Annotated in this window: 47 protein-coding genes, 1 tRNA gene and 1 pseudogene (2 of these 49 only partly in view); 21 read left to right on the plus strand and 28 right to left on the minus strand. The window is 54.8% G+C overall.

All coding sequences use genetic code 11. From position 1 onward, the window contains the following. On the plus strand, positions 1-1,078 hold the 3' portion of the coding sequence (locus tag C4N22_RS08410) for an MATE family efflux transporter (protein WP_112148632.1). Its footprint begins 260 nt before the window's first position; the window shows 1,078 of its 1,338 coding nt (coding positions 261-1,338); the start codon falls outside the window, past its left edge; its stop codon occupies positions 1,076-1,078. Positions 1,079-1,305: 227 nt separating this feature from the next. Next, positions 1,306-2,676: an NCS2 family permease gene (locus tag C4N22_RS08415; RefSeq protein ID WP_112148633.1), complete on the plus strand. Its 1,371-nt coding sequence runs from the start codon at positions 1,306-1,308 to the stop codon at positions 2,674-2,676. A 71-nt stretch (positions 2,677-2,747) separates the two neighbouring features. Here the strand turns inward: C4N22_RS08415 and C4N22_RS08420 are convergent, their stop codons facing one another. The 6 genes from C4N22_RS08420 to C4N22_RS08445 all read right to left on the minus strand — a co-directional run bounded on the left by C4N22_RS08420 (position 2,748) and on the right by C4N22_RS08445 (position 8,507). After that, positions 2,748-2,975 carry a hypothetical protein gene (locus tag C4N22_RS08420; protein ID WP_112148634.1) on the minus strand — a complete coding sequence of 76 codons (228 nt, stop codon included), beginning with the start codon at positions 2,973-2,975 and terminating at the stop codon, positions 2,748-2,750. Positions 2,976-3,003: 28 nt separating this feature from the next. Beyond that, positions 3,004-4,191, minus strand: coding sequence for a sodium/glutamate symporter (gltS, locus tag C4N22_RS08425; RefSeq protein WP_112148748.1), 1,188 nt, complete (start codon positions 4,189-4,191; stop codon positions 3,004-3,006). A gap of 113 nt (positions 4,192-4,304) precedes the next feature. After that, the gene (locus C4N22_RS08430; RefSeq protein ID WP_112148635.1) at positions 4,305-4,619 is read right to left on the minus strand and encodes a hypothetical protein; all 315 of its coding nucleotides are present in this window, start codon (positions 4,617-4,619) and stop codon (positions 4,305-4,307) included. A gap of 108 nt (positions 4,620-4,727) precedes the next feature. Then, positions 4,728-5,726, minus strand: coding sequence for an ABC transporter permease subunit (locus C4N22_RS08435; protein WP_022257442.1), 999 nt, complete (start codon positions 5,724-5,726; stop codon positions 4,728-4,730). 18 nt (positions 5,727-5,744) lie between these two features. Continuing rightward, positions 5,745-7,286 (minus strand): sugar ABC transporter ATP-binding protein, encoded by a 1,542-nt coding sequence (locus C4N22_RS08440; RefSeq protein WP_112116079.1) that lies wholly within the window; start codon positions 7,284-7,286, stop codon positions 5,745-5,747. A gap of 171 nt (positions 7,287-7,457) precedes the next feature. Continuing rightward, positions 7,458-8,507 carry a substrate-binding domain-containing protein gene (locus C4N22_RS08445; RefSeq protein ID WP_242980987.1) on the minus strand — a complete coding sequence of 350 codons (1,050 nt, stop codon included), beginning with the start codon at positions 8,505-8,507 and terminating at the stop codon, positions 7,458-7,460. Between the two features lie 603 nt (positions 8,508-9,110). On the opposite strand from C4N22_RS08445, the gene C4N22_RS12900 reads away from it, so the two are divergent. The 3 genes from C4N22_RS12900 to C4N22_RS08460 all read left to right on the plus strand — a co-directional run bounded on the left by C4N22_RS12900 (position 9,111) and on the right by C4N22_RS08460 (position 12,933). After that, entirely contained in the window at positions 9,111-9,251 is a 141-nt protein-coding gene (locus tag C4N22_RS12900; protein ID WP_181567191.1) for a hypothetical protein, read from the plus strand. Between the two features lie 625 nt (positions 9,252-9,876). After that, positions 9,877-12,168, plus strand: a complete 2,292-nt coding sequence (locus C4N22_RS08455) for a leucine-rich repeat protein (protein ID WP_181567192.1) — start codon at positions 9,877-9,879, stop codon at positions 12,166-12,168. Positions 12,169-12,408: 240 nt separating this feature from the next. Next, entirely contained in the window at positions 12,409-12,933 is a 525-nt protein-coding gene (locus tag C4N22_RS08460) for a nitroreductase family protein (protein ID WP_022257696.1), read from the plus strand. 148 nt (positions 12,934-13,081) lie between these two features. Here the strand turns inward: C4N22_RS08460 and C4N22_RS08465 are convergent, their stop codons facing one another. Beyond that, complete coding sequence (locus C4N22_RS08465) at positions 13,082-13,585, minus strand: CarD family transcriptional regulator (protein ID WP_112148639.1); 504 nt, start codon at positions 13,583-13,585, stop codon at positions 13,082-13,084. A 397-nt stretch (positions 13,586-13,982) separates the two neighbouring features. Here C4N22_RS08465 and C4N22_RS08470 point away from each other — a divergent pair, with 397 nt between their 5' ends. Both C4N22_RS08470 and C4N22_RS08475 read left to right on the plus strand, forming a co-directional pair. Next, positions 13,983-15,383, plus strand: a complete 1,401-nt coding sequence (locus C4N22_RS08470) for an MATE family efflux transporter (RefSeq protein ID WP_112148640.1) — start codon at positions 13,983-13,985, stop codon at positions 15,381-15,383. After that, entirely contained in the window at positions 15,383-15,961 is a 579-nt protein-coding gene (locus C4N22_RS08475) for an AAA family ATPase (RefSeq protein ID WP_112148641.1), read from the plus strand. The genes C4N22_RS08470 and C4N22_RS08475 overlap by 1 nt, the downstream gene beginning before the upstream one ends. A 107-nt stretch (positions 15,962-16,068) precedes the next feature. On the opposite strand, the gene C4N22_RS08480 is transcribed toward C4N22_RS08475, so the two are convergent. Together C4N22_RS08480 and C4N22_RS08485 are read right to left on the minus strand one after the other, a co-directional pair. After that, positions 16,069-16,320: a DUF6061 family protein gene (locus C4N22_RS08480; RefSeq protein ID WP_112148642.1), complete on the minus strand. Its 252-nt coding sequence runs from the start codon at positions 16,318-16,320 to the stop codon at positions 16,069-16,071. Positions 16,321-16,473: 153 nt separating this feature from the next. Next, a pseudogene (locus C4N22_RS08485) lies at positions 16,474-17,292 on the minus strand (recombinase family protein); the annotation flags it as partial. Positions 17,293-17,573: 281 nt separating this feature from the next. Here C4N22_RS08485 and C4N22_RS08490 point away from each other — a divergent pair. The 7 genes from C4N22_RS08490 (at position 17,574) to C4N22_RS08520 (ending at position 26,505) form a co-directional block, all read left to right on the plus strand. Then, the gene (locus C4N22_RS08490) at positions 17,574-20,312 is read left to right on the plus strand and encodes a type I restriction-modification enzyme R subunit C-terminal domain-containing protein (RefSeq protein WP_112148643.1); all 2,739 of its coding nucleotides are present in this window, start codon (positions 17,574-17,576) and stop codon (positions 20,310-20,312) included. Next, on the plus strand, positions 20,313-21,503 hold the full coding sequence (locus C4N22_RS08495; protein ID WP_112148644.1) for a restriction endonuclease subunit S: 1,191 nt from the start codon (positions 20,313-20,315) through the stop codon (positions 21,501-21,503). A 2-nt stretch (positions 21,504-21,505) separates the two neighbouring features. Next, positions 21,506-22,840: a hypothetical protein gene (locus tag C4N22_RS08500; protein ID WP_112148645.1), complete on the plus strand. Its 1,335-nt coding sequence runs from the start codon at positions 21,506-21,508 to the stop codon at positions 22,838-22,840. A gap of 23 nt (positions 22,841-22,863) precedes the next feature. Then, the gene (locus C4N22_RS08505; protein WP_112148646.1) at positions 22,864-23,574 is read left to right on the plus strand and encodes a hypothetical protein; all 711 of its coding nucleotides are present in this window, start codon (positions 22,864-22,866) and stop codon (positions 23,572-23,574) included. Between the two features lie 12 nt (positions 23,575-23,586). Then, positions 23,587-25,080 carry an HsdM family class I SAM-dependent methyltransferase gene (locus C4N22_RS08510; protein WP_112148647.1) on the plus strand — a complete coding sequence of 498 codons (1,494 nt, stop codon included), beginning with the start codon at positions 23,587-23,589 and terminating at the stop codon, positions 25,078-25,080. 529 nt (positions 25,081-25,609) lie between these two features. Further along, complete coding sequence (locus C4N22_RS08515) at positions 25,610-26,185, plus strand: hypothetical protein (RefSeq protein ID WP_242980988.1); 576 nt, start codon at positions 25,610-25,612, stop codon at positions 26,183-26,185. Positions 26,186-26,328: 143 nt separating this feature from the next. Next, on the plus strand, positions 26,329-26,505 hold the full coding sequence (locus C4N22_RS08520; protein ID WP_242980989.1) for a hypothetical protein: 177 nt from the start codon (positions 26,329-26,331) through the stop codon (positions 26,503-26,505). Positions 26,506-26,700: 195 nt separating this feature from the next. Here C4N22_RS08520 and C4N22_RS08530 read toward each other — a convergent pair whose 3' ends face one another. From C4N22_RS08530 to C4N22_RS08560, 7 genes are all read right to left on the minus strand, one after another. Then, positions 26,701-27,411 (minus strand): response regulator, encoded by a 711-nt coding sequence (locus C4N22_RS08530; RefSeq protein ID WP_005926942.1) that lies wholly within the window; start codon positions 27,409-27,411, stop codon positions 26,701-26,703. Further along, positions 27,404-29,377 carry a DUF4118 domain-containing protein gene (locus tag C4N22_RS08535; RefSeq protein WP_242980990.1) on the minus strand — a complete coding sequence of 658 codons (1,974 nt, stop codon included), beginning with the start codon at positions 29,375-29,377 and terminating at the stop codon, positions 27,404-27,406. Before C4N22_RS08535 ends, C4N22_RS08530 begins: the two co-directional genes overlap by 8 nt. A gap of 189 nt (positions 29,378-29,566) precedes the next feature. Further along, positions 29,567-30,214, minus strand: coding sequence for a potassium channel family protein (locus C4N22_RS08540; protein WP_015565003.1), 648 nt, complete (start codon positions 30,212-30,214; stop codon positions 29,567-29,569). Between the two features lie 11 nt (positions 30,215-30,225). Then, a complete protein-coding gene (locus C4N22_RS08545; RefSeq protein ID WP_112148650.1) occupies positions 30,226-31,563 on the minus strand; it encodes a TrkH family potassium uptake protein in 1,338 nt (445 codons plus the stop codon). 665 nt (positions 31,564-32,228) lie between these two features. Further along, positions 32,229-32,312: transfer RNA gene (locus C4N22_RS08550), tRNA-Leu, on the minus strand. A gap of 208 nt (positions 32,313-32,520) precedes the next feature. Then, positions 32,521-33,264, minus strand: a complete 744-nt coding sequence (locus tag C4N22_RS08555; RefSeq protein WP_112148651.1) for a response regulator transcription factor — start codon at positions 33,262-33,264, stop codon at positions 32,521-32,523. Then, on the minus strand, positions 33,254-34,330 hold the full coding sequence (locus C4N22_RS08560; RefSeq protein WP_242980991.1) for a sensor histidine kinase: 1,077 nt from the start codon (positions 34,328-34,330) through the stop codon (positions 33,254-33,256). Before C4N22_RS08560 ends, C4N22_RS08555 begins: the two co-directional genes overlap by 11 nt. A gap of 143 nt (positions 34,331-34,473) precedes the next feature. On the opposite strand from C4N22_RS08560, the gene C4N22_RS08565 reads away from it, so the two are divergent. Further along, positions 34,474-35,496, plus strand: coding sequence for a threonine aldolase family protein (locus tag C4N22_RS08565; protein WP_022257606.1), 1,023 nt, complete (start codon positions 34,474-34,476; stop codon positions 35,494-35,496). A 95-nt stretch (positions 35,497-35,591) separates the two neighbouring features. Continuing rightward, entirely contained in the window at positions 35,592-36,104 is a 513-nt protein-coding gene (locus tag C4N22_RS08570) for a PTS sugar transporter subunit IIA (protein WP_022257605.1), read from the plus strand. A 61-nt stretch (positions 36,105-36,165) separates the two neighbouring features. Here the strand turns inward: C4N22_RS08570 and C4N22_RS08575 are convergent, their stop codons facing one another. The 6 genes from C4N22_RS08575 to C4N22_RS08600 all read right to left on the minus strand — a co-directional run bounded on the left by C4N22_RS08575 (position 36,166) and on the right by C4N22_RS08600 (position 44,837). Further along, positions 36,166-38,562, minus strand: coding sequence for a LuxR C-terminal-related transcriptional regulator (locus tag C4N22_RS08575; protein WP_112148652.1), 2,397 nt, complete (start codon positions 38,560-38,562; stop codon positions 36,166-36,168). A 96-nt stretch (positions 38,563-38,658) separates the two neighbouring features. Continuing rightward, entirely contained in the window at positions 38,659-39,300 is a 642-nt protein-coding gene (locus tag C4N22_RS08580) for a YczE/YyaS/YitT family protein (RefSeq protein ID WP_112148653.1), read from the minus strand. A gap of 100 nt (positions 39,301-39,400) precedes the next feature. Then, positions 39,401-40,336, minus strand: a complete 936-nt coding sequence (locus C4N22_RS08585; RefSeq protein ID WP_112148654.1) for a GTP-binding protein — start codon at positions 40,334-40,336, stop codon at positions 39,401-39,403. A 127-nt stretch (positions 40,337-40,463) separates the two neighbouring features. Further along, positions 40,464-41,036, minus strand: coding sequence for a carbonic anhydrase (locus tag C4N22_RS08590; protein ID WP_112148655.1), 573 nt, complete (start codon positions 41,034-41,036; stop codon positions 40,464-40,466). Positions 41,037-41,139: 103 nt separating this feature from the next. Further along, entirely contained in the window at positions 41,140-42,474 is a 1,335-nt protein-coding gene (locus tag C4N22_RS08595; RefSeq protein WP_112148656.1) for a CitMHS family transporter, read from the minus strand. Positions 42,475-42,659: 185 nt separating this feature from the next. Beyond that, a complete protein-coding gene (locus tag C4N22_RS08600; protein WP_112148657.1) occupies positions 42,660-44,837 on the minus strand; it encodes an ATP-binding protein in 2,178 nt (725 codons plus the stop codon). Positions 44,838-44,966: 129 nt separating this feature from the next. Here C4N22_RS08600 and C4N22_RS08605 point away from each other — a divergent pair, with 129 nt between their 5' ends. Continuing rightward, positions 44,967-45,659, plus strand: coding sequence for a response regulator transcription factor (locus C4N22_RS08605; protein WP_112148658.1), 693 nt, complete (start codon positions 44,967-44,969; stop codon positions 45,657-45,659). Positions 45,660-45,894: 235 nt separating this feature from the next. On the opposite strand, the gene citF is transcribed toward C4N22_RS08605, so the two are convergent. From citF to C4N22_RS08635, 6 genes are all read right to left on the minus strand, one after another. Then, entirely contained in the window at positions 45,895-47,463 is a 1,569-nt protein-coding gene (gene citF / locus C4N22_RS08610) for a citrate lyase subunit alpha (RefSeq protein WP_112148659.1), read from the minus strand. 2 nt (positions 47,464-47,465) lie between these two features. Next, a complete protein-coding gene (locus tag C4N22_RS08615; RefSeq protein ID WP_112115859.1) occupies positions 47,466-48,368 on the minus strand; it encodes an aldolase/citrate lyase family protein in 903 nt (300 codons plus the stop codon). Next, positions 48,365-48,664: a citrate lyase acyl carrier protein gene (citD, locus tag C4N22_RS08620; RefSeq protein WP_022257005.1), complete on the minus strand. Its 300-nt coding sequence runs from the start codon at positions 48,662-48,664 to the stop codon at positions 48,365-48,367. Before citD ends, C4N22_RS08615 begins: the two co-directional genes overlap by 4 nt. Positions 48,665-49,115: 451 nt before the next feature. Further along, positions 49,116-50,417, minus strand: a complete 1,302-nt coding sequence (locus C4N22_RS08625; RefSeq protein ID WP_112148660.1) for a CitMHS family transporter — start codon at positions 50,415-50,417, stop codon at positions 49,116-49,118. A gap of 377 nt (positions 50,418-50,794) precedes the next feature. Then, positions 50,795-51,664 (minus strand): YitT family protein, encoded by an 870-nt coding sequence (locus C4N22_RS08630; RefSeq protein ID WP_022257004.1) that lies wholly within the window; start codon positions 51,662-51,664, stop codon positions 50,795-50,797. A 236-nt stretch (positions 51,665-51,900) separates the two neighbouring features. Further along, positions 51,901-52,770, minus strand: coding sequence for a phosphoribosylaminoimidazolesuccinocarboxamide synthase (locus tag C4N22_RS08635; RefSeq protein ID WP_112115857.1), 870 nt, complete (start codon positions 52,768-52,770; stop codon positions 51,901-51,903). A 433-nt stretch (positions 52,771-53,203) separates the two neighbouring features. On the opposite strand from C4N22_RS08635, the gene C4N22_RS08640 reads away from it, so the two are divergent. The 4 genes from C4N22_RS08640 to C4N22_RS08655 all read left to right on the plus strand — a co-directional run. Then, complete coding sequence (locus C4N22_RS08640) at positions 53,204-54,637, plus strand: 6-phospho-beta-glucosidase (RefSeq protein ID WP_112148661.1); 1,434 nt, start codon at positions 53,204-53,206, stop codon at positions 54,635-54,637. Positions 54,638-54,838: 201 nt separating this feature from the next. Beyond that, positions 54,839-55,834: a glycerophosphodiester phosphodiesterase gene (locus C4N22_RS08645; RefSeq protein WP_022257001.1), complete on the plus strand. Its 996-nt coding sequence runs from the start codon at positions 54,839-54,841 to the stop codon at positions 55,832-55,834. Between the two features lie 366 nt (positions 55,835-56,200). Further along, on the plus strand, positions 56,201-56,707 hold the full coding sequence (locus tag C4N22_RS08650; protein ID WP_022257000.1) for a MarR family winged helix-turn-helix transcriptional regulator: 507 nt from the start codon (positions 56,201-56,203) through the stop codon (positions 56,705-56,707). A gap of 98 nt (positions 56,708-56,805) precedes the next feature. Continuing rightward, positions 56,806-57,671, plus strand: the beginning of a protein-coding gene (locus C4N22_RS08655) for an ABC transporter ATP-binding protein (RefSeq protein WP_112148663.1). It continues 886 nt past the right edge of the window; 866 of the gene's 1,752 nt are visible here — the first part of the coding sequence; it begins with the start codon at positions 56,806-56,808; its stop codon lies beyond the right edge, outside the window.

A 57,671-nucleotide genomic window follows, 5' to 3' on the forward strand; every position in this document is an offset into this window, starting at 1 on the left:
GGTGGAGCGGCAGGTCTCCACGGCCGCCATTGCGGGCACGGCGTTCTCCGTGGCATTCTCCCTGCTCTGCGTCCTGCTGGCCACACCCCTGCTCCGGCTATTGCAGGTGCCGGCAGACATCCTGCCCATGGCCGTGCGGTATCTCCGCATTGTATTTTCCGGCCTGATCTTTACATTCTTTTATAATTTCCTGGCCGCCGTCATGCGGGCACTGGGCGACAGCAAGAGCGCCCTGTATTTCCTGATGGTCAGCTCGGTGCTGAACATCGGCGGTGACCTGTTCTTTGTCAAAGTACTGTCCTGGGGCTCGGAGGGCTGCGCCCTCTCCACGGTGCTGAGCGAGGCAATGTGCTGCCTGCTCTGCGCTATTTACATCAAATACAAAGTGCCCATCCTCTGCCTGGGGCGGCGGTGGCTGGTGTTTGACGGCAAGCTGCTCAAGAAGATCGTCAGCTACGGCTGGGCCAGCGCCATGCAGCAGGCCACTGTGCAGATGGGCAAGATCGCGGTGCAGGGCATCGTGAACACCATGGGCGTCAACACCATGGCCGCCTTTGCCGCCGCCAGCCGCATTGACGACTTCGCCTACACCCCGCAGCAGAACATTGCCCACGCCATGACCACCCTCATGGCCCAGAACCGGGGTGCCGGCAAAAAGGACCGGGTGAAAGAGGGGTTCCGCTGCGGCATCCGCATTGAGCTGGTGTATGCGGCCGGGCTCACGGTGGTCTGCTTCTTCGGGGCCGAGGGCATCATGCGGATGTTTGCCGAGGAGCCGGAGGTCATTGAGCTGGGCGCGCGTTTCCTGCGGCTCATCTCTCTGATGTACTTCCTGCCCGCGCTGACCAACGGCATCCAGGGCTTCTTCCGGGGCATCGGCGATCTGAAGATCACCCTGCGCAGCAGTATGCTGAGCATGGCAGCCCGTGTGCCCTCCGCCGCGCTGCTGGTGCTGTATTTCCACATGGAGATCGAGGCCCTGCCCTGGAGCTACGCCTTTGGCTGGTTCCTCATGCTGGCCTACGAAGTGCCGCCCATGCTCCGCTTTTTGCGCAGCGGCACGATGGAAAACGAATAAAATCGCAAGGGCTTCTTCTCTGCCAGGCCGAGAAGAAGCCCTTGCTTTGTTATTTTGTGCACTTTCTTCAAAATAAGTCGTACTCTTTTGTGGGTTTCCGCAAAATTGTGTATTTTTCGTTAACAATGTCCATAGACAACCTGTTTGCGCCCGTGCTACAATAGGCTTTGTTCTTTTCCCATTGCCGCGCGGGCAATGGGGAACAAAAAACACAGGAGGAATTTTTCATGCTTGAAAACATCTTTCACCTGAAAGAGAACCACACCGATGTAAAGACCGAGCTCATGGCAGGTGTCACCACCTTTATGACGATGGCCTACATCCTTGCGGTCAACCCCAGCATCCTGTCCGCTTCCGGCATGGACGCCAACGCCGTCCTGATCGCCACCTCGCTGGCATCGTTCGTCGGTACGGCCCTGATGGCTCTGCTGGCCAACTACCCGTTCGCGCTGGCCCCCGGCATGGGCCTGAACGCCTACTTCTCCTACACCGTTGTCCTGACCATGGGCTACAGCTGGCAGCTGGCCCTGATGGCCGTCTTTGTGGAGGGCATCATCTTCATCGTTCTGAGCCTGACCAACGTGCGTGAGGCCATCTTCAACGCCATCCCCATGACGTTGAAGAGCGCTGTCAGCGTCGGCATCGGCCTGTTCGTGGCATTCGTCGGCCTGCAGAACGCCAAGCTCATCGTCAACAGCGATTCCACCCTCGTCACCTACCAGCACTTCAAGGGTGAGACGTTCCACAGCGTGGGCGTGGGCGCTATCCTGGCCCTCATCGGCATCGTCATCACGGCCATCCTGCTGGTGAAAAAGGTCAAGGGCGGCATCCTGTACGGCATTATCATCACCTGGGTGCTGGGCATCCTCTGCGAGCTGACGGGCATCTACATCCCCAACCCGGATGCAGGCATGTACTCCGTCATCCCCACCTCATTCATCAGCTTTGACTTCTCCGCCCTGGGCAAGACCTTTGGCCAGGTGTTCAAGGTCGATTTCAAGGGCGTGGGCATCCTGAACTTCTTCGCCGTCATGTTCTCGTTCCTCTTCGTGGACCTGTTCGATACCCTGGGCACCCTGATCGGCGTGGCCTCCAAGGCCGACATGCTGGATGAGGACGGCAAACTGCCCCACATCAAGGGCGCGCTGCTGGCCGACTCCATCGCCACCTGCGCCGGTGCCGTGCTGGGTACTTCCACCACCACCACCTTCGTGGAGAGCGCTTCCGGCGTCACCGAGGGCGGCCGTACCGGCCTGACCAGCATGACCACCGGCGTGCTGTTCCTGCTGGCTGTGGTGTTCAGCCCCCTGTTCCTCACCATTCCCTCTTTCGCTACCGCTCCGGCTCTGGTCATCGTCGGCTTCTATATGATGGGTTCTGCCCTCAAGATCGACTTCTCTGACCCCAGCGAGGGCATCCCCGCGTTCCTGACCATCCTGGCCATGCCCACCGCTTACAGCATCTCTGAGGGCATTGCCATCGGCGTCATCTCCTGGACCCTGCTCAACGTCATCACCGGCAAGGCCAGCGAGAAGAAGATCAGCCCCCTGATGTATGTGCTGACCGTTCTGTTCATCCTGAAATACGTCCTGCTGTAAGCTGTTTCCCACAAGCTTTCCAGCAGCATGAAAAATGCCATCGTCCTGCGACGATGGCATTTTTGTTTTGCTTATTTTTTGTGGGGAAGATGGATCTCCGGGATGGCCACGTTATCGTAGTGGATCACCTCTCCCTGCTCCTCATGCTCCGGCGAGTGCTTGACCTTGCCGGTGTGGAACTCCGGCACCGCCACCGTCTCGTTCCGGTCATAAAGATACAGGTGATGCTCCTCCGGCTCATGCTGCTTCCAGTGCTTTTCCAGCCAGCGGACACAGCGGCGACGCAGCTCGTGTTTCATTGCGTGGAACGCCTCCTCTCGGCATTGCTCAGATCAGGTTGATGAACAGGGTGATGGCCAGGCTGTTCAAAAAATCCGCAAACAGACTGCCCACCAGCGGGATGATAAGGTACGCCTTGATGGAGGGGGCGTACTTCTCGCAGACCACCTGCATGTTGGCCATGGCGTTGGGGGTGGCCCCCATACCGAAACCGCAGGTGCCGGACACCAGTACCGCGGCGTCGTAATCGCGGCCCATGACGTTGAAGACTACCAGCACCACATACAGCAGGATGAACACCGTCTGCCCGGCCAGCAGCACCACCAGCGGGCCCGCCAGGTCGGCCAGCTGCCAGAGCTTGAGGGTGATCATGGCCATGCCCAGGAAGAGCGAAAGGCTGATACCGCCGATGTCGTTGATCTCGCCCATATACACCACATAGGCTCCGCTGTACTCGCCGATATTGCGGATGCAGGCCGCCGCGATCATGGCCCCGATGTAGACAGGGAACGTCATGCCCGTGAGGGAAAGCAGCTTGGAAACGATGGTGCCGATGCCCATGGCAATGATGATCTGGAACATGGCCGAGGGGTACATACTGGCGTGGCGCTCATGCTTGATCTCATCCTCCACCAGCAGGCTGTCGTCCTCAGGCACCACGGTCTTGAGCAGGTCATGCTTTTCGATGAGGGTCTTGCCCACCGGGCCGCCCATCATGCTGCCCGCGATCAGGCCGTAGGTGGCCGCCGCGGTGCAGAGCGTGGTCGCTCCCCGCACCCCAAAGCCCTCCAGCATGGGGCCAAACGCGCCTGCGGTGCCGTGACCGCCTACCATCGGGATAGAGCCCGTGCACAGGCCCACCAGCGGCGAGATGCCCAGCACTTTGGAAAGCCCGATGGCTACAAAGTTCTGCCCCACGATGAGGCCGATGACCAGCACCAGAAACACGATCATCTCCGTGCCGCCGCTCCGCAGCACCTTGAGGTTGGCCTGAAAGCCCACCGACGTGAAGAAGAAGACCATGCAGACTTCTTTTAGAATATCATCAAAGGCGAACTCTGCAATGCCCGTTCCATAGCATACGCAGGTAAAAATGGCGAACAGCACGCCGCCGATGACCGGAGCCGGGATGCAGAACCGCTCCAGCAGCCGCACCCTGCCCCGCAGGAAACGGCCCAGTGCCAGTACCACCACCGCGGCGGCGAGGGTCTGGTACATATCCAATGTAATTTGCAGCATAATGGTTTGATACTTTTCCTTTTCCTCTGATTGCAGCGCCCGGAAGCCGTCAACGCCCCTTTTGCGCATTGTCTATGATACGCGTTCATCGCATAAAACGCAATCAGGATTCAGCCGCCGAAGAGGCCAAAAAAGCTGGTGTGGGTAAAGCCCAGCACCAGAAACAGGAGGATGAGGGCAAACAGCACCCCGATGATCCGGTCCATCTGGTGGACGGTCAGGGGGAACTTATCGTAGAGCTCTTCTTTCGGGTTGACGAAGTCAGGGTCGTTGTTGTCCAGCAGTTTCTTTTTTCTGGTTTCACCCTGGGCTTTGGCGGCCTCAAAGGCGGCCTGCTCTTTTTCCAGCTGGGCTTCCCGCTGGGCCAGCAGGGCCTCCCGCCGGGCCAGCTCTTCCTCGCGGGTGGGGGTGGTCTTTTCTTCCATAGGTCTGTTCTCCGTTCTGTTTTTTCTTATTATAGCATAGGGTTTTGAACAAAAAAAGTGGGCCGCCCACTTTACCAGCAGGCGGCCCGATAGGCGCTCTCTTTGGGGTTACTTCTTTGCCAGATACTTGCGGATATCAATGGCGACAGCCACGATGATGACAAGGCCCTGGACGATGTAGGTGTAAGAAGAGTTGACGTTCATGAACTGCAGAGCAACTTTCATCAGCTCGAAGACCAGCACGCCGACCAGGATGCCGGGGACAGTACCGACACCGCCGGTGGTGGAAACGCCGCCGATGGTGGAAGCCGCGATGGCGTCCAGCTCATAGCCCATTGCAGTGTTGACGGACGCGCCGCCGGACTTTGCAGCCAGCAGGCAGCCTGCCAGGCCGAACATGCAGGAGGCCAGGATGTAGATGCGGATCTTGGTGGCGTAAACGTTGACACCGGCCACCTCAGCAGCAGCCTCGTTGCCGCCGATGGCGTACATGTACTTGCCATGACGGGTCTTGTTGTACAGGAACCAGAAGCAGGCAGCCACGATCAGGGCGATCCAGATCAGGACAGGGACGCCGACGATGGTGTTGGAGGCCAGAGAGGTGAAGTCCTTGTTCAGGGAGCCGATGGGGGTACCGCCGGTGTAGACCAGGCAGATACCGTAGACGACCTGCTGCATACCCAGGGTTGCGATAAAGGGCTGGACTTTCAGGTAGCTGACGACCAGGCCGTTGGCCAGACCCACAATGGCGCAGATGGCGATGACCAAAATGAAGACCACCGGGGTGGGCAGGGTGGGCAGATTGGGGTAGAACTTACCGGCCGCGCCCTCGGTCTGCGCAAAGATGCAGGCCAGGCAGGCAGCAAAACCAGCCAGACGGCCTGCGGACAGGTCGTTGCCGGTGGTGATCAGGCAGCCGGAGATGCCCAGCGCGATGATGTAGCGGATGGACACGTTCTTGAACAGGTTGATCAGGTTTGCAACTGCAAAGAAGTTGGGGTGGATGATGCCGACGATGAGGGACACCGCGAGCATCAGGACGATAATGGCGTTTTCACTCAGCCATTTCTTAGCGGACTTGCCGCTTACTTTCTTGGTAGCTTCCACAATAGACAGCCTCCTTGTTTACTGATTGGCCGCTGCCGCTTCCGGTGCGGTCTCGAACTGGGTGGCCAGAGCCATGATGTTTTCCTGCGTTGCATCCTTGCCGTCGATAAAGCCGGTGATGCGTCCATCGCACATGACCATGACACGGTTGGACATGCCGATGATCTCGCTCATTTCGGAGGAGATCATGATGATGCTCTTGCCCTGCTTTGCCAGGTCTGCAATGATGCAGTAAATTTCATATTTCGCGCCAACGTCGATGCCGCGGGTGGGCTCGTCCAGGATGAGCACGTCCGGGTTGTTGGCCAGCCAGCGGGCGATCAGCACTTTCTGCTGGTTGCCGCCGGAAAGGCTCTTGATGGCGGTCTTGGGGCTGGGCACCTTAATGGCCATCTTTTCTTTGTTGGTAGCCACCAGGTCAAGGATCTTCTTGTCGTCCAGCATGATGGGGCCCTTGCGCAGAGCGTCCAGCGATGCAATGGAGATATTATCGGCCACGCTCAGCACGCCCATGATGCCCGTTGCACGGCGGTCTTCCGTCAGCAGAGCCACGCTCTTCCGGATGGCGTCGCGGGGCTGCCGGATGTTGACCTCTTCGCCCTTGATCCACACCCTGCCGGAGGTGTGGGCACGCAGGCCGAAGATGCCCTCCATCAGCTCGGTACGCTGGGCACCCACCAGACCTGCCACGCCCAGGATCTCGCCTTTCTTCAGCTCAAAGCTGCAGTGGCGGAACGAGCGCGGATGGATGGAAGTGAAATCTTCCACTTTCATCATGACCTCGTCAGAGGGGTGGTTCTCCAGCGGGGGATACAGGTTGGACAGCTCACGGCCAACCATCTTGGCGATGATCTGCTCCTTGGTCATGCTGGCCACGTCCCATTTGCCGATGTAATGGCCATCGCGCATGATGGTGACTTCGTCGGCGATGACCTTGATCTCGTCCATCTTGTGGCTGATGTAGACCAGCGCCACGCCCTGCTCTTTCAGCTCCCGCATGATGCGGAACAGCGATTCGACTTCGTTGGCCGTCAGCGAGGAGGTGGGCTCGTCCAGGATCAGCACCTTACAGTTGGCGGAGACTGCCTTTGCAATTTCCACCATCTGCATCTGTGCAATGCTCAGCGAGCCCAGCTTTGCGTGGGAGTTGATGTCCAGCTTCAGCTTTTTCAGCAGGGCATCGGTGTCCTTATACATTTTGGCATGGTCCACAATGGTGATGGGGCCTGCCTTTTTGGTGGGGTAGCGGCCCAGCCAGATATTCTCGGCCACGGTACGGGCCGGAATGGGCTGCAGCTCCTGGTGCACCATCGCGATGCCGCGGTTCAGTGCTTCCAGAGGGTTGGGGATGTTGGCTTTTTCCCCTTCGTATTCGATCTCGCCCTCGTCCATCTTGTAAATGCCGAACATGCATTTCATCAAAGTGGACTTACCGGCACCGTTCTCGCCCATCAGGGCCATCACTTTACCGGGGCGAAGCTCCAACTGCGCGTGGTCCAGCGCTTTGACGCCGGGGAAGGTCTTGACCACGCCTTTCATTACCAGACGGTATTCTGACATTCCGCAGAGCCTCCTTGTGTATGGAATGATGGTGCTTTCTGGCAAACCCTGTTCAAAACAAGGCGCGCGCGTGGAGAAGTTTTTCTCGCACGCACGCGCTTTTTAGCTTTCAATCAAGCAATCAGGTTCACTGCGCACCTTGCAACTGTGGGGGATTTCCCAGCTGTTCGATTAGAGGTACTGAGCAGCGTTCTCAGTGGTAACCTTGACGTAGTCAACCCAGTAGTACTCATCCACGTCGCTGCCATCCACGAACAGCTTGGTGGCATTTGCAGCTGCGGTAGCCTGGCCGACGTCGTCGTTCAGGACGGTACCAGTCATCTTGCCGTCAACAACGTTCTGGACAGCCTCTTTCAGAGCGTCAACGCCGACCAGATAGATGTCGGTGCCAACGGTGCGGCCAGCCTGCTCAATGGACTGCAGAGCGCCCAGAGCCATTGCGTCGTTGTTGCAGAAGACGACTTCGATCTTATCGCCGTACTGTGCCAGAGCGTTTGCCACGTCCTGCTGTGCGGTGGTCTGATCCCAGTTATCCAGGTACTCGTACAGGCACTCCACTTCCTTGCCTGCATCGGTCAGAGCCTTGATGGAGTACTCGGTACGATACTGAGCGTCGATGTTCTCGGGGTCGCCCTTGCACATGATGTAGGTGATCTTGCCGTCGCCGTTGATATCGCCCTGGGTCTCGGTCTCCAGGATCAGCTCGCCCTGGTAAGTACCGGACTGGCGAGCGTCTGCACCAACGTAGCAGCACTTGCCAGCGTAGGAGTCCAGAACAGCCTTGTCGGGCTCACGGTTGATGAAGACGATGGGGGTGCCGGACGGAGAGATGGTATCCACGATGGTCTGAGCGGAAGTGGTCTGGACGGGGTTGATGACCAGCACGTCCACGCCCTGCTGCAGGAAGGTGTTGATCTGCTCGGTCTGGGTGTTCTGGTCGTTCTTGCCATCCACGATGGTCACGGCGTAGCCCATGTCTTTCAGGTACTCTTCCAGATCGGTGCGGTACAGGGTCATGAAGTTATCAGCAAACTGATAGATGCAGACGCCGATGTTGGCAGAACCGGAAGCAGCAGCCTCAGAGGAAGCAGCAGCGGTAGAAGAAGCTGCCACGGAAGAAGCAGCGGTAGAGCTGGAGGAGCCGCCGCAGGCGGTCAGGACGCCAGCAGCGCCAACAACAGCAGAAGCCTTGATAAAGTCACGACGCGAAATCATTTTCATAATTTTGTTCTCCTTCATTCGCATATCACAGCATTGCAGGTTTTTTGCATGATTTTATGCATTTCCCGCGTTCTGTTTGTATTATAACCGTCTGAGGAACCGTTCGCAATAGAACAATTCACCAAGATTCTGAGCTATATTTTGTCAATGTTTCACAGTAGCTATTGTTGCATCCAAGAATCTTTTTGTAAAGCAGCACAATTTTTCATGAAAGTGCAACTTGTGTCCAAATTTTCTGCAATGGTGCGGAATTTCTATCAAAATTGTTACAAGCCCGCCGCGCGTTTTTTCGAGCCCGTGCAACAATTTTCCTGTTCTCCCGGTTTTTCATTTCATTCCCGGTTTGTATTCAGAGGCTCTGTTGTATCTTTGAGGAGTTTTGGCCTCTTTGGGTCACTTTTGCACTCATTTCTCCGGGATCTGATCAGGGAACACTGGCTAACTTTGTAAAATTCTGACACCTTTTTATTGTAATCACGCTTTTAACGTGATATCCTTATCTATCCTATTGTGAAAAGTCCGTATGGAAGCAGCGCTCCTTACCCCCCCCCCCCAAGAGAATTTGACCTGTCTTTGATCTGAGCCGGAAAGAAGTTTTGCGTCATGACGCTTGAGCAGGATTCCGATTCCATGGCCCCGCGCGGCGGCACGCTGAACGGTGCCGACAAGCTGTTCCCCGCCGTGGAAGCCGCGTACCGGCGCACCGTGGACGCACTGCGGGCTTATCCGGCACAGCAGAGGTAGCTTTATATCAAGGCGCTGCTTTTGTACAACCTCTCCGTCAATGCTGACGCACTGCCACCTCCCCTAGTAGGGGAGGCTTTGGCAGACCGGAAAGTTTTTGCAAATCGTCATACGCTTATAGCAAACGAACTCTCTTTGCCAAGGGCTCCCCTGCTAGGAAAGACTCCCCCGGCCGGGGGAGGTGGCACGCAAGTGCCGAAAGGGGAACGGCTGTCGAGCGAATGCGAGACTGAGAGGTTGTACGAAGAGCAACTCCACCTAGAACTCACAGCGATGCGAACTCTGTTTGTCAGAGTCCGTGTATCGCTGTGTTTTTCTTTTTCCTCTGTCGGGCTCGCCCTCTCAGGCGCTGACGCGCCAGCTGTTCCCCTTTTTGGCTTTGCCATTTTCCCCCGACCGGGGGAAATCTTTCCCAAAGGGGGAGCCCTTGGCAAAGAGGGGAAGCTGTTTTTGTATCCTCTGTACAGTTTTGCCCTTGCAATTTGTTAAAATGCGACAAATATTATGACAACGTGGTTTTTTTCATTGCAAACCGACACATTTTACAGTAAAATCAAGGTAAGATTGGATGCGGTTCCATTTTTCCTGCACACGGAACCCGCACACGGAAAGAGAGGTTTACACCATGCGAACCCCACGACTACGGCTTTTGAGCGCCCTCCTTGCGGTGGCCCTGTTCTTCACCCTGCTGCCCGTCTCCGCGCTGGCGGAGGGGAGCACTCACACAGGCACCAATCATACTTCTTCCCGCTCTTTGGATGAAAATAGCAAAGACGACCAGGGCCTGACGTACACACTCAATGCGGATCACACCGCCACGGTTGCCAACTACGACAACCACACCCCGGATGGCGTCATCGATATTCCGGACACCGTTACAAAAGATAATATCGATTATACAGTCACAGCCATTGGAAACAATGCGTTCGAGTCACTCAATGTTTCCAGTGTATTCATCCCGGCCACAGTAACCAGCATTGGCCCCTTCGCTTTCCGCTTTTGCAAATTTCTTGCAACGGTCACCTTTGCAGAGGATTCCCAATTGAAGAGCATTGGGCTCGGCGCTTTCTATGGCACAGAACAGGCGTATCCAAGATTCAAAGAGATCAAAATACCAGATTCTGTAGAGACAATCGGTAATGCGGCCTTTCGTTACTGCCAAAACCTAGAGAGAATTGCCCTTCCAAGCGCTCTTCAAACGCTCTCCAATGTTACTTTTTATGGTTGCACCGCACTTTCTGAGGTCACCTTTCCAGCATCTTTGGAGACCATTCAAGTGGGCGCTTTTGGCTACTGCCGAAACCTCTCCGAAGTCGAACTTCCGGCCTCTTTGAAAACCATTCAATCTTATGTTTTCGGCGGTTGCAGTGACCTGAAAACAGTTTCCTATGACGGCTCGCTGGAGCAATGGAACCATATTACCGCGAACAATGACGTTTTAGGATACTCTTGTCCCAGCCTTGTCACGGACGATTATACGGCACAGTTTATTCTCGTCGAGAATGATCTTCCTGACCATTTCCCAAAAACAGTTACCATTACAAAGTACACTGGCACGGAAAGCACCGTCATCCTCCCCAGCACAATCAGCAGTTGGCCTGTCACAAAAATCGGGGAAGCTGCATTTCAAGATAACACCACCATCACCAGTGTGACCATCCCGGCCAGCGTCACGGAAATCGGCAAGCTCACCGCTCCCACTGTAGAGGGTTATACATTCGATGGCTGGTATGCCGACGCTGCCCACACCACAGAGTTTGACTTCAGCACTCCCATCACGGGCGATACCACGATTTACGCCAAGTGGACAGCCAACGATTACTACGTAAGCTTTTTCACCGAGCACGGCGACCCACCCACCAGCCAGAATGTTAAGTATAACGGAACCGCCACCGACCCCGGAAAGCTGTCGGAAGAGGGTTATACATTCGGTGGCTGGTATGCCGACGAGAACCGTACCATAGAGTTTGACTTTACCCAGCCCATCAAGAGCAACACCCCGGTTTACGCCAAGTGGACAGCCAAGGATTACGAAGTAAGCTTTGTCACCGAGCACAGCGACGCACCCACCAGCCAGAATGTTCCGTATAACGGAACCGCCACTTACCCCGGAGAGCTGACGGCAGATGGTTATACATTCATCGGCTGGTATACGGATGACACTTACGACACAAAGTTTGACTTTACCAAGCCCATCACGGGCGATACCAAAGTTTACGCCAAGTGGGAAAAGAACGCGCCTGTCCTTCCGGATACCTATGCGCTGAACGTCTCCGGCGCGTTCGTGTATGTGGACGGGGTGGACGTCACTGCCCCCGCAGGCGATACCACTCTCCAGCTGGAAAAGGACGCCTCCGTCCGGCTGGTGGCCGACCCCGACCGGATGCCCTCCGGCATGGTGTTTGACCGCTGGACCATCCTGAACGGCGCGCTGAACGCCGATGACGCGGAGAAATTTGAAACCGGCCGGACACTGGAAGAGTTCGCCTTTACCATGCCCGCCGAGCCTCTGAGCATCGAGGCCACCCCCCGGATGCAGGAGGAAGAGGGTTCCGATACCGTCTCGGTCATCGCAGGCGTCACACTGGGCACTGCCGCCACCGCTCTGGTAGCCTGGCAGGCCTACGACCTGGGCATGAGCCTCTATCAGGAGCACTGGCTCCCGGCGGATTTCGTCATGCCCAAGACCCGCGCCGAGCTTGCCCTCCTGCTGTGGAACACGGCCGGCCGCCCCGCCCCTGCCGCACAGCCCGCCTTTACGGACATCACCGACCCCGACACCGCGCAGGCCGCCCAGTGGGCCGTGGAAACGGGCCTGATGACCCCCAAGAGCGCTGACCGGTTCAAGCCTGAAAAATCCGTCACCCGCTGGAAAGCCGTCCGCAGCTGGAAGCGTGTAACAAACCAGAACACCTGATTTTGAAAGGGCCCGCCTGTTTCATCATTCGATGAGAGGGCGGGCCCTTTTGTTCTGGATTGATCCGGATGCATTTTGGCAATGGAACATCATGGGGCTGTTGCGAAACAGCCCCTTTTTTGGATTTGGTTCGGAATGGATCCTGCCGAGTTCTTTCCGGAATTGCAAGCGAAATCGCACATGAAATTTTCAAACCGCTGTGCTATACTAAGCCCAAACCTACACAGGAGGCACTGATTGATGAACACTCTGGATGCCATTCTCACCCGGCGCAGCTGCCGGGAATTTACGGATCAGCCCATCGAAAATGAAAAGCTGCACCAGCTGCTGGAAGCCGCCATGAGCGGGCCCAGCTGCGTCAACGCACAGGATTGGTCTTTCGTGGTGGTGACCGACCCGGAAAAGCTGGCACAGATGGCAGACGCCAACGGCCGCCCGGCCGAGCCGCTGCGGAAAGCCGCCGCCGGTATCCTGGTCTGCGGCGACCTGGACCGGGCATTCCGCTTCGCAAAGGATTACTGGGTCATTGATGGTGCCATTGCCGCCCAGAATATCTGCCTTGCCGCACAGGAGCTGGGGCTTGGTGCCGTCTGGCTGGGCACCTGGCCGCAGATGGACCGGGTGGAGGCCCAGAAGAAGCTCTTCGCTCTGCCGGAGACCATCGTGCCCCACTCCATCATCGCCCTCGGCTACCCGGAAGCGGACATTACCGCCCCGCGTGCAAGCCGCTACGAGGCCGACCGGGTGCATTTCAATCAGTGGTAAACGCGCCGGACGCAAAAGAAGTCTTATCGCTGCAAATTACAGCATTGCAGCGTCCTGTTTTTATTATAAAAAACGCAAAAAACAAATGCAAAGGCGATTCTTCACAAAAAGCACCCTTGCATTTATTGGTAAAAATCACCATGCGGCTTTAGCGCAAAACCTCCAGCAGACGCCTGCCGGCTTCCTGCTGCGATTCCCCAAACGCCACCGCCAGCTCCTCCCGCAGGACACGTTCTACCATCTGGTAGAAGTAGGTATCCATGGCGTTGATCTTTCGGCCGCGGCTTTGCTGCTGGGTCTGCTTTTGCCCCAGCTCCTTGAACAGGGTCAGGTACTGGTAAAAATCATTGGTGTGCAGCAGTGCCTGATAGTGTTCTGCCAGCGCTGTCTGTACCCCCGCCGGGATAGGCAGCTTCTCCGCTTTGATGCGTGCAAGGTCGGCTTCCGCCTGCTGTGCCGGGGTCACCGGGCGCAGCGCCGCTTCCTTTTCCGTGGGGATATAGCTGCGGTCGTGGGAATCCGAAAAATAAGGCCGGAGGGTGTAATACTCTCTGGCGGACTCATCGCCAAACTGCCGCAGCCCGACCCCTTCCACCTCGTGCACTCCCAGATTTCCGTAAACCACCAGCGCCCCCGCTTGAAACCGTGACATGGTATTGCCTCTTTCCCTTGTATGAAAAGGCTGCAAAAACAGACTTTCCAGCGTACTTTTGCTCTCTATTATATTGTACCACGGCTGGGCGGTGAGCTTCAAAGGACATCTTCCACAAAGTTTGCCTCGTGCAATCTGCGCAGAATGCCTAGTACAAATCTTGTGCAAAACTGCCTTTGCAAATTCCCGGCGGACGGGCTATAATAATTTCGTACAACGAGTAGCACTCATGCGTAAAACCGGTTGCATGAGGGCTGCCCGTTTTTTTATCGCAATTTTTTGCAGAAATGACTTACAAAACTGCATATTTGCGATATGCAGTTTGCGGATGTTGTCCGGGCATTGAAAGCGCAAACTGCAATGTTTGCCCCAAAATGGAAAGGTAAAGGTGAATCCCATGGAAAGTTCCAATCAGTTTCTTGGCACGGAGCGCATCGGCAAGCTGATGCAAAAGTATGCGATCCCGTGCATTATTTCGCTGCTGGTGGGTGCGCTGTACAACATCGTGGACCAGATCTTTATTGCCAACGCCAGCTATCTGGGCTCCTACGGCAACGCCGCCAACACCGTCGTGTTCCCGCTTACGGTGGTGGCGCTGGCCATTGCGGTGATGATCGGTGACGGCTGCTGCGCCTTTGTCAGCATCAGCCTTGGCCAGAACGAAGTTCCCAAGGCAAAGCGGAGCGTCGGCAATGCAGTGGTCATGTGTCTGGTCAGCAGCATCGTGCTGGCCGTGCTCTATCTGATTTTTGCGGACAACATTCTTGCCATGTTCGGCGGAACGGTGAACGCCGAAACCTATCACCACTCGCAGGAATATTTCTTCTATATCACGCTGGGCGTGCCCTTTTATATGTTCGGGCAGGCCATGAACCCCATCATCCGCGCGGATGGCAGCCCCCGGTTTGCCATGATCTCCACCCTTGCGGGTGCGGTGCTGAACATCATTCTGGATCCCATCTTCATTTTCGGCTTCCGCTGGGGCATGATGGGCGCAGCGGTGGCTACCGTCATCGGTCAGCTGGTCACGGCAGCGCTGGCAGTGTGGTATCTGCTGCACATGAAGATCATTCGCCCTGAAAAGGGTGACTACCGGCTGAAAGGCTCCATCTGCGGCCGCACCCTGACCCTTGGCATCACCAGCTTTCTGTCCCAGATCAGCCTTGTGGCGGCAATGGCAGCCATCAACAACATGATCCGCAAATACGGCGCACTGGATGCCGTGTTCGGGCAGGAGCAGTATGCACAGATCCCCATGGCAGTTGTTGGCATCGTGATGAAGTTCTTCCAGATCGTCATCTCCATCGTGGTGGGCATGGCGGCTGGCTGCATCCCCGTGGTGGGCTTCAACATGGGCGCCAAAAAGCCCACCCGTGTGAAGGAGCTGTTCACGAAACTGCTGCTGGCAGAAGCGGCCGTGGGCGTTGTCGCGCTGGTGCTGGTGGAGGGCTTCCCGCGGCAGCTGATTGCCCTGTTTGGTGCCGCCAACGAGAGCGTTTACTACACCGATTTTGCCGTGAAGTCCTTCCGCATCTACCTGTGCATGATCGTTCTGGCCTGTGTCAACAAGGCCTGCTTCATCTTTTTGCAGGCCATGGGCAAGGCGGCAGAATCCACCGCCCTGTCCATGGTCCGTGAGGTGGTGTTCGGCGTGGGCTTTGCCCTGTTGCTGCCCCGGTTCTTCGGGCTGGACGGCGTGCTGTATTCCATGCCCATGTCGGATATCCTTACCTTCCTAATTGCAGGCTATCTGATCTGCAAAACCTACCGTGAACTGAACCAGAAAGGAGAACTCTAATGGAAAAGCGCATCATTACCATCAGCCGCGAGTTTGGCAGCGGCGGCAGAACCATCGGCAAACTGGTAGCAGAGCATCTGGGCATCCAGTGCTACGACGCCAAACTGATCCAGAAACTGGCTGCCGAAAGCGGCTTTGACGAAAACTACGTCAAGGAGGCCGGAGAGTACACCCCCGGCGGCTTCCTCGCCTCTGCTTTCACCAACCGCAGCTTCGGCCCCACCAACGAGGACCTGCTTTGGAAGCTGCAATACCGGATCATCCGGGAACTGGCAGAAAAAGAGCCCTGCGTCATTGTGGGACGCTGTGCCGATTTTATCCTGCAGGACCGCACCGACTGCCTGAAGGTCTTTGTCCACGCGGATATGAAGTTCCGGGCCGACCGCATCGTGCGGGTCTATGGGGAGCGGGAGAAATCTCCCGAAGCCCGGCTGAAGGAGAAGGACAAGCGCCGCGCCGCCTACTACCGCTTCTATACCGATATGAAGTGGGGCGATGCCGCCAACTATCATATCGCACTGGACAGCGGGGTCATCGGCATTGAAAAGAGTGCGGAGATCATTGAAAGTCTTTCATAAGCTGTAATTTCCGGCAGTCTCAGAGCCGATAGCGCAAAACGCCGCCCACCTGCGTTCCGTTACGCAGGTGAGCGGCAGTTTTTGTCAATGGCGGTTTTATGGAAAAATCAATCTTCTAATCCGTGGCTCCCAGTCACATTCCTCAAATATTCCTCCGGGTCTCCGTTCAGGATCAAATCCGCATAGCCCAGCGGGTCATTGTAGATGAGATAATCCAACTCCGACCTCTGCGCCATGGTCACATCCAATTCATCCTCGACCCCAGTGCAGTCGATAGAGATTTTTCTCCCATCCCGGAGCAGCAGTTCCACGCAGCCGGTGTCCATGTTGAACTTGCAGGTTCTTTCATCGTACTTCATGCTTGTGTTCTTTCTGCCTTACGGCACCTTTACAGTTGTGACTTTCGTTACACGTTTTTTCTGATAAGGTTTTGAACACACAGCCGTCAGGGAAGATCCATTGTTCTCGTTTCCAAAGAAAACAAAAAATCCGAACCATTTTCCTCGGATGCAACTTCCGTCGCTTTCGCCAAACATCAATGCCCCACAGTAGCCGCAGAACAGATTGGTGGTGAGCAGGTAGTCATCCTCTGCCTTTCTACGGGCAGGGGCTTTCTTGTTTTTCAACATCTTTTCCTGTACATCGTTGAAAAGCTCTGCGGGCACAATGGAGGGAATCGCATCGGGAATCAAAACATCACGATATTTCAGCTCCCCGATGTAGCGGCGATTGTTCAGCATATGCTGAATGGTGTTGAAGGTCATCAGCCCGCCACGCTGGTTCTTGACGCCCTTTTCGTTCAGCCAATCCCGAATTTCCCGCATGGTCTGACCATCGTTGTACCGCTGGAAAGTTTCTGCCACAAAGGAAGCAGTCAACGGGTCGATTTCAAAGCGGCGGTCTGCGTTGATGGTGTAGCCGAAAGGGATAGCACCGCCAGAAAATTTGCCTTTCAGGGCGTTTTCCGTCATGCCGCGAATGACCTTTTCAGACAGGTCAGCGGAATAATACTCGACATAACCTTCCAGCACTGACTCCAGAATGATGCCCTCCGGCCCCTCGGAGATGATCTCGGTGGCCGACATAAACTCGACACCGTTCTTCTTCAGCTGGGTCTTGTACCGGGCACTGTCGTAGCGGTTTCGGGCAAAACGATCCAACTTCCAGACCTGCACAATGTCAAACAGCTTCTTGTCGCTGTCTTTAATCATCTGCTGGAACTCGGGTCGATTGTCCGTCTTGGCAGAGATAGCACGGTCAATGTAGTGCTTGACGATGATGATGCCATTCTTTTCCGCATAGGCAGTGCATTCACGAATCTGGCCTTCGATAGATTCTTCGCGCTAGTTGTCGCTGGAATAGCGGACATAGATCACGGCGGTCATGGTAGGCACCTCCCATTTAGATATTGTTGAGCAACAGATACTAAGCAGCAATTATTTCGTATAATTTATACCATGAATTTTACGTATTTTCAAGTACTTTGAAAAATTCTCATGAAGTATATCGCCTTGAAATTTATAAAAAGGAAACACTTGTAATATTGTGTTGCATCTTATAAAATAGAGGTATCAACAGTTTGCTCTAAGATAGCAAAGGTAGGTGCATCGTTATGACTCCGGAAGCAAGAGCGCGGGAACAAATCGATAACAAATTGCGGCAAAGTGGCTGGACAATTCAGGATCTGAAACAACTAAATCTGACGGTTGCTTCCGGTGTTGCAGTGCGCGAGTTCCCTACCAATACCGGTCCGGTGGATTATGCACTTTTCATTGAGGGAGTGCCAGTTGGTGTTGTAGAGGCAAAGAAAGACGAAGAAGGTCAAGCGCTGACAGACGTGGAAACGCAGTCCAGCCGCTATGCAAATAGCCAGTTCAAATGGGTAAAGCGGGAGTACAAGGTTCGGTTCGCCTACGAAGCCACTGGCGAATTGGTGCGTTTTACCGATTACGCAGATCTTAAATACCGTTCGCGCGAGGTATTCTCGTTTCACCGCCCGGAGACGTTGAAACGCTGGCTTGCTGAACCGGATACTGTGCGCAACAATCTGAAGCGTATCCCGCAGCTGGATGAATCGGGCTTCCGCAAATGTCAAATCAGTGCAATTCATGGTCTGGACACTTCGTTTTCAGAAAATCGGCCGCGCTCTCTTGTGCAGATGGCAACCGGCGCAGGCAAGACCTTTACAGCCATTACTGCCGCCTATCGGCTGTTGAAATACGGCAGAATGAATCGCATCCTGTTTCTAGTAGATACCCGCAGCCTTGGTGAACAGGCCGAGCGCGAGTTCATGGCATACAAGCCCAATGACGATCCTCGCAGCTTTTCGGAACTGTATGGTGTACGCCGGTTAAAAAACTCTTATATTTCCGGGGATGTGCAGGTCTGCATCAGTACGATTCAGCGGATGTATTCCATTCTAAAAGGGGAAGAACTGGACGAACAGGCAGAAGAGATTCCCTTTGCGGAATATGTCACCGCCGAAAGCAAAGCACCAAAAGAGGTTGTCTACAATGCCAAAATTCCGCCGGAGTTCTTTGACTGCATCATTGTAGATGAATGCCATCGTTCTATTTACAATGTATGGAGTCAAGTGCTTTCCTATTTTGATGCGTTTATCATCGGCCTGACCGCTACGCCGGATAAGCGGACTATCGGCTACTTCAAAGAAAATTTTGTCAGTGAATATACGCGCGAGCAGGCCGTTCTGGACGGCGTTAACGTTGGCGAGGACATTTACCTGATTGAAACCGACGTGACGAAGAACGGTGCAACCATCCTGAAGCAGTTGATCGAGCGGCGCAACCGCCTGACGCGCGCTAAACGCTGGGAGCAGATGGACGAGGATGTGTTCTACACACAGTCCAAGTTGGATAAGGATGTCGTAAATCCAAGCCAGATCCGTGCTGTGATTCGCACCTTCAAAGAAGCGCTCCATACCACGCTGTTCCCCTACCGGAAAGAAGTCCCCAAAACGCTGATTTTTGCCAAGACGGACAGCCATGCAGACGATATTGTGCAGATTGTCCGGGAAGAATTCGGCGAAGGAAACGATTTTTGCAGAAAGATCACTTACAGCGCACAGAATCCGGAAGCTGTTCTCAGCTCGTTCCGGAATGACTACAACCCACGTATAGCCGTTACCGTGGATATGATTGCGACCGGTACGGATGTAAAGCCCATCGAGTGCCTGCTGTTCATGCGGGATGTGCGCAGCAGCAATTACTTCGAGCAGATGAAAGGCCGCGGCACCCGCACACTGAGCAAGGATGATTTACAAAAGGTAACACCTTCTGCTACGGAAAACAAAGATCATTTTGTGATCGTGGATGCAGTGGGTGTAACCAAATCCAAAAAGACCGAGACCCGCACGCTGGAACGCAAGCCAGCTGTTTCCATGAAGGAACTGATGATGAACATTGCACTCGGTGCGCGGGATGAGGATACCTTGACTTCTCTTGCAAACCGTGTGATTCGTCTCAGCCGCAGGATGGAACGCAGCGAACACAAGCAGTTCAAAGAAACAGTAGGGCAGACCGCAGAGCAGGTTGCGGAGAATCTGCTGAATGCCTTTGATGAAGATGTCATTCAGGCCAAAGCACAAGCAGAAAGCGGCGTGCTTACGCCCGCACCGGAACAGCTTGCACAGGCTCAGAAAGAACTCATCAAACAGGCCGTTGCACCTTTCCAGAAGCCGGAAGTGCGCGATTTTATTGAAAATGTCCGCCGCAGCCATGACCAGATCATCGACAGCGTTAATCTGGACAAAGTACTCTTTGCTGGTTATGATACCAATCAGGAGGAAACGGCAGATCGGGTGATTTCTACATTCAAGGATTTCATCGAGGAAAATAAAGATGAGATCATTGCCCTGCGCATCATCTACAATGAAACGTATAAAAAACGTCCGATGGTACTGAAAAAGCTGACGGAACTGTATCAAAAACTCAAAGCAAAGGGCATCACGATTGAGCGCCTGTGGGATTGTTATGCCATCAAGCAGCCTGACAAGGTAAAGAAAGGTACACTTGCCCAGCTGACCGATCTGATTTCTATTATCCGTTTTCAGATGGGCTATACGGATACCCTCTCGCCTTTTGCCGACCGGGTAAACTACAACTTCAAACAGTGGACTTTCCGCCGCAACACCGGTGCGGTTCACTTTACCGCTGAGCAGATGGAATGGCTGCGGCTGATCAAGGAGCATATCATCACATCGCTGAGCATTCTGCCGGAGGACTTGGAGTATACGCCGTTTGACAGCAAAGGCGGCTTGGGTGGGTTCTATCGGGTGTTCGGAGAAAAGTATCAGGAGATTTTGGATGAAATGAATGAGGAATTGGTAGCGTAAATGACATTAGTAGATATTATTTCAAATGGTGGCTTGCTTTGTGATGGAGATTGGATTGAAACGAAAGATCAAGATGTAAGGGGTAAAGTTCGTCTTATTCAGCTTGCAGATATTGGCGATGGAGAATTTAAAGATAAATCGTCAAAATATATCACTTTAGAAACAGCGGAAAGACTTCATTGTACTTTCTTGGAAAAGGGTGATATTTTAATCGCAAGACTTCCCGAACCGCTTGGGCGGGCTTGTATTTTTCCACTAGAAGGAGCTTACATCACAGCAGTTGATATTGCGATTCTGCGGATAAAAGATATTTCTATAAATCCACAATATATTATGTATTTGATAAATTCAAGTACATTTCGTTCACAAATTAAGCAATATGAAAGCGGAACCACCAGAAAACGTATTTCACGAAAAAATCTTGAAAAGATAGAATTTTCTTTGCCGAATTTAGAAATTCAAAATCGAATCGTTGCCCGCATTGAAGAACTTTTTTCAAAGCTCGACAAGGCTGTTGATACGCTCAAAACTACAAAAGAGCAGTTGGCGGTGTATCGGCAGGCAGTATTGAAAGATGCGTTTTCTGATTTTGAGAAAAAGGACTCTATTCGTAATTTGACTACGGTTGTTACAAGTGGCTCACGAGGATGGGCAAAGTATTACTCTGAAAACGGTGCTTTATTTGTAAGAATCGGAAATTTAACACATAGTGGCATTGATATTGATTTTAGCGATATTCAGCATATCACTCCACCGGACAACGCCGAGGGCATTCGGACAAGATTGCAGCCAAATGATGTGCTTGTTTCTATTACAGCCGATCTTGGAAGCATTGGCTTTGTCTCAAAGAAGGGTGAAGAAGCATATATAAATCAACATATTGCTTTAGTCCGATTTCAAAACTCAGCGCAGGGGAGATTCATGGCGTGGTATTTGCGAAGTGAATATGGGCAGAAAGATTTGCTAAAGAACAAACGCGGTGGTGGAAAACTTGGATTGGGTCTTGATGATATCCGAGATACCCCTGTTCCAATTGTCGATGACGTTACCGCAAAAGAAACAGTGGATAAAATTGAAGAGCAACTTTCTGTTTGCAATAGTATTGAGAAAACAGTTGACACTGCCCTTGCACAGACAGATGCAATGCGACAGAGTATTTTGAAACAGGCGTTTAAGGAAGGAAGTATTTAAGCATGAGAAATCCGAAAATTTTGGGGTTGAATACAAACTTTGAATTATTGCATTTCCCTAATTTTCATGAGGATAGCTTTTCTTCTGTAATTTCACTTTTAGATTATGACGCACTTATCATTGATACTTCAAATTTGATATTTCAGTACACCGACAAGGAGAAATATAAAAACAGATATCTAGTGACAGAACCAGATGCCAGTCAAATGAAAGCTGACTTCGAGCATATACAGAAACAAGCTGATGAATTTTTGAGTGCAGGGCACAATATTTATCTCCTTGTTGGACACAACGAAAATTGTTACTGTCGCTATGAGAGGTCAGCCTTCGACTTATTAGGTGACCCGACAGAGTTTGATATGTATTCTTTTTTGCCAGTATCGCTGACATTAGAACATCTCAAAGGAAAGGAAATTGCCTCTTGTGGTAATGCGCCATTCAACACTTTTTTTGAAGTTAATAAAGGGAACTTGGAATATAATGCTACGTTTGAAGTTCAAAAGGGAACAGTGCTGGCCAAAATACGAAAAACCGACAAAGTGATTTCTTTCAGCCAACAATATAAAAAAGGAACGATTATATTTCTGCCAACTCTTGACCCTGACATTATGATAGAAACGCCAAAAGGTAAAAAATTTATTGAAACTTTTTTACAAAGCATTTATGATATCGATAATCAGTTGTGTTTAGAAAAAGAAGTGAACACTTTACCCGATTGGGCTGAAGATTTCCATATTTTAGATGAAATAAAAACAATTGATGCAAAACGGCAAGCCGAACAAAGAATTGAAAAGCTAAAGAAAGCACTTGAAACAGAGCAAAAAAAGCTAGAGCATATTATAAACTACAAACGGTTACTGACAGAAACTGGAGCACCACTTGAAAATATTGTAAAACAGGTTCTTTCGGAGCTTGGCTTTGAACTTTGTCCGACTGAAGAAAAACGTAGTGATGTGATTGCCAAGTATGGTGACATTGATATCGTTGCTGAGATTAAAGGCGTTGGCAAGAGTGCCGCTGAAAAACATGCCGCACAGCTTGAAAAATGGGCTTCGCAGTTTTTAATAGACCATGGGCATCAACCTAGAGCACTGCTGATTGTAAATGGTTATAATACGTTGCCCTTGGATCAGCGCATAGAAGAAGTGTTTCCTGATCAGATGTTGAAATACAGCACAAGCCGAGAACAAGCACTCATCACAACTACGCAACTTTTATGTCTATTTATCGAAATCCAAGAGCATCCCGAATGCAAAGAAGAACGCATTCAGGAGCTTTTGTCTACGATTGGCCGGTATAACCGCTATACAGACTATTCTGAGTTTATTACACAATAAATCACACTAAAGGAGGTTTCACTATGTCGTTTATCATCACTGTTTATACCAGCGAAGGGATTGTCATGGCAAGTGACAGTAGATCAACCTATAACTTTACAAAGCAACTTGGTAATGGAAATTTTGAAACCTTGTGTGGTGCACAGATTACCGATACAACTTATAAAACGTTCCAGTGTAATAAGCATATCGGCATTTCCACTTGTGGAGATGCGAGTATCAATCAAACGCCAATTGCTGGATATATTGAAAAATTCATTCATGAAAAAGTCAATGCAGATAGCAGTGTTGGACAAGTATCAAATGATTTGCTGAATTACTTTAGCAATATCAATCCACACTTAAATACTCATTTTATTATTGCAGGATATGATTCTAATAATGCACTACCCGTTGTGAAGCAACTTTTTGTCGCTGATCAATCTATAAAAAATTTTAGTACGAATTTTTCCGGTGCTGTTTGGGATGGTGAAACCGCAACGCTATCCAAACTTTTTACACAGCTTTATGCTAAAAATCCTGATGAAACCTATTGTGCCATTCAAAATCATGGAATAAATTTCAACTTCTTCAACTTGCAAGATGCAATCAATTTTGCCCAGTATGCCGTTGATGTCACGATTAAAACGATGGCTTTTGAAAACTGTGTAAAAACCGTGGGTGGTCCAGTTGATATTCTTGTAATCAAGCCGACTGAATCTTTCTGGGTGGCCCGAAAAGAACTACATGCGTAAGGAATAAATATAATGTCAGAACAATCTTCTAACATCGTCTCCAAAGTCTGGGGACTTTGCAATCCGCTGCGGGACGATGGTGTATCCTACGGTGATTATCTCGAGCAGCTTACTTACCTAATCTTCCTGAAAATGTCCGATGAATACTCCCGCCCGCCGTATAAGCGAGAAACCGGCATCCCTAAAGGTTACACTTGGTCGGATATGAACACGCTTAAGGGCGCAGAGCTGGAAAATCAGTACCGCGCTATACTGGAGAGGCTGAGCGATGAAGGCGGCATTTTAGGGCAGATCTTCAAAGGGGCCGTCAACAAAATCAGCAATGTTTCCATCCTGTACCGCGTGGTGCAGATGATCGACAAGGAAAACTGGGTGTCCATGTCCTCCGATGTGAAGGGCGAGATCTACGAAGGTTTGCTGCAAAAGAACGCCGAGGACGTAAAAAGTGGTGCAGGGCAGTATTTTACACCCCGCCCGCTCATCAAAGCAATGGTGGCCTGTCTGCGCCCGGAACCGAAAAAGACGATTGCTGACCCCTGCTGTGGAAGCGGCGGCTTTTTCCTTGCTGCACAGGCGTTCTTGGCTGACCCAAAGAACTATGCACTCGACCGCACAGAGAAAGAATTCCTGAAAAACGAAACGTTCTATGGAACTGAACTTGTGGTTGCAACCTTCAAACTCTGTCTGATGAATCTGTATCTGCACAACATCGGTGACCTGTACGGCAAAGTCCCTGTCATGCGTGGGGATGCGCTGTTGTCTGACCCGGGTTATCGTGTGGACTATGTACTGACGAACCCGCCGTTCGGTAAAAAATCCTCCATCACCTTCACCAATGAAGAAGAGGAGCAGGAAGAAGAGGATCTGGTCTACAACCGGCAGGATTTCTGGACGACCAGCTCAAATAAGCAGCTCAACTTTATCCAGCATATCAATACGATTCTGAAGCCGACCGGAAAGGCGGCCGTTGTTGTACCGGATAACGTTCTGTTTGAGGGTGGTGCAGGCGAAATCATCCGTAAAAAGCTGTTGGACACCACGGACTTGCACACCATTCTCCGCCTGCCAACTGGCATTTTTTACAAGCCGGGTGTAAAGGCAAATGTGATTTTCTTCGATAAGCGTCCCGCCAGCCCAGAGCGTCAGACAAAGGAAGTCTGGATCTACGATTTTCGCACAAATGTTCACTTTACGCTTCGTCAGCATCCCATGACGGACGCTGACTTGCAGGATTTCATTCAATGCTATCATCCGGAAAACCGCCACGTACGCACGGAAACATGGTCACCGGAAAATCCAGAAGGCCGCTGGCGCAGATTCACGGTAGATGAAATTCTGGAACGTGATAAAACCAGTCTGGATATTTTCTGGCTGAAGGACAAATCACTTGCCGATTTGGACAATCTCCCTGCGCCGGACGAACTTGCCGCGGATATTATTGAAAATTTGCAGAGTGCTCTGGAAAGTTTTCAGGAATTGATGGGGCAACTGAAAAAGAACGATTGAACAGGATGTGAGCATAATCGAAAATTCTAAAATGAAACCGAAAAAGACTGCGGAAGAACTTGTTCAGATGCTCCATGATGAAAAAGGTATCCAATTTCATCTTATTTCAGAAGAACAGGCCGTAGAATGTTTTTCACAGAGAAACAATTATCTCCGCACAGCATCTTATCGAAAAAAGTTGTTGACAAGTTGAATTAGTTCACATATAATATCATTGATATTAAAAAGAGTAATCTTTTGTGCGAGTGCCGTCACTGACGTCGCTCGCATTTTCTTTTGTTTAAGACGCTGTGTGGAGTTCCGATACCGCCCCGCAACACACCCGATTCATTTTGCCGCTGTTTCACCCGACAAAATCATCGCTGCGCTGCATGGGCGGTATTTTTTTACAAATAGAACCTTTTGTAGTTGTGCAGTTCTCCGAAATTCGTTTTCAGTTGTTGACAGCACAACCTTAAAGTGTTATCTTATGCTTGAAAGAAGCAGAACGTAGTGTCCGCACTGCGCTCGGCTTTCTTCATACTGTACCTTGAATACCCACCACTCCGGCGAGAAAACCTGCGAGCGCATCGCAGAAGAAAACGGTGTCAGCCGTGCATCGGTTCTTCGTGCACGGCACTACACCAAGGGCATTGATATCGCTGATACTCTTTCTCCCGGCATCAAGAAAAAGGTCTTTTCCGGTGAGGTAAAATTCACCAACGATGAAATGATCAAACTCGTGCAGAGCAGTCCCGACAAGCGGCAGGATGTGTTTGCCGAGATTATGCACCCAGAGATCACGAAAGCGATGGAAGCTGCTGACGCAGAACCCAACGCTGACAATCCGGTTCCGGTGCCCACAGCCGACCCGGAACAGTTCAAGACTTATCAAGTCCCGGACGAGTTCATGCGGGTCTACAAAACCTTGAGCACAGCCACTGAAATGATGAAGAACACATTGAAGCGAGTGCTCAAGAACAATCAGAGCTACTTCTCCGACCCGGAAAAGCAGAAAGTTCTCCGTTTTGCGATGCAGCGTCCTGCCATCTATCTAAATGAGCTGGAAACCTGCATAGAACAGATTCTCGCTGAAACCCTTGAAGGCGCTGAAAAGACCGCATAACGACAGGCACTTGTAAGCCATCAATGAGCCACCAGCCGCAAGAGCAGGGCGGAAAGCATCCGCGCCCTTGCGCCTGATAAAAATTGGAACTTTGATTTTCTCGTCCGGCTTTGCCACGGTGGGACGATCGAAGGAGCGTGCGTTTGAACAAAAAGAAAAAGTCCACAAACACTTCCCCCTATCCCGATGAAGTCATCGACCGTCTGGCACGGGCATTCTACCCAGCCATCCTTGCCTGCTGGAACAGCGAGGAAGGGCAGCGGTCACTTGTCGGGGCAAAGCCCCTCCATCTTGCTGCGCAAGACCGCTCTGCCGCTTAAAAGCCCCACTGAAGCTTTCATTGCTCCGCTGCGCTGCGCAAACGCGAGCTTGCCTATGGCAGGCAGAACAGGCTCATCTTGCAGGAAGAGAAAAACAGGAAGTTCCCGTTGGGGAACTCCCTGTTGTACATATCGCTATTGTCTGTGATCTTTGGCAAGGTGCGTCCTATTCAGGAACGCACCCTGTTTTTTTTACTATGCTTCATCGTTTTCTGCGCGCAGCATCCGGTATCCGACACCAACATGGGTCTGGATCAGATGCGGCGCATCCGGGTATCGTTCCAATTTTTTGCGCAGGGATGCCATGTAAACTCGCAAGGAAGCAATGTCATTTTCCTGCGTACTGCCCCATACTTTCTGCGTGAGGGAGGTATGCGTCAGCACTTTGCCCACATTATGCGCCAGCACACACAGCAGCTTGTACTCGATGGGGGTCAAATGCAATTCATTCTCGCTCAACCAGACGCAGCCTGCCGAGAAGTCGATCTTCAAAGGACCATTGACAAATACCGGGCTGTTGATACCGTCAGAAGCCAGCAGATTCAATCGGCGCTGCGTTACACGCAGTCTTGCCAGCAGCTCGTCCACGGAAAACGGCTTTGTCAGATAATCGTCTGCGCCATTGTCCAGTGCTTCGATCTTATCAGAATCTTCGCTCCGGGCACTCAGGACGATGATGGGAAGGTTCGACCATGTGCGGACGCTGCGGATGACCTCGATGCCGTCTATGTCGGGCAGCCCAAGATCCAGCAGCATGATGTCCGGGTTGTGGCTGGTCGTCATCATGATCGCCGTTTCCCCATTGGAAGCAGTCAGATATTTATAGCCGTGGGTTTTCAGGGTCGTTGTGATCAGACACCGTACAGGAACATCATCCTCTACGACCAGAATGGACGGCTTATTCATGAATATTCACCTCACTTTGCGGCAATGCAAAGGAAAAGACACTGCCATTGGGAATGTTGTCACGCAGGGTCAATGTTCCGCCGTGAGCCGTCAGGATCGCACGGCAGAGGGGCAAGCCCAGTCCAAGGCTGCGGTGGCTGTCTGCGATGCGGCTCTGCCCGGTATAAAACATCTCGAACACCTGTGCTTTTGCGCGATCCGGAATGCCGGGACCGTTATCGGCAACGTCCACTACGACCTGATGGTCTTTCCGGTAAGCCGAAATCTGAATGACCGAGCCCACGGGGGTGTATTTGATGGCGTTATCCACCAGATTGACAACGACCTGCATGATCAGCCGTGCATCCACATTGACCAGGAGGATCTCGTCCCCATACTGTGTTGTGATGGTGTGTTCGCAGCTTTTCCGGTTGACATGATGCAGTGCTTCTTCGATCATTTCGTCCATCAGCTGCGGTGAGATCTGCAGATTCATCCGCCCATCTTCAATGCGGGTGATGGAAAGCAGATTTTCCACCAGACCGATCAGCCATTGCGCATCGTCAAAAATATCGGTGCAGATCTTGTTCCGGGTCTCTGTATCCAGCGTTTCTCCGTTGGAAAGCAGATTGCTGGCATTGCCGGAAATGGAGGTCAGCGGGGTGCGCAGGTCATGGGAGATCGTGCGCAGCAGGTTTGCCCGCAGTTCTTCATTCCTTGCCTGCAATGCAGCTTGCTCTTTTTCCAGCGCGTTTCTGCGGTTTTCGATGGCCAGCGCACCTTCGCCCAGAATGGAAAGCAGCACACTGTTTTCAAAGGCATCCAGCGGTTTTTCGGACAGGTCGATCCCAATCACTCCAAACACGCCGCCTCCGGTCCGAAGTGCAAGATAAAGCCCCTTTGCGTCCGGGTAGCTATCCGTGCCTGCGCCGGAACGCTTTTTGTTGGCAAATGTCCAGTTTGCCGCATCCCGTTCTTCCGGTGCAGAAAAGATGTTTTGCGCCGTTTTCCCGTCAACCCAAAAAACCTGTTCTGACCCAAGATTTCCGTTTTGTTCCGGGTAGACGATCAGGCTCCGGTTCAACAGCTTCATCAACTGGGACGCTGTCTGAGAGAGGATTTCTTCCTCGCTTTTTGCTCTCTGTAAAAGCTGATTTGTGTCAAACAGTATTTTTGTACGGAACGCTGCCTGCGCAGACATTTTTGCATGGTCTTTCAGCCGTGTCGTTAACGTACAGGTAATGATTGCAGAGGTCAGCATCAGGGCAAATGTAACCTGATAACCGGGGTCATACGCATGGAATGTCAGGTATGGCTCGGTCATGAAGAAATTGTACAATGCTACACTGGCAACGGACCCCAGCACACCGCAGGTGTAACCGCTGGTACACAATGCGGTGAACAGCACCCCCAGCATATAGAGCATAATAATGTTATAACGCGCAAAGTCCAGTTGCAAGAAAAAGAAGCCGATGAGCGTGATGCAGCTCAGGATGCCTGCGGTGATCAGCAGATCACGGACAGACGGCAGAAGCGGACGGGTGAACAGCTTCCGTCCTGAACCGTAGCCGTTCTCTGCAGAAGCATCCGGGATGATATAAATATCCAGATTGGGGGCCGTCAGCGTCAATTTTTCAGTCAGTGACGGTCCACTCCAGAAATGGCGGCGATGTACGCTGGAGCGCCCCAGCACGATTTTTGTAATGCCGGAGATGCGGGCAAACTCTGCGATCTGCTGCGGAATGTCATCCCCGTAGATCGTAGAAATGTCGGCACCTGCCTGCTCCGCCATGCGAATGTGCTGCTGCAAGCGCCGACAGTCTTCTTTTCCCATCTGATCCGAATCCGGAGTCCGGACATACAGAGCTGTAAAGGTCCCTCCAAACGCCTTTGCCATCGTTGCTGCCGTCCGCACGATCTTTGCATTGGAGGGAGAGGACGACAGACACGCCAGAATATGTTCAGTGGGTGGGTCGTTCTGATTCATAAAGATCACCTGCCTTGCCCACAGTATAGCACAATTTGATGGTCACGACCACCAGCCACGTCTTTTTCCTTCCTGTCGAAGGATCTCCCGTCGTATGTGATCCAGCGCATCTGCTGCCCAAAAGCCACTCAACATGACTCCAAGAACCATCAACAACAAAACGACATCCATACGATCCGTCCTATCTTTTCAGAGCCGGAAACACTTCTGGATCGATGCGTATTTTCCCAAAACCAGCATACTTTCATCCCGGCACAGCTGCGTATCCGGCGTGATGTTCATATCGAGCTTTCCGTCTTTTTTCAGCGCAAGAATATTGATGTTATACTTTTTTCGGATATTGATCTCACCGATCGTACGATCCATCCATTCCGGCGGAATGGTCACTTCCATGATGGCGTGGTCGTCCTGCAGCTCGATATAATCCAGAATGTGTTCGGAGCTGTATCGGATCGCTGCCCACTTTGCCAGCTGCTTTTCCGGGTAGACCACTTCATCCGCACCGTTGCGCAGCAGGAACTTAGCTTGTACATCCCGCTCTGCACGAGAGACCACAAGCTTTGCGCCCAGCTCCTTGAGCAGCGATGTTGTTTCCAGCGAACTCTGAAAATTGCCGCCGATGGTTACGATACACACATCAAAATTGCCGACACCAAGGGAGCGCAGAAAGTATTCGCTGGTGCTGTCACCGATCTGTGCATTCGTTACATAGGAAAGCACGGCGTTCACACGGTCTTCGTTGCTGTCGATTGCCATGACCTGATGACCCAGCTCATTCAGTTCCTGCGCAATATGGCGGCCAAAACGGCCAAGCCCAATCAAAAGAATCGATTTCATACTTGTCTCCTTTATCCGATTGCGATCTTCTCCTGCGGCAGACGAGAGTGGGCAGGGCTGCTGCCAAATGTCGCATAGATCAACGTCAATCCGCCAACACGTCCCAAAAACATCAGTGCGATCAGCACCCCCTGCGAAAGGATGCCCAACTGCGGTGTGATGCCCAATGTCAGACCTACCGTTGCCACAGCCGAAGCAGTCTCATACAGACAGACCGACATCGGCAGCTGTTCGGCCGTAGCAATGATAAAGGCTCCGAGGAAAAACAGCGTCAAATACATCCCTGCGATGGTGGCAGCATTCTTGACCGCGGAACCATCTATGCGCCGCCCGAAGAATTCGGCATCTTCTCTGCGGCGGAAAGTCGCCCACATATTGGCCAGCAGAACGGCAAATGTTGTGGTTTTCATGCCGCCTGCCGTAGAGCCGGGCGAACCGCCCAACAGCATCAGAACCACCATCAATGCCTGTGAAGCGCTGCCCATCGCAGCAAGATCAGCGGTGTTAAAACCGGCAGTACGGGGTGTAACGGATTGGAACATCGACAATAAAATGCGCTGCCGGGCAGAGCCTGCCGTGAATTCGAAACAATAAAAGTACAGCGCCGGCAGCACCAGAAGAAACGCCGTTGTGACAAGGATCACCTTGCTCTGCATCCGGTAACGGTGAAAATCAAGGCGATAGGTACAAATGTCCTCCCATGTCAGAAAGCCAAGGCCGCCAAAGACGATCAGGGCTGCGATTACTGTGGTAAGCAATGGGTCACCTGCATACCGTGTCAGCGAAACAAATTTTGCGCCCTCTGTTCCCAGCAGGTCAAACCCGGCATTGCAGAACGCCGAAATGGAATGAAACAGCGCGTACCAGATCCCTCGCAAACCATAATCGGCGCAGAACGTCGGCAGCAGCAGTGCAGCACCGGCCAATTCAAACAGGGCGGTGATCCGCAGAATAAAGCCTGTCAGCCGCACGATGCCGCCCATCTGCGGGGCAGCCGTAGCTTCCTGCATCGTGCTGCGCTGCTTGAGGGAGATCTTTCGCCCGGAAAGCAGCGCAAAGGCAGCGCCCACCGTAATGACACCCAATCCTCCGATCTGGATCAAAAGAAGAATTACGCTCTGCCCGAATGCCGACCAGTAGCTGCCGGTATCCTGAACCACAAGCCCGGTCACGCAAAGGGCAGAGGTGGAAGTAAACAGTGCCTCATGGAACGGTGTGACGCACCGCTGCTGTGCAGCAATCGGAAGCATCAGAAGCAACGCGCCCACCAGATCAACTGCCGCAAAACCTGCAATAATGACCTGAAAAGAAGAAAAACGGTGCTGCCTGTAACGAGGATATTGAATCATAAAAGCTCCTTTACCTATCCGTGTGCATAAAGATTAGCATGGAATAGATAAAGGAGCCGTAAAGAAAATTGTAGAAGTATAAAGATTCTATTAAAATTGGTCGGGAACGAGCCGGAGCTTGTCGGGGCAAGGCCCCTCCATCTTGCTGGCGCAAGACCGCTCTGCCGCTTAAAAGCCCCACCGGGGCTTTGGTTCCGGTGTTGCGCACCGTCGCCCTTTCAAGTCCTCTTATCCGCACTTCACGGCAGTCCTCTTGTTAGACATTCCTAAATCTCTAGGAACCGCGCACTAACCAACAGCCCACTGGGCTGTTGGTTGCCCCGCCTGCGGCGTGGCCGTGCTGTCCCGGGTTGCGCTTACCGATTTTTCTACAGCCCTTGAGCGGGCTTTGAAAAATCGGAGCACGGCCCCAGCCTCGCTTCCCTGTTTCCGCCACTGGCGGCGGTCAGCTCCGCTGCAAGTCCTCTTATCCGCACTTCACGGCAGTCCTCCCGGTAGGCATTCCTAGACTCTACCAACCACGGGCTAACCAAAGCCCCACTGGGGCTTTGGTTCCGGTGCTGCGCACCGTCGCCCTTTCAAGTCCTCTTATCCGCTGTAGAGTGTTTCCAAAAGGACTACTGCAAAAGAAAAGAGACAGCCTTTTTGGAAAGCTGTCTCTAAAGTGCGGATAAGAGGACTTGAACCTCCACCGAGTTGCCCCGATTAGAACCTGAATCTAACGCGTCTGCCAATTCCGCCATATCCGCTTATTTTGTTTTTGTCCGTGAGCCGTTCGGCTCGGAACATTGATAATTATACCATGGATTCCAGAAATGTCAAGCATTTTCTCCAAAAAAGTTCTACTTATTTTTATCCAGCGTATCTGCGGCAAAAATCCCCGCCGCAGGCGGAATTTCCGGCCACGGCGGGGAGCTTTCATTTCTGCTTTTCCGTTCTTTTGTGCACCATGGATCCTCAGTGCTCTTCCGCGGCAAGGTCCAGCGGTTTGCTGTCACCGTCTTCGTCGATCATCCGGTAGCCGACGCCCAGCTCATTGAGGATATAATTGTTGCTGCCCGGGCGGCTGCCCAGCTTTTTGCGGATGTTGGCCATGTTGACCTGCAATTTCTTGGTGCTTCCGCAGTCCGTATCGCCCCAGATGGCCCGGACAATGGCGGCGTAGGTCATCACACGGCCCGCGTGCTCGGAGAGGAACGCCACGATGTTGTACTCGGTCTGGGTCAGCTTGATCTCCTGTCCGGCCACAAACACCTTACGGCGCTCATAGTTGATCTCCAGGTCCTGTGCCGTAAACGTCCCGGTGGGCAGGCTGCCCGCCGTACTGTAGCGGTTGACCCGCAGGGCGGCCCGGACACGTGCCATCAGCTCGCCGGTGCCAAAGGGCTTGGTAACATAATCATTGGCCCCCAGGTCCAGCGCCTCGATCTTATCCTGCTCCGTGGTGCGGGCCGAAAGCACCACGATCGGAGTCATGTACTTCTGGCGCACGGTGCGGATCAGCTCCAGACCGTCCCGGTCGGGCAGACCCAGATCCAGGATCACGAGGTCGGGGTTGTGGGAGGCAAACAGGGTCAGGCCCATGGAGCAGGTGTGCGCCACCAGTGCCTGATAGCCGTTGGTCTCCAGCAGTGTCTCAATGAAGCTGCAGATATTGGCCTCATCTTCCACCACAAGGACCTTGAATTTATTATTGCTCATCTTCGGTCTCCTCCGTCTCGATTTCTTCTGTCTCTAACCAGAACCGAATGGTCGTGCCCTCACCGGGTTTGCTTTCGGCTTTGATCTCACCGCCGTGGGCCTTGATGATGGCAGCACAGACCGAAAGGCCAATGCCCATGCCGTGCTTGCCGCTGTCGGCCCCGCTCTCCGAGGGCAGCGTCCCGGTAAACAGGGTGCGCAGACGCTCTTTCGGGATGCCGCAGCCGTTGTCCGCTACCTCAAACACCGCCCGGTCGCCCAGCGTGAACACCCGGAGGGTGAGCTTTGTCATCCCCTCCGCGTGGAGAACAGCGTTTTCCAAAAGATTGGTCAGCACCTGCCGGATGAGCATGGAGTCCATGGGAATGACGATGAAATCATCCGGCAGCTCCACATTGATGTTCACCCCCGGGTGCGTCTTTTTGAATTTGACCAGCACGGCGTCAATGAGTTCTTCCAGCACCGTGGGGGTCTTTTTCACCGAGACCTTTTCGCTGTCGATCCGGGTGACGGACAGCAGATTCTCCACCATCCGGTTCAACCACTGGGCATCCTCGCAGACCTCGCCCAGAAGCTTCAGCTTCTGCTCCCGGCCCAGGGAGTCGTAGTTTTCGATCACCGTGGAGCAGGCCCCGTAAATGGACGTCAGCGGGGTGCGCAGGTCGTGGGAGACGGCCCGCAAGAGGTTTGCCCGCATCTTTTCCGTCTCGCTCTCCATCCGCAGCTGCTCCTGTTTTTTGACGCGGGTGGTCAGGGTGCTGGTCATGATGGACACCACCAGCATCACGGCACCCGAGAACAGGTTTTCCGGCAGAGTGAAATTAAATGCAAAATAGGGCGAGCGGAACGCAAAGTTGACCGCCAGCATTCCGATGACCGACGCCGCCACGCCCCAGAGATAACCCTCCGTATACATCGAGACGAAAAAAGCAGCCAGCACAAAGACCATGGATGCCACGCCGTCGATCCGGCCGCTGACCGCCTGAATGGCCGCCACGCCCGCAATCGCTGCCGCAAGTGCACCGCCCAACACGAGCATGTCTTTCCATGGGAATTTCCCTTTCACCCGCAGTCCCTCCTCGTCCGAGTTTCTTTCACCAGAAAAGTATACCACATTCTCATTTAAGATGCAGTAAATCTTCTTAGCTTGACACCTTTTTCATTTAGGGATACTATTAGGTTATCTTGATTTGTGGAGGGAAAGCTCTGATGCTATACTTTGAAAACGACTACTGTGAGGGTGCCCACCCGGCCATTTTGCAGAAATTGGTAGAGACCAACTTTGAAAAAGTTTCCGGTTACGGCACCGACCCCTATTGTGCCAGCGCCAAAGAGAAGATCCGCGCGGCCTGCGCCTGCCCGGAGGCGGATGTCTTCTTCATCTCCGGCGGCACTCAGGCCAACGCCGTGGTCATCGGCTCCATGCTCCACCGCTGGGAGGGTGTGCTGGCTGCCACCACCGGCCATGTAGCCGCCCATGAGGCCGGTGCCATCGAGTTCACGGGCCACAAAGTGCTCAGCCTGCCCCACACCAACGGCAAAGTGGCCGCCAAGGATGTGGAGAATTTCTGCAAAACATTCTACGCCGACGCCAACATGGACCACCTCGTCTTCCCCGGCATGGTCTACATCTCCCACCCCTCGGAGTACGGCACCCTGTACACCAAGGCAGAGCTGGAAGCGCTTTCCGCCGTCTGCCACACCTACCACATGCCCCTGTTCATGGACGGTGCCCGGCTGGGCTACGGTCTGGTCAGCGAGGGCACCGATGTCACGCTGGCTGACATTGCCCGCCTGACCGACGTGTTCTACATCGGCGGCACCAAGGTAGGTGCCCTCTGCGGCGAGGCCGTCGTCTTCCCCCATGGCGCTCCCGCCCACTTTATGACCATGGTCAAGCAGCAGGGCGCTCTGCTGGCCAAGGGCCGCCTGATGGGTCTGCAGTTCGACGTGCTCTTCACCGACGGCCTGTACACCGAGATCAGCAAAAACGCCATTGAGACGGCCGCCGTGCTGAAAAAGGGTCTGGCGGAAAAAGGCTACCAGTTCTTCATGGACTCCCCCACCAACCAGATCTTCGTGGTCTTCCCCAACGCCCAGCTGGAAGCGCTGGAGGGCAAGGCAAAGTTCGGCTTCTGGGAAAAATACGACGACACCCACACGGTGATGCGGATCGCCACCAGCTGGGCTACCCGGATGGAGGAAGTGCGGCAGCTGCTGGCCCTGCTGTAACTGCCAAAAACAGCGGCCTGTCTTTGTGCAGGTTGTTGCTTGCATTTTCCCCCCTGGTATGATATCTTGAATTTTGAAAGGAAGGTAAGATACCCATGGGCTTTTTTGACAAGATCTTTGGCAGCAAGGCTGCTGCCACCAAATTTTCCGGCCAGAAGATGACCGTTCTGGCCCCCATCGACAGCACGGTGATCCCGCTGGAACAGCTGCCCGATGAAACGTTTGCCACTGCCATCCTGGGCCCCGGCTGCGGCCTGGAGCCCACCGGCGATATGGTCTACGCCCCCTTTGACGGCACCGTGACCACCATTGCAGACACCCTGCACGCCGTTGGCCTGATGAGCGATGACGGCATTGAGGTTCTCATCCATGTAGGCATGGACACCGTGGAGATGCAGGGCAAGAGCTTTGAGGCACAGGTCAAGGTAGACCAGAAAGTCAAAGCCGGCACCCCGCTGCTCAAGATCGACCTGGACGCCATCCGTGCAGCGGGCCACCCCACGGCCACGGCTCTCATCGTGACCAACGCGGACGATCTGCCCGAAATGCAGATCGTGGGCGGCGGCATCGTGGCCGCAGGCGCTCCCCTGTTCAAATTTGAAAAGTAATTTTTTACGCAAACAGCAGCGGCCCGGAGAGGCATTTCTCCGAGCCGCTGCTTTCTTATTTTTATAAGAGATTTAATTTCCGCGCGGCGGAAAGGGCTTCCACCTTGTTGCTGGTACCCAGTTTGTGGTAGGCCTGCTCGCACTGGTATTTGACGCTCCGCTCGCTGAGCTGGAGCTGCCGGGCGATCTCAGACCGGGTCAGGCCCCGATCCTGTAGCCGCAGCACCTGCAGGGCCCGCTCACTCAGCTGCACCGCACCCGGCAGTGCCGCCGGGGCATTGGTGCTCAGGTAGAGCGGATAAGCCTCGGCCATGGCGCGGGTCTTGCCCAGCACTTCCTGCCAGTAGGCCTCGTCCACACCCTCCGGGCAGCCAAGCTCCTGTAGCAGGGGCAGCAGCGCCGCGCCCTCCCGGCAGAACAGCCGGACAAAGTGGTAGCTTTCGGCCCGGCGGAGCACCTGGGTCAGCTCCGTTTTCCACAGCGGGTTCCCGGTGCGGTAACGGATGATGGATTCCAGCAGGTCGCCCTCCATCTGGAGCCAGGGCCGCTTTTCCATATTGGCATAGCTGCGCAGCCGCATGAGGATCTGCGCGGTTTTGTCATACCGCTGCTGCGCCATGTACACCCGGACAAAGGTATTGTAGCAGTACCGTTCCAGCACATTGAAATGGATCTCGTTCTGGGGCTCGTTCTCCATCCAGCGGACTGCGTCCTCTACCCGGCCCTGCCAGAGCTTGATCCGGCTCTGCATGGCCCGCACGTTCCGCACCACGCGGCGGGCACCACGCTGCTGGGCGCGGGTCTCTATCTCTTCCAGTGTCTTGACCGAGTCGCCCGGATGGCCGGTGACCAGATACACCCGGGCCACCAGCGCCGCGCCCACAAACTCCAGCTCAAACTTGCCGCCATTCATGGTCTCCATCAGGCCCCGGTTGGCAAGCTCCAGCACCTTGTAGATATTGCCGCCCTTTTCAAACAGGCTCTCCGCCAGGCCAATGGACACCAGCCCCTTGGAGTAGGGGCCCAGTACCTCGCCCACATGCTTTTCCAGCTGGAACGCCATGGTCTGATCATCCCGCGTCCAATCGCAGAAATCCTTGCTGCCATTGATGAGGGAGGGCTGGCCGCCCGTCACCGAGAACTCCGGCATCACCAGACGCTCGGTTTGGATCTTCCGGGCAGCCTCGTCCAGTACCTCGATGAGGTTGGTGCTGCCCCGGTGGGGCAGGCTGATGTCCAGATAGACCAGCCAGCTCTCAGCCAGGCGGTGCTCCTCCGGGTCCGGGTGGTCCGCGGCATATTCCTGCAGCACGGCATACCAGCGCTCGCTCTCCGTGGCGTTCAGCGCCAACGAGTAGAGCATACTCCGCGCCGCGATCAGGTCGGGCGAGGAGCGCACTTCCTCCTCCGGCAGGGCCAGATAGGCGGGCGTCAGCTCATAGTAATAGCCACCGCCGGGGTAGCGGCGGGCGTTGTCGATGAGGAGGGCGTGGATCTCTTTCTCGCACTGGCCGTCCTGATACAGCTTCAGTGCCCGGGGGATGTTGCCCTCTTTTTCGCAGATGGTGCCTGCACGGCGGAGCAGCTCATTTTTCCGCACCCGATCGCAGACCGTCTCCATCCGCAGCTTCATGCTGTTGATGACGGCGGGCCGCAGGGTGTAACCGCCGTCTTTGATGCTGAACAGGTTGCCCATCTCGGCAGCCTGGGCCAGCAGGCGGTTCACATCGCTCCGCCCGGTCATCTCTTCCGCCTGCTGGATGGTAAAATGCTCCAGCAGCGAAAGCTGCATCATCATCTCCCGGATCTCTTCCGGCCACTCGCTGTAAATGGCCTGATTGAGGTACTCGTAAAACTTCCGGGTCAGGTCATTCATCAGCTCCTCCGTATAGCTGGAGCCCCGGCTCATCTCCACAGCCAGCAGCCGGGCCCCCAACGGGTTGCCCTCTACCAGCGGGATGATCCGCTTTTCCAGCAGGTTCCGGGGCAGCTGAACGCCCCACGAAAGGTACAGCTGGGCAATCTCCTTCTCGGAAAGCCTCAGGTCTTCCTCCGGGATGACACTGAGACGGCCATTGACATAGGGCCCTGTCAGCCAGCTGGGCAGCGGGCAGCGGCCCGCCAGAACGAGCCACAACCCCGGCTGATCCAGCATGGACACGATCTCCCGCCGGACGGCCGGGTCCAGCACCCGGGCCAGGTCGTCGATGACCATGGTGGCTTCTGCCGGCAGCGCGATCTCCTGCAGAGTCTCCACGGTCAGGCCCTCGCCGCTGAGCCAGATATGCCTGCGCCGCCGCAGATAGCGGTGGAGCAGCTCCGTCTTGCCATAGCCCGTGGCCGCGTAAAGGTAAACATTCTGCCGCCGCGCGCCTGCCATCCGCAGTTTATCCCATGCAGCTTTGGGGTGGATGTAATTGTCTTTCTGAAAATTTGGGTAATGTTCCATTTCCGCCATTCGCTATTCCCCCTTGGGAGAGTCCTCCTACGGCGTCTTCCCGCACTGCCGCAGGGCCGCCTGCACCGCATTCCCGTGACGGTGCAGATCCGATGCTCAGGTTTTCCGCGGCTGATACCGCAGCACTTTTTCCGAAAAATGCCCGTTAAAAAACTGGATGACCGGCCCCAGGCAGAACGCGCAGATCAGCGTGCCCAGCCCTACCAGGCCGCCCAGCATCCAGCAGGCCAGCGCGCAGACCGCGTCCGTGAAGACACGGCAGCCAAAGTAGGGCACGGGCGTATGGTCCCGCAGCTCCAGCGCCAGCGCGTCGTAAGGGGCGATGCCAAGGTCTGCCGTCTGGTAGAGCGAAGCCCCCAACGCGGTAACGATGACCGCTGCCGCCACCCAGAGCAGCTGCTCCGGCAAAGACGCCGCCGGGCCGAAAAACGCTGCAATGGGGTCATAGAACGCGGTGACGATGAAACCGATGCAGATGCCGTTGACGAATGTGCCAAGGCCGATGTACTGCCGCCCCACCCAGATCTCAATGGCGAACATCAGAAGATTGGCGGCAATATTCTGCACTCCCAGCGAGATGCCAAAGAGCTCTGCCAGACGCATATTCAGAGCGCTGATGGAATCGTTGCCGAGATGTGACTGCTTGAACAGGGCGATGCCCAGTCCAATGATGATGATGCCGACGACCATCCCGATCACCCGGCGGGCCGAGGGCTTTTGCAGAAGCGTACCATTCATAGGGGTCTTCCTCCCTGGTTTTGTTGGTTCCATTATACGCCAGGTACCGCAAAGAAGCAAATTCTTTCCCCACTTTCTTTGCCTGTCCGCTGCAAAAAATTCAGTTTCGCAGTTTCTGCTCGATCGCTGCCTTGTCCAGCCCCTCGCCAATCACGATGAGCACCTGCTGGCCCTGTGCCAGTGGGCTTGCCGTCAGGCCGTCGGCGGTAGCGTTCAGCTCCACCCACTGGCCGTTTTCCTCCACAAAGCCTTTCACCCGCAGCACCCGCCCGCAGGCCGGGTCGGTGAACAGGCCGGGGATGTTCCGTTCCAGCCGGGCACGGGGCAGCCCCAGCTCCAGAAAATACGCCGAGGAAAAGGCCTCGTGCTCCTCAAAATGCAGCTTTTCACAGCTGGCCTGCCGCATCCCGCAGCGGGCGATCCGGGCCATGTCCGCTTCCGTGAGGGCGGCCCAGTCTTTCGCCAAAATCTCCTCCGGCTGGAACACCCGGCTGCACTTGCAGGCCGTCAGTGCCCGTTTCAGGTGGGCCACGGCAGCTTCACACTGGCCGGGTTTGGCCAGCTGGCTGCGGCTCAGCAGCACAAGGCCCGCGTTGGCGCACTCGGAGGCCAGGACATAATCCGCCTGCGGCGAGAGCTGTTCCGGCAGCAGAGCGTCCACAATGGCGATCACATTCCCCAGCTGATACCAGCGGTCCAGCGGGTCGTCCCGCAGCACGTCAAAAAACTCGTCCACATCAAAAATGCCGCTGGGCTCCACCAGCACCCGGGTAAATCCCCGCATGGCCATGGAGATGAGCTTGGTGCGCATCCGGCGCTGGTGGGTGTCACAGTCACACCCGCCGCTGATCGTCTCGATCTCGCACCCCAGTTCCAGCAGGTCCTGTACCAGCATGGCGTCCACATTCACCGCGCCAAAATCGTTTTCCAGGATGCAGACACGTTCCCCCTGCCCGGCCAGATATGCCGCGTACCGCCGCAGGAATGTTGTCTTGCCCGCTCCCAGAAAGCCCGTGATGAGGTCTACCTGTACCATCTTGTATCTCCTCCGTTTCCGATCGATTCCATGCAGAGTTAGTATAGCCTGTCCAGCGGGCATTGTCAAAAGAAAACAGGCCATTTCCCGCAGGAAATGACCCGTTTTTGCCGCAATGATCTCAATTTTACAAGAATTCCACACTGCCGTCCTCGATGTGATACATCGCACCGACGACCCGCAGGCCGGTTTCCTCTTCCATGTGGTGGATGCACAGGCTCTTCTCGATCTCCTGCACACTGTGCCGCACGTTCCTGCAGCTGGCCTTATAGGGGTCTTTTTCATCGCCAATGGCTTTTTTGATCTCATCGGTGATGTACTTGAGATACCCCTCCGGCTCGTAGTGGATGGCGGCATCCACCGCGCCGCAGTGGGTGTGGCCCAGCACCACCACCAACCGGCAGCCCAGGTGCCCGGCCGCGTACTCGATGCTGCCCAGCTGCTGGTCGTCGATCACATTGCCCGCCAGCCGGATGACGAACAGCTCCCCGATGCCGGCTGAGAAGATGCTCTCCGGGATGACCCGGGAGTCCGAGCAGGTGACGATGATGGCGTAGGGGGACTGGCCTTTCGCCCAGGTGGCCAGTCGGACGCGGCGGGAGATATCGCCGTGTCCGCTTTCCGCATTGAGATATTTGAGGTTGCCCGCCGCCAGACGGTAGATGGCGTCGGCCGCGGTGCAGACAGGGGTTTGGTTCATTGCAGCAGCCTCCTTTGAGGGATTCAGAATGGGGATCGGGATTTTTCAAAAAAGCCGCCCGGGCTGCCCTTGCGGGAAGCGGCCGAGCGGCGGAATGGGAAACTTAGAACGTGATGACGCCGAGGATCAGGCCTGCGACCAGGCAGATGAGGGACACGCCCCACTGCCAGCCAAAGCAGTACTTGATGTGATCCTTGATCTCGACACCGGCCAGACCAATGCCCAGATAGGTAGCGGGAGCCACCGGGCTGATGAAGGTGGCGCAGTTGCGGCAGACGACCATGGCGATGGCAATGTGAGCCGGGTTGACACCGAACTGGTTGCCAACACTGATCAGGACGGGCAGCAGACCGTAGAAGTAAGAGTCGGTATCGAACAGCAGAGCCAGAGGCACGCTCAGGACGCCGATGATGACCGGCAGGAACTTGCCCATGGAAGCCGGGATGACGCTGGCCATCATGATGGCCATTTTCTCCATGATGCCGCTCTTGCTCAGGACACCGAGGAAGACGCCGGCACACATAATGGTGGAGGCCATGGTCAGGCCGGAAGCCGCATGGCTCTTGATGATGGAGTTCTGCAGCTTCTTGCCGCGGTAGTTGACCAGAATGCCCAGAGCGCAGCCAACCATGAAGACATAGTAAGAGGGGAAGATATCCATGACCAGGACGATGATGACGGCCAGGGTCAGGATCACATTGAAGAGGAAGTTCTTCGGGCGAGCCAGCTCATTGTTCTTCTCTTCGCTATCCGAATCATCGTACTTGCCGGCATCCTCTACGGCAGCATCGCCCAGCTTGGCAATGCGCTTCTTCTCCTGGAAGCCCCAGAAGATGGCAGTGCCGACGGCAAGGACCAGGCCGACGACCTGCATCGGAACGATCTGACTCCACAGGTCATTGGGCTCAACGCCCAGAACACTGGCGGCACGCATGGTCGGGCCGCCCCAGGGCAGCAGGTTCATGACACCCATCGACGTAACGCAGATCAGCAGCAGGGTCTCACGGCGCATGTGCAGGCGCTTGTAGACCGGCAGCATGGCGGGGATGGTGATGAGGAACGTGGAAGCGCCGCCGCCGTCCAGATGGCCGATGATGGCGATCAGGCAGGTCATCAGGGCAACGCCGATCACATTGTTGCCGACCTTTTTCATCAGCGCGCCGATGATCTTGTCGAACATTCCGGCGTCGGTCATAACGCCGAAGAACAGGACCGAGAAGATGAACAGGATCGCGGTACCATGGACGCCTTTCACGCCTTCCTTGATAAAGCCTGCCATCTCATCGAGGGTGAACGCACCGGTTGCCACCAGAATGGCAGCCGTGATGGTCGAGACACTGACGAAAGCCAGTGCAGGGACCGTGACATTGCGCAGCAGCAGAACGATGACCGCAATCACCGTTGCAAAGCCGAGCAGAGCGAGGATCGTATCACTCATGTTGGTTAACTTCCTTTCCTTTTTCCGTATACGGGATGGCATTCCAGTTGCTACTGGACTTCCATTCCCTCTTTCGATGGTTCCAGTATAGCCCTGTAAACTTACACGCCAAAGTGCCGTCCATTACGGTTTGTTAAGAAAGGACTTAATATCCTGTAAGAGTCCGTATGCTTACTTGTATACAATTATTTCTGCTTCTCGCTCCGCCTGCAGGCACGAATTTCTTCCAGCAGGGTGGCGGCGGAGACCGGCTTCAGGATGTAACCGTCGATCACGCCATGGCGGCGGGCATCCACGATCTCACGGGTGGGAATGCTGGTCATCACGATGCGGGTCAGAGCCGGGTACTTGCCCTGAATGGACATGCAGAGCTCCACGCCGCTGCCGCCGGTCAGGCCCTCGTCGATGATCAGGGCGTCAAAGGGCTGGGTCTCCAGCAGGGTGCGTACCTCGCCCCGACGGGAACAGGTGAGCACTTCCAAGCCAAAACGGCCGAAATCTTTCTCCAGCAGATTGAGCACTTTCTTGTTGTCGTCCGCAGCCAGGATGCGCAGCTTGTGGTCCACGCCCCACTGCACCTGTTCCCGGGCGCGCTGCTGCTCCAGCACGGGCAGGTAGATATCGAAGGTTGTCCCCTGGCCAAGGGTGCTCTCGGCCAGGATGTGGCCCCGGTGGGTGCTGATGATCTGCTCCGCCAATGCCAAGCCCAGGCCGGTGCCCTCGCCCTGCTTTTTGGTGGTGAAGAACGGCTCAAAGATGTGGGCCAGCGTATCTTTATCCATGCCGCAGCCGGTGTCCGTGACGCTGACGCGGACATAGCTCTGCCAGTCGTCCGAGATCTTTTCCTCGGGGATCCGGGCCGCCAGTTCCTCCCGGGGGACAACTTTTGCCCGCAGGGTCAGGCTGCCCTCCCCCACGCCGATGGCGTGGATGCCGTTGATGCAGATATTCAGCAGCACCTGCTGCAGCTGGGTGCTGTTGCCCAGCACGTTTTCGCCGTGCAGCTCCAGCTCCTGCCGCAGCCGCACCTGTTTGGGGCAGTTGGTCTCCACCAGCTTGCAGGTGTGCTCGATGAGGCTTTCCACGGGCACCGCGTCATAGACCGTTTCCACGTTCTTCCGGCTCATGGAAGAAATTTGCTTCACCACGTCCCGGGCCTTTTCGGCAGCTTCGCTGATCTCCCGGGCGTTGTCATAAATTTCACTCTCGGGGTCGGCGTCGGCCATAATGAGGTCGGCATAGCCCGTGATGGGGGTGAGGAAGTTGTTGAACTCGTGGGCGATGCCGCCCGTCAGGGTGCCCATGAGCTGGAGCCGCTGGTCGTGCGCCAGAGACTCCCGGCTCTTCTGCAGCTCTTCCAGCGCCTCGTTGACCTCCTGCAGGTCGTTGATCTTGGTCACGCTGCGCTGGTTCTTCCGCTGCAGACGGAACATCATCCCGGTAAACAGCACCAGAACCACCGCAACGGCGCTGAACATGAGCGCCATCTTCAAAAAGCTGTCCCGCACCGGCTGGTAGAGATCGTCGTAATCCACCACAGCGCTGACGATCCAGAAGCTGCTCCCCACATCCAGATGCCGGAACGCGCTGATCTTATGCACCCGGGGCAGTTTGGGGTCGGTCCACCAGTAGGAGTAATAATCCCGGATGCCGGAGTCCTGTGTCCGCTGGGCCTTGAGCAGCTCGCTCAGGCTGGTCAGGTCCAGGTCTTTGTATGCGTACAGTTTCTGACGCCCATCCACCACCTGGATGCCCCACTGGGCTGCTTCCGGGTGCATGACCACCATGTCCCTGTCGTTCTTGATCACCACATAGCCATTAGTGCCCACCCGGATGTCGGAGACCAGCTGGCGGTACAGCATGGTGGAGTTCACCACCAGGCAGACGCTCTGCGCTCCCACATCCTTTTTCAGCACCAGGTAATGGGTATCCCCGCTGTGGTACTGCCAATAGGAGATATCGCTCGTCCGGGTGAGCAGCACATCGCCGACTGCTGTCAGCCCGTAGCAGCGGTAGATCACATTGCCGTCGTTGTCTTCCAGCCAGAGATCACTCAGGGTATCGCTGGGGGCCAGCGTGGGCTTATAGTCCGGGTTTGCTTCCACCTTGGCAACCGCGGAGTCCAGACGGTCGAGGTACTCCTCCAGCGAAAACTCGATGCTGTCGGCCAGGCTCTGCACCACCAGCTCCATCTGGCGGGTCTGGCTTTCCATCAGGGCCGTGCTGTAATCTTTCCAGACCAGATTTGCCACAATGGCCAGTATGACCAGAAGAACGGCTCCCACAGCCATTGGCACCCAGAGGGTGTGGAGCGTTTCCAGGGTGGAGCGCTTTTCCTGCGCGTCCGGCTTGTTCGGTTTCATGGCGGTTTCTCCTTTCAGCCGGGCAGGTTCTTGCTCTTCCAGGCTAAAAATGTTATACTGTTAATTAAGTATCAATTTCAAGTGTCAATTTTCGACGGTTTTGGTCAGAGGAAGTACGGTGAAGCAACCATGTCTTACCATGTTCTTATTGTAGACGATGATCCGGCAATTTGCAAACTTTTATCCAAAGTAATGGTCAGCAACGAGATGGAGCCCCTTGTGGTGAACAGCGGCGCGGCGGCGCTGGACCTCATCGCGCGGCAGAGCAACACGCTGGATATGATCTTAATGGACATCACCCTGGGCGATATGGAGGGCTTTGATGTCATCCAGACCATCCGCCGCAACGGCGTCACCACCCCGGTCATCATCATCAGCGGCCGCAACGAGGATTACGATTTCATGTACGGCCTCTCGCTGGGTGCTGACGATTATGTCACCAAGCCGTTCCGCCCGCAGATCTTAGGGGCCAAGGTCAAAGCCCTCATCCGCCGGAGCAAGAGCTTTTCTCAGGAGAACAGCCAGCAGATCAGCTGCGGGCCGTTCCTCTGCGACACCACCACCATGCGGTTTTACAAAAACAATGTGGAGCTCAACCTCTCGGAGAAAGAGCGCTCCCTCCTGCTGCTCTTTGTCCGCCACCCGCAGCAGGTGTTTACCAAAGACATGATCTACGAGCAGATCTGGGGCAACCTGATCGCCGTGGACGACAATGCCATCATGGTGTACATCAACCGCCTGCGCAGCAAGATCGAGGACAACGCCCGTACCCCGCAGCATATCATCACCATCCGGGGCGTCGGATATCGGTTTGTGCCGTAAACACGGCATTTTTTCATCCACAACCCACAACATAGAAAGCCCCCGGCTGCGCGCGGTGCAGCCGGGGGCTTTTGGTTTTATGCCGGTATAAAACACAAAACCATTAAAAGGAGAATCGCATGAAATTGTGTGTCTGAGTTGCTCAGCGGGTTGAAGAAGAGCGAAAGGAATTTCCGTGAATCAATTCCGAAAGTTGCGGTTGGCAAGCCGCAGAAGAACCGCTGAGCGGGAACACTCAATCTTCGCGGAAAGAGAAAGGCTTGACTTCGCGCACAACGTCCATGATGGTGCCGTCGCGTGCTTCAATGATACCGACCACACGGTCACCGAACTGGACCTTGTCCGGCTCGCCGACGATGGAGTAAGCGATGTCACGCAGCTCCTCGATGGTCTTCAGGGGCACGCAGTCAGCGTCCTGCAGAGCCTTGAGCAGGTCGGGGCGGGCAGGGTTGACCGCCACGCCGTAATCGGTGACAACGATGTCCACGCTCTCGCCCGGGGTGGTGACAGTGGTCACATCGGTGCAGATGGCGGGGATACGGCCCTGCAGCAGCGGAGCGATGACGATAGTGCACTTTGCACCCTGTGCGGTATCGGGATGGCCGCCCTGTGCACCGGTGATGATGCCGTCGGAACCAACGACCACGTTGCAGTTGAAGTGGGTATCGACTTCCAGAGAAGCCAGGATGACGTAATCCAGCTTGTTGACGAACGCGCCCTTATTCATGGGGCTTGCATACTCGCCCGCAGAGATGGGGAAATGGTTGGGGTTGGAGCGGACGTTATTGACCGCGTCCAGGTCAAAGTCCTGGGTATCCACCAGCTTGCGTGCCAGGCCGCGGTCCAGCAGCTCGCACATGGGCTTGGTCAGGCCGCCGACGCCCAGACCCATGTGGATGTTCTTCTCCTCCATGATCTTGCTCAGGGAGATGGTGGAAGCGATGGATGCGCCGCCGACACCGGTCTGATAGGAGAAGCCGTCCTTGAAGTAGGGGGTGTTGGCCACGACCTGGGTGCAGTACTCTGCCATCAGGATCTTGCGCTGGTCGGTGGTGGGCTTGGCAGCGCCGGTAGCGATCTTCTCGGGGATGCCGATCTGATCCACGACGCAGACGTAATCCACCTTGGTCTGGTTGATCTCAGCGGGGTAGTTGGGGTAAGCCACCAGACAATCGGTGACAGCCACAACGTAATCGGCCATCTCAGCGTCCACATAAGCATAGCTCAGGACGCCGCAGTTGGTCTTGCCGCCCATACCGGAGCAGTTGCCGTACTCGTCGCAGCTGGGCGCGCCGATGAATGCGATATCCACGTGGGTCTCGCCGGTCTCAATGGCGCGGACACGGCCGCCGTGGCTGCGCATGGTAGCCAGACCCTTGAGCTTGCCGTGGGAGATGGCATCGCCGATCTTGCCGCGGACACCGGAGGACTCAATGTTCAGGATGGTACCGTCCTCGATCATGGGGACCAGAGCGTCATGAGCCTTGCCCAGAGAGCTTGCGCTCAGGGTGATGTTCTTGAAGCCCATCTTGTGGATCTCCTCCATCACCATGCAGACCACGAGGTCGCCCTCGCGGAAGTGGTGGTGGAACGAGACGGTCATGCCGTCGTGGGCATTGCACTTGACGAGCGCCTCGTGGATGTCTTTGACCATCTTGTCGTGGTCATTGCGCATCACGGGAGTCACTTTCGGGCTGGCTTTCTGGAAAGCCTTGCCGTCTTTATAATTGTTGCCCTGGAAGACCTCTTTGCCGGTGCGCTCCAGGATCTCTTCGGGAATTTCTCTGCCGACTGCGTTGATCATAATTACAAATCCCCCTTATACACGCCGGAAGCCTTGGCCAGATCAATGGTGCGCTTTGCGCCATCGTAGAAGGCGATGTCGATCATCTTGCCGTCCACGGTGAAGACACCGATGCCCAGAGCTTTCTTGGAATCGATCTCCTTGACGACCTTTTCCGCAAAGATGATGTCTTTCTGGGTGGGAGTAAAGATCTCGTGGACGATGGGGATCTGGCGAGGATTGATGATGGACTTGCCATCGAAGCCCATCAGGTGGATGTTCTCCACGTCCTTGCGGAAGCCATCCATATCTTTCAGGTCGGTGTAGACGGTGTCGAAGCACTGCACACCGGCCGCGCGGGCGGCAATGATCATCTGCTGGCGGGCACCCATCAGCTCGATGCCGGTGCCGGTGATGTGGGTCTGCAGGTCCTTGGTGTAGTCGCCGCCGGACAGAGCGATGCCGAACAGGCGCTCATCGCTCTCGCAGATCTCCAGGGCGTTCATCACGCCGCGGGCAGACTCCAGAGCGGCAATGATGAGGACTTCGCCCTCGGGACGGCCATAGGTCTTCTCGTCCTCGGCAATGGCCTGGGCCACGCGGTGCACATCCTCAGCGTGCTCGGTCTTGGGGATGCGGATGGAATCGCAGCCGCCAGCCACGCAGGCACGGATGTCTTCCCGCCAGTAGGGAGTGTCCAGGCCGTTGATACGGACCACGCGCTCAGCACCGCGGTAATCCACGGTCTTCAGAGCGTGATACAGGCTGAAACGGGCAACATCTTTCTGGTTCTCGGCCACAGCGTCCTCCAGATCCAGCATCAGGGAGTCGGCCTTATAGATGTAAGGGTCCTTGATGAGGCCGGGCTTCTGCGCATTGAGGAACATCATCGTGCGGCGCAGGCGCTTCTTGTTCGGATTGTTCATCGAATGGCACCTCCCCAGGGCAGATTCTCATACTGATCGACGGAGCGGAAGACCGCACCCTCAATGCGGGCTTTCAGGGTGCAGTCCAGCGCGCCCTTGTCCACAATGGTGATGCGAACGTTATCAATGTCCAGGTTCTTCAGCGTCTCCAGTGCGACCTTGCGCAGCTGGTTGCCGTACTGGTTGATGACAGAGCTCTCGAGGGAGAAATCAACTTTGCCCTCGCCCGGCTCCACCGTCACCATGCAATCGCTGGATTCCAGAGTGCCAGCAGTTGCTGCTTTCTTGATCTCCATGCTTTTTCCTCCTTGGTGGGTGTTACCTTCCAATATACCGTTCTTGCGGCCCAGTGGCCGCCCTTGATGATTCTATGATAGCCTTACAACCTTACAGAAATCATAGCCACAGCCTTAATATTCGTTAAGAAACAGCAAAAATTTCGCTTGAACACAAGAAATATTCCATTTTCTCATGTCTGGTTTCCGTCCGCGTTTCTGCCTTTTTGGCTCCAGTCTCTGCCCGGCTGTCCGCTCCCATAAAATCATCGCTTGCAAAGCGGGGAAATCCGCTTTTCCTGTTTCTATTATGCGCCCAAAACCTCGTTTTGTGAAATTGCGTCTTTCAATCTCCATCCATTTCGGAAAAGAATGGATAAAGATGGCAAACAGCGGTATCCCGCAGCAAAGAGCCGGGGCCCCGCGGCTCCAGCTCTCCGCATTGGTTCTGGTGAATGCTTTTGTGCAGGGCTCAGTGCAGCGGCACAACGCCCAGGAACACAGCGACGATCAGCATCACGACGGACACGCCCCAGTAAATGGGGATACTGAACTTCATGTGATCTTTCAACTCCACATCGGTCAGGCCGGTTGCCAGATAGGTAGCAGGGACCAGCGGGCTGACCATCAGGGCCAGATTCTTGCCAATGATCATGGCGCAAGCCGTGCTCAGGGGGTCGATGCCATAGGTGCTGCCCACCTCAATGACCAGCGGCATGATGCCGTAGAAGTAGGCATCGGTGCCAATGCACAGGCCCAGAGGCAGAGCCAGAATGCCAAAGATGATGTGCAGGTACTGGCCCATAAAGCTGGGAACAAACGAGATGATGACATTTGCCATCTCGGTCAGCATTCCGGTGCCGTCAAAGACGCCAACCATCGCGCCTGCGCTGAACAGAGTGGCAGAAATAATGAGGGCTGCTGGTGCGTGCTTCTTGATCAGCTTGTCCTGCAGCTTCAGGTCCGGGTAGTTGACGGCCAGACCGATGGACAGCGCAACCAGGAAAGCAACATAACTGGTAACCACACCTGTGGACAGGACCGCCAGCAGGGCAACCGTCAGGACCAGGTTGAAGATCAGCAGCTTCGGGCGGCGGAGCGCCTCTTCCTCCTGCTGTGCTTTTTCGTCCACCGTGATCTCCTCGCCCTTGCCCTGGCCTGCACCATGCTTGATGGCAAACATGCCCAGCAGAACAGCTACCGCAATATTGGCGATCAGGCCCAGGATCTGGACGGGGATCATGATATGCCACAGATCGTTGGCATCCATGGAGAGGACCGTTGCCGCACGGGCCACCGGGCCGCCCCAGGGCAGCAGGTTCATCACGCCCATGCAGGCACCCGTCAGGCAGAGCAGAATGCGGGTGTCAATCTTCATCTTCTTGTACACGGGGTACAGGGCGGGAATGGTGATGAGCACCGTGGTGGCGGTGGTGCCGTCCAGGTGGGCAATGGTGGCGATGAGGGCCGTTGCCACCGTGACCGCGATGACGTTGTTGCCCGCCAGCTTGACCAGCTTTTGCACAATGACATCAAACATGCCCGTGTCGCTCATGACACCAAAATAGATGACCGAGAAAATGAACAGAATGCCATTGCTTGTGGTGGTCTTGACGCCGTCCTTGATGAAATCGGCGATCTCAACGGGGCCAAAGCCCAGCAGCAGCGCTGCAATGGCGGGGATCAATGTCAGCACCACGATGGGCGACATCTTCCCTTTCAGCAGCAGAAAAACGATTGCAACGATCATTGCAAAGCCAATAAGTGCTACCATAATTTTACGTTCTCCTCTTCAAAACTCATGTACTTTCTATCAATCTGACAGCCGCTTTTCCGTTGTCCCCTCCCTTGCGCTCCATTTTTATCACTCAGGGGCATTGCATCCCCAAAAGTACATTTTATCGGTCTTGCACCGTCGTTCTCGTCGTTTGTGATGGTTTTATCATACACCATGGAAAAGCATTTGTTAAATCGTTTGTTTTGATGATTTTTGATTCAAAAAAAGAATGGTTTCATTCCGGTTTCGGCTTTCTTTCCATTCCATTTCCTTTTCAAATTTATTTTATCGTCCTAAAAAGACGCAAAAAAATCCCCCTCGGCAGCTTTGCCAAGGGGGATTTTCCAGATCAAAAAGATTGTATTCAATTCTTATTATGCATGATTGAAACCCTTGCCGAACACTTCGGTGGTACTCAGCATGGAGATGAACGCGTTGAGGTTTTCCTTATGGATAAACTCCTGCAGCTGGCCAGCCTCCCGGTTGGTGAGGGTGGTGTAGATCATATAATGGGGCTTATCGGTGTAGGCACCAAAGCAGGGAGTGTAGGTAGCGCCGCGCACCAGCTTGCGCATGACAAAATTACAGATGGGATCTTTGTCGTCACAGATGATGAGGATGGCCTTGCACATCTTGATCCGCTCCAGCACGGCGTCGATGACTAGCGATTTCACGGTCAGACCCACGAACGAATACAGTGCCGTGTACAGGTTAAAGACGAAGCAGGCCGCCACCACCATGAACAGGTCGGTGAGGAAAAGGGCTACGGCGATGCTGTGGATGTGGGTGTATTTTTCCACGATGAGGGCAATGACGTCCGTGCCGCCCGAGGAAGCACCTACATTGAAGAGCAGGGCCGAGGCAATGGCCGGCAGAGCGATGGCGAACAGCAGGTCCAGCATGGGCTGGTTGGAGAGGGAGCCGTGCATGGGGAAAAACTTTTCCAGGAACATCAGCTCCGCCGACATGACCACCGAGGCATAGCCTGTGGTCATGGCAAATTTTTTGCCCAGGAAGATGAGGCCCACCACCAGCAGGATCATGTTGGCCCAGGACGAGAACGCCGAGGCCGAGAGGGGGGTCAGCTTTGCCACCAGAGCTGCCGCACCGGTCACACCGCCAAAGACGAAGTTATTGGGGAATTTGAAGAAATACACACCAACGCTCATGATGGTGATGCTCAGGGTGATGATCGCGTACTGGCTGACGTACGCCATGATCTTTTCCCGCTTATTGTGTTCCATACCGTTTTTCCTTTCAGCGCCCCGGCGGGGCGTTCTCCTCGTTTCACCGTTTTTTGCAGGGTGTTTTGCCGCACGCCCCATTTCACCTTGGCTATTGTAGCACGCCGCCCCCCGCCGCGCAACAAAAGAAGTGATTTTTCTGCAAAACGAAACTTTTTACGCCAAAAGCACCCGCTCCGTTTTCCACAGGGCGGGTGCTTTGCGGTTGAAAGTTTGTTTTTGAAAATCAGCAGTTCTTACAGCTTCTTGCCCGTGAGCATCTCATAGGCTTCCTCATACTTGGCAATGGTCTTGTCAATGATGTCCTGCGGCAGGTTGAAATCGCTGTCGGGGTTGGCCTTGAGCCAGTTGCGGACAAACTGCTTGTCGAACGAGGGCTGTCCGTGGCCTGCCTCGTAGCCCTCCAGCGGCCAGAAGCGAGAGGAATCCGGGGTGAGCATCTCGTCGCCCAGGATCACATTGCCCTCTTCATCCAGGCCGAACTCAAACTTGGTGTCGGCAATGATGATGCCGCGGCTCAGGGCATACTCAGCGCACTTCTTGTACAGGGCAATGGTGTTGTCCCGCAGCTTGGTGGCGTACTCCTCGCCCTTGCCGGGGAAGAGCTTTTCCAGCACGGTGATGCTCTGCTCAAAGGTGATGTTCTCATCGTGGTCGCCCAGCTCTGCCTTGGTGGAGGGGGTGTAGATGGGCTCCGGCAGCTTCTGGGACTCTTTCAGGCCCTCGGGCAGCTTGATGCCGCAGGCAGTGCCGTTCTCCTGGTAGCTGGCCCAGCCGCTGCCGGTGATGTAGCCGCGCACGATGCACTCGATGGGCAGCATGGTCAGCTTGCGGCACATGGTGCACTTGCCCTCAAACTCGGGCTGCTGGAAATACTCCGGCATGTCCTTATTGTCCACGCTGATGAGGTGGTTGGGCACCACATCACGAGTGTAATCAAACCAGAACTTGCTCATCTGGGTGAGCACTTTGCCCTTATTGGTGATCTTATTTTTCAGGATGTAATCAAACGCAGAGATGCGGTCCGTGGCAACCATGATGAGGCTGTCGCCATTGTCGTAAATTTCGCGGACTTTGCCTTCCTTGATGGGCTTAAACTCTGTCATAGCAAAACACTCCTATTTCTTGTGTAAACCTCTCCGTCGCTTCGCGCCAGCTCTCCTGTCCGGAGAGCCTTTGGCAAAGAGAGAAAGCCTTGCGGTACGCCAGGGTCACCCCTGTCAGGGGAGGTGTCACCGCAGGTGACAGAGGGGTTTTGTTTTCAGCTTCCATCAATATCTTATCACAGAACCTGTCCGTTTGGAAGAAACAGAATCCAAGGAAAATGCCCTCATTTTTCGGTTTTCTTCGTGAAAATTGCTAAAAATCAGCCTCGTTTTTCGTCGTATCGACGATAAAAGTCGTACTTTCCCCCGATTTCCCCGGCCAGCAGTGCCAAAACCGCGGGCCGATTTTTGTACAAAGCGTGACTGGACACGCCGCCGGGAGATGGGGTATAGTGGTAGCAGAAGAATTTTTCACAAACAGGAGGGCATTTTTATGGGCAGATTTCCAAAGGATTTCTTATGGGGCGGTGCCACCGCCGCCAACCAGTGCGAGGGCGCATACAACGAGGGCGGGCGGGGCCTGTCCAGCGTGGATGTGGTACCGTTCGGCCCGGATCGCTTCCCCGTGGCCATGGGCACACTGAAGATGCTGGACTGTGACGCCGGGCACTTTTACCCCTCCCATGAGGCCATCGACATGTACCACCATTATAAAGAGGACATCGCCCTCTTTGCGGAGATGGGCTTCAAATGCTACCGGCTCTCCATCGCCTGGACCCGCATCCTGCCCCACGGCGACGATGCCGAGCCCAACGAGGAGGGGCTGCAATTTTACGAGAGCCTTTTTGACGAGTGTCACAAATACGGCATTGAGCCGCTGGTCACTCTCTGCCACTTCGACACCCCCATTGCACTCATCCAAAAATACGGCGGCTGGAAAGACCGCCGGATGGTGGACGCCTACACCCACTACTGCGAGGTGCTGTTCCGCCGCTTTGCGGGCAAGGTGAAATACTGGCTGACGTTCAATGAGATCAACATGCTGCTCCACATGCCCTTTATGGGGGCCGGCCTGCTGTTTGAGCCGGGCGAAAACGTGCTGCAGACCAAATATCAGGCCGCCCACCATGAGCTGGTGGCCAGCGCCAAAGCCGTCCAACTGGCCCACAAGCTGATGCCCGGGGCCATGGTGGGCTGTATGCTGGCGGCAGGCCAGTATTACCCCCGCACCTGTGCCCCCGCCGATGTGCAGGCCGCGGCCGACGCCGACCGGGACAATTATTTCTTCATTGATGTCCAGTCCCGGGGCGAATACCCGGTCTGGGCCAAAAAGAAGATGGAGCGGGCCGGCATTCAGCTCCGGATGGAGCCGGGCGACGAGGCCCTGCTGAAAGAGGGCGTGGTGGACTTCATCTCGTTCAGCTACTATTCCAGCCGCTGCATCACGGTGGACAAGACCCTGCTGGGCGATGCCGACGGCAACGCCGTGACCGGGGCTGCCCGCAACCCCTACCTCAAGGCCAGCGAGTGGGGCTGGGCCATCGACCCGGTGGGCCTGCGCGTCACCATGAACAGCCTGTACGACCGCTATCAGAAGCCGCTCTTTGTGGTGGAGAACGGCCTGGGTGCCGTGGACACCGTGGAACCGGACGGCTCCATCCACGACAGCTACCGCATCGACTACCTGCGGGCCCACATTGAGCAGATGGAAAAAGCCATCCATGAGGACGGCCTGCCCCTGATGGGCTACACCACCTGGGGCCCCATCGACCTGGTCTCCGCCTCCACCGGTGAGATGAAAAAGCGCTACGGCTTCATCTATGTGGATAAGGACAACGACGGCAGCGGCACCCTCAAGCGGAGCCGGAAAGACAGCTTTTACTGGTACAAAAAGGTCATCGCGTCGGACGGCGAGGACCTGGCCTGAGCGTGGTTTTGCAAACCAAACAAAATTCACATTTTGTTGATTGACGCCGCCCATAAAAACGTGTATGATGAGACAATGTATGGCAAGCCAACTTTTTAACGCGTTGGGAACATCGTTGGTTTGCATATCGCAACTATGTCGTTTCGTGATACGATATTTTTAGAATTGCGATCAAATCATTGTAATATAAGGAGCAGTTGTATGCGTCCCCTCATCATAGCACACCGCGGTGCCTCCAACCTGGCACCGGAAAACACACTGGCGTCGTTCCGGCTGGCCAAGGAGCTGGGTGCCGACGGCTTCGAGTGCGATGTCCAGCTCACCAAGGACCACAAGCTGGTCATTGCCCACGATTTCTTCACCGATGCGCACACCGGCGTCAAGGGTGATATCTACGATATGACCTTTGACGAGCTGCGCCAGCTGGACTTTGGCAAGTGGAAGAGCCCCGAGTACGAAGGCGAGAAGATCCCCACCATCGAGGAAGTGCTGGACATCGGCAAAGACATGAAGATGATGCACATTGAGCTCAAGCCCTATCTGGACCGGGATGCCGATTTCCCGGAGCGGGTCATCGACGCGGTGGTCAATGCGCACATGGAGGATAAAGTCATCCTCACCTCGTTCCAGTACGGCCTGCTGGGCCGCATCAAGGAGATCCGGCCCGAGATCCGCACCGCTGCCCTGTTTCTGAACACGGAGTCCTCCCTCTGCCCGCCCACAGCCCTGTGGGAAGATCTGGGCCTGACCAACGGCGACCCGCTGCTGGAAGAGCTCTCCGGCCCGCAGGGGCTGGAAAAGGCCGTCTCCATCGTGGAGAACCCGGACTCGGTGGACGAGGAGAACGGCCTGCTGGTTCGCTATCTCAATGACCGCCTGACCGCCCTCTCCTCCAACTACCCGGGCAAAAATCTGGTGGAGATCTTACAGCAGTACTATTACCAGACCGATATGCTCAAGTATGTCTCCCAGTTTGATTTCCCGCTGGACTATGTCGGCCCGGAGTACCACGTCTGCTTCCGGGACACCACCCTGCTCCAGCGCGCGGTGGAGATGGGCTACCATGTGGCCCCCTGGCCTGTGGGCGACGAGAGCCGCCGGGACCTGCGCAGTGTCCTCAAGCAGAACCCGGAGATCATCGTGACCAACAAACCCGAGATCGTCATGGCGATTTTGCAGGGCCAGAAAGCACAATAAGCTTTTCCTCTTCGCCAGGGGCTCTCCCTTTGGGAGAGCTGGCGCGCCAGCGCCTGAGAGGGCGAGCCCGGTAAAATAAAATCTGTATGCGCAGCGATACGCTGACTCTAGCAAATAGAGTGCGTATCGCTGTGTTTTTTCTTTTTGTTCACATCCTTGCCCTCTCCGTCACCTGCGGTGACACCTTGCCCCCTTCTGGCACTTTCGTGCCACCTCCCCCGGACGGGGGAGTCTTTCAAAGGGAGAGGCCTTGGCATTTCGGAAACTTTTCTCTTGACATTTCCTTTCTCACGCCTATAATTGTACTGTATCAAACAGTTTTATTTGAAACAGTTCAATTTCAAAACGATCCAAAGGGTGATTCTTATGTTGACCGATTTTAAAACAGTGCATCCCGGCTGCTGCCCTCCCCACGACAACCCGCCCTGGGAGCCGCCGCAGGTCATCCCGGCCCAGATCCGCCGGGTAAACAACCTCATCTTCCGCAAGATCAACGCGTTCTCCCGGGCAAACGGGCTGGAACAGGGCACGCCCATGCATGGGTGGATCGTGGAATATCTCTACTCCCATCAGAGTGAGCCGGTCTTCCAGCGGGACATCGAGCGGGATTTTTCCATTACCCGCTCCACCGTGACCAACATTCTGCAGCTGATGGAGCGCAAAGGCTACATTGAGCGCCAGAGCGTCCCCCAGGACGCCCGGCTCAAAATGCTGGTGCTGACAGCCAAAGGCCTGGAATTCCACGAAAAGACCATGCTCTCCCTCCATCAGACCGACGAATTTGTAGCTGGGCTGTTGACAGAGGAAGAAAACACCGAGCTGCTCCGACTGCTCAACAAACTCAAGAACGGACTGAATGATTCACAAATATGAACTTTTTCCGAAACCTTTTTGAATTGCATTGACATTCAAAAAGTTCTGTATAGAATTGTTCTGTACCAAACAAAATCAATCACAGGAGGAAACTACAGATGATCAAAAAGTTAGCGTCACATCTGGGCGAGTACAAACGCTCTGCCATCGTGACGCCGCTCCTTTCCGCGCTGGAAGCGATCATGGATATCCTGCTTCCCACCATCATGGCGTTCATCATCGATCAGGGCATCGAGAAGAGCGATATGAACGCCATCCTCAAATATGGTCTGCTCACGTTCCTGGTGGCCGCTTTCGCGCTGCTGCTGGGTGTGCTGGCGGGCCGCTTTGCCGCCGATGCTTCCACGGGCTTTGCAGGCAATCTGCGCGACGCCATGTATGAGAGCGTCCAGCATTACTCGTTCTCCAACATCGACAAATTCTCCACCGCCGGCCTTGTCACCCGTATGACCACCGACGTGACCAACGTGCAGAACGCGTTCCAGATGATCGAGCGGATGTGCGTGCGCGCCCCGGTGCATCTGGTGTTTGCCCTGTTCATGGCCTGCATGATCGGCGGCCCGCTGGCCCTGATCTTTGTGGTGGCCATGGCATTCCTGCTGGCGGTGCTGGCATCCATCATGGTGCCCACGTTCAAAATTTTTGACCGCGTGTTCAAAAACTACGATAACCTGAACGCCTCCGTGCAGGAGAACGTTTCGGCCATCCGCGTGGTCAAGAGCTTTGTCCGCGAGGGCTTTGAAAACGAGAAGTACACCAAGGCCTGCGAGAGCCTGTACAACCAGTTCGTCAACGCGGAGAGCCGCCTGAGCTTCAATAACCCCGCCATGCTCACCGCCGTTTACGGCTGCAACATCGCCCTGAGCTGGTTCGGCGCCAAGTATGTCCTGCACGGCGCCATCACCACCGGCCAGCTCAACGCCCTGTTCGGCTACATCATGAACGTTCTCATGGCTCTGATGAT

The sequence above is a fragment of the Faecalibacterium prausnitzii genome, assembly GCF_003287495.1.
Lineage (GTDB): Bacteria > Bacillota > Clostridia > Oscillospirales > Ruminococcaceae > Faecalibacterium > Faecalibacterium prausnitzii_I.

What these genes read in the sequence shown, in the direction of transcription:
- C4N22_RS08415 (WP_112148633.1), top strand. Translation starts at nt 1,306, where the DNA reads ATGCTTGAAAACATCTTTCACCTGAAAGAGAACCACACCGATGTAAAG.
- C4N22_RS08420 (WP_112148634.1), bottom strand. Translation starts at nt 2,975, where the DNA reads ATGAAACACGAGCTGCGTCGCCGCTGTGTCCGCTGGCTGGAAAAGCAC.
- C4N22_RS08430 (WP_112148635.1), bottom strand. Translation starts at nt 4,619, where the DNA reads ATGGAAGAAAAGACCACCCCCACCCGCGAGGAAGAGCTGGCCCGGCGG.
- C4N22_RS08440 (WP_112116079.1), bottom strand. Translation starts at nt 7,286, where the DNA reads ATGTCAGAATACCGTCTGGTAATGAAAGGCGTGGTCAAGACCTTCCCC.
- C4N22_RS08445 (WP_242980987.1), bottom strand. Translation starts at nt 8,507, where the DNA reads ATGAAAATGATTTCGCGTCGTGACTTTATCAAGGCTTCTGCTGTTGTT.
- C4N22_RS12900 (WP_181567191.1), top strand. Translation starts at nt 9,111, where the DNA reads ATGACGCTTGAGCAGGATTCCGATTCCATGGCCCCGCGCGGCGGCACG.
- C4N22_RS08455 (WP_181567192.1), top strand. Translation starts at nt 9,877, where the DNA reads ATGCGAACCCCACGACTACGGCTTTTGAGCGCCCTCCTTGCGGTGGCC.
- C4N22_RS08460 (WP_022257696.1), top strand. Translation starts at nt 12,409, where the DNA reads ATGAACACTCTGGATGCCATTCTCACCCGGCGCAGCTGCCGGGAATTT.
- C4N22_RS08465 (WP_112148639.1), bottom strand. Translation starts at nt 13,585, where the DNA reads ATGTCACGGTTTCAAGCGGGGGCGCTGGTGGTTTACGGAAATCTGGGA.
- C4N22_RS08470 (WP_112148640.1), top strand. Translation starts at nt 13,983, where the DNA reads ATGGAAAGTTCCAATCAGTTTCTTGGCACGGAGCGCATCGGCAAGCTG.
- C4N22_RS08475 (WP_112148641.1), top strand. Translation starts at nt 15,383, where the DNA reads ATGGAAAAGCGCATCATTACCATCAGCCGCGAGTTTGGCAGCGGCGGC.
- C4N22_RS08480 (WP_112148642.1), bottom strand. Translation starts at nt 16,320, where the DNA reads ATGAAGTACGATGAAAGAACCTGCAAGTTCAACATGGACACCGGCTGC.
- C4N22_RS08490 (WP_112148643.1), top strand. Translation starts at nt 17,574, where the DNA reads ATGACTCCGGAAGCAAGAGCGCGGGAACAAATCGATAACAAATTGCGG.
- C4N22_RS08495 (WP_112148644.1), top strand. Translation starts at nt 20,313, where the DNA reads ATGACATTAGTAGATATTATTTCAAATGGTGGCTTGCTTTGTGATGGA.
- C4N22_RS08500 (WP_112148645.1), top strand. Translation starts at nt 21,506, where the DNA reads ATGAGAAATCCGAAAATTTTGGGGTTGAATACAAACTTTGAATTATTG.
- C4N22_RS08505 (WP_112148646.1), top strand. Translation starts at nt 22,864, where the DNA reads ATGTCGTTTATCATCACTGTTTATACCAGCGAAGGGATTGTCATGGCA.
- C4N22_RS08510 (WP_112148647.1), top strand. Translation starts at nt 23,587, where the DNA reads ATGTCAGAACAATCTTCTAACATCGTCTCCAAAGTCTGGGGACTTTGC.
- C4N22_RS08530 (WP_005926942.1), bottom strand. Translation starts at nt 27,411, where the DNA reads ATGAATAAGCCGTCCATTCTGGTCGTAGAGGATGATGTTCCTGTACGG.
- C4N22_RS08535 (WP_242980990.1), bottom strand. Translation starts at nt 29,377, where the DNA reads ATGAATCAGAACGACCCACCCACTGAACATATTCTGGCGTGTCTGTCG.
- C4N22_RS08540 (WP_015565003.1), bottom strand. Translation starts at nt 30,214, where the DNA reads ATGAAATCGATTCTTTTGATTGGGCTTGGCCGTTTTGGCCGCCATATT.
- C4N22_RS08545 (WP_112148650.1), bottom strand. Translation starts at nt 31,563, where the DNA reads ATGATTCAATATCCTCGTTACAGGCAGCACCGTTTTTCTTCTTTTCAG.
- C4N22_RS08555 (WP_112148651.1), bottom strand. Translation starts at nt 33,264, where the DNA reads ATGAGCAATAATAAATTCAAGGTCCTTGTGGTGGAAGATGAGGCCAAT.
- C4N22_RS08565 (WP_022257606.1), top strand. Translation starts at nt 34,474, where the DNA reads ATGCTATACTTTGAAAACGACTACTGTGAGGGTGCCCACCCGGCCATT.
- C4N22_RS08570 (WP_022257605.1), top strand. Translation starts at nt 35,592, where the DNA reads ATGGGCTTTTTTGACAAGATCTTTGGCAGCAAGGCTGCTGCCACCAAA.
- C4N22_RS08575 (WP_112148652.1), bottom strand. Translation starts at nt 38,562, where the DNA reads ATGGCGGAAATGGAACATTACCCAAATTTTCAGAAAGACAATTACATC.
- C4N22_RS08580 (WP_112148653.1), bottom strand. Translation starts at nt 39,300, where the DNA reads ATGAATGGTACGCTTCTGCAAAAGCCCTCGGCCCGCCGGGTGATCGGG.
- C4N22_RS08585 (WP_112148654.1), bottom strand. Translation starts at nt 40,336, where the DNA reads ATGGTACAGGTAGACCTCATCACGGGCTTTCTGGGAGCGGGCAAGACA.
- C4N22_RS08590 (WP_112148655.1), bottom strand. Translation starts at nt 41,036, where the DNA reads ATGAACCAAACCCCTGTCTGCACCGCGGCCGACGCCATCTACCGTCTG.
- C4N22_RS08595 (WP_112148656.1), bottom strand. Translation starts at nt 42,474, where the DNA reads ATGAGTGATACGATCCTCGCTCTGCTCGGCTTTGCAACGGTGATTGCG.
- C4N22_RS08600 (WP_112148657.1), bottom strand. Translation starts at nt 44,837, where the DNA reads ATGAAACCGAACAAGCCGGACGCGCAGGAAAAGCGCTCCACCCTGGAA.
- C4N22_RS08605 (WP_112148658.1), top strand. Translation starts at nt 44,967, where the DNA reads ATGTCTTACCATGTTCTTATTGTAGACGATGATCCGGCAATTTGCAAA.
- citF (WP_112148659.1), bottom strand. Translation starts at nt 47,463, where the DNA reads ATGATCAACGCAGTCGGCAGAGAAATTCCCGAAGAGATCCTGGAGCGC.
- C4N22_RS08615 (WP_112115859.1), bottom strand. Translation starts at nt 48,368, where the DNA reads ATGAACAATCCGAACAAGAAGCGCCTGCGCCGCACGATGATGTTCCTC.
- citD (WP_022257005.1), bottom strand. Translation starts at nt 48,664, where the DNA reads ATGGAGATCAAGAAAGCAGCAACTGCTGGCACTCTGGAATCCAGCGAT.
- C4N22_RS08625 (WP_112148660.1), bottom strand. Translation starts at nt 50,417, where the DNA reads ATGGTAGCACTTATTGGCTTTGCAATGATCGTTGCAATCGTTTTTCTG.
- C4N22_RS08630 (WP_022257004.1), bottom strand. Translation starts at nt 51,664, where the DNA reads ATGGAACACAATAAGCGGGAAAAGATCATGGCGTACGTCAGCCAGTAC.
- C4N22_RS08635 (WP_112115857.1), bottom strand. Translation starts at nt 52,770, where the DNA reads ATGACAGAGTTTAAGCCCATCAAGGAAGGCAAAGTCCGCGAAATTTAC.
- C4N22_RS08640 (WP_112148661.1), top strand. Translation starts at nt 53,204, where the DNA reads ATGGGCAGATTTCCAAAGGATTTCTTATGGGGCGGTGCCACCGCCGCC.
- C4N22_RS08645 (WP_022257001.1), top strand. Translation starts at nt 54,839, where the DNA reads ATGCGTCCCCTCATCATAGCACACCGCGGTGCCTCCAACCTGGCACCG.
- C4N22_RS08650 (WP_022257000.1), top strand. Translation starts at nt 56,201, where the DNA reads ATGTTGACCGATTTTAAAACAGTGCATCCCGGCTGCTGCCCTCCCCAC.